Below are 57,671 nucleotides of genomic sequence, written 5' to 3' on the forward strand. Positions count from 1 at the left end.
ATCGAGCGCCCGCGCCGGGAAAGGGCGATTCGCTGGGCGCTACGCCGCATCGTGCCCCATCGAACCCTGTTTGCGCCATTGCTGCGAATGGGTCAGCTGTTCCAGCCGCTGCTGCCAGACGCGCTCAAAACCAAGGTGCCGCCACGCCAAGTGGCCAGGTCCTGGCCAACGACGAAACATGATCGCGTGGTGGTCGCCCTTGCTGGCTGCGTGCAGTCGGCAGCGACGCCGAATACCAACGCGGCGGCGGCGCGCGTGCTCGATAAGCTGGGTGTTTCGCTGGTGGAAGCGTCGGAGGCCGGCTGCTGTGGGGCGTTGAACTACCACCTCTCCGCCCATGAGGACGGTTTGGATAACATGCGCCGCAACATCGATGCCTGGTGGCCGCTGGTGGAGAACGGGGCCGAGGCCATCGTTATGACCGCCTCCGGCTGCGGCGCTATGGTGCAGGATTACGGCCACCTGTTGCGCCACGATCCGGCTTATGCCGAAAAGGCCGAAACCATCAGTTCCATGACACGGGATCTGGGTGCGCTCTTGCTGCAGGAGGATCTCGGCCGGCTCAAACTGGCGAAAGACCCCGGCAAAGTGGCCTTTCATTGTCCCTGCACGCTCCAGCATGCGATGAAGCAGAACGGTGTGGTGGAGCAGGTGCTGCGCAAGGCGGGTATTACGCTGGCGGAAACCCGGGACAAACACTTGTGCTGCGGCTCGGCGGGCACCTACTCCATCCTGCAGCCGGAAATGAGCCAACGGCTGCTGAAGAACAAGCTACAGGCGCTGACAGTCGACCAGCCGGATCGGATCGTAACGGCAAATATCGGCTGCCAACTGCACCTGGGCAGCAAGGCAGACCGTCCGGTGCAGCATTGGATCGAGTTACTTGATCCCGCCTAGTGCACTAGGACGTCTCCGGCTGATCCTGTTTCTTCGATACTGCGCGGGCGACTGGCTCCGGCGTATCGATCGGGTCGAGAGTGAGTATGTGCTGACGCGCCGCCTGTTTCTGGCTGTCGAGGCGCTGGATCAGCGGGCTTAGCGTGCCTTCAGGGTCCGCCCCGGCCTGGTATTTCAGCATGAAATCCTGCTGGACGTGGCGGTCCTGAAATTCCCCCAGCAGCTTCTGGCGCTTCTTCAGGTCTTTGCGAAAATCGGACGGCAGGGCGGGGTCGAGATCCGCCAGGTAGCGGGTGCGTTTGAGGTTCTTGCGCAGGCGGTGAAAATCGTCGTCGGAGGACAGATCGGACAAGGCCACCAGCCGCGCGTTGTGGTCGGCAATCCGGGCATCCAGTGCCTCGCGAATGCGGTGCTTGTCCAGTTGCTGCAAGACCGTGTTCAGCTCACCGGCGTGAATAAATTCCCGCAAGTCATCCATATCGTCCATGTATTGGCGGGACATGACATGCTCGGCAAACGCCTTTTGGGCCGTCTCCCGCTCTTTGCCGAAGGCTTCAAGGGCGCCGCTACTGCGCAAGGCATCGCGGAATTCAGAGTCTTCGTTCCATTCGGCCAGCGTGTCGAGGAAGACATCCAGATCGCGCAACTGGCTGGTGGCCTGGGCATTGCGTTTGAAGCGCTTAACAGGCTTCTTCAAGTTGTTGTCGCCGGTAATCTGGTAGACGGTTTCCAGCACCGCACGGGCCCGGCGAATGGCGACGCGGTATTGATGCAGGAACTCGATGTCGTAGCCGAGCTTGGCGCCGGGCTCCAGTTTTTGCAGGCGTTCCATGATATGCGGCAGCGAGAGCGATAAGGCCTGAAGCGGATGCTTGGCTTCTTTCTTGCCGGGATCGGGGGGCTGCTTCTTCTGGAATAACGTGTAATCGATCCAGCGCGGCAGTAACAAGCCCCCTAACGCGGCCGTGCCATCCTCCACCTCGTCCCATTGCTGAATGGGCAGCATCAAATGTATGCAGCTGCCGGTGGGGAGCTCGTCGATAGGCTTGCGCAACAGGCTGTTCGCCAGTTCGAGCAGGGCGGGGTTGTGGCCGACGAGGGTGATGCTATCTTCCTGGCGCTTGGTAAGCCACTTGCGTAGGACATCGCTGTCGAAGGTGTACAGCTTCGACTTGAAGTGAGTTCGCGCGGGCAGACCATCGTCGCCGAGCGTGGCGATCATGCCTTCGAGGGTCTTACGGGCACGCATGGCGTTGCTGGAATAGATCTGGCCGTTGAAGGCGCCTTGCTGCGCCAGTGGTGCCGCCATAATCTCCATCTGCCGCTTGCCGCGGTTATTCAGCGGGCGCTCCCAGTCTTCCAGTGCCGGATCGGACCAGCTCGATTTGCCGTGCCGGATCAAGAAAAGATGTTTCATAGGTGTGCGACCGTACTCCTATTCGCTGCCATCGTATCACCCCCAATATGACGCCTATGTTGCTGCGTGGCAAAGGAACGCATCCCGGGCATCGCCGATAGACTCAATCAGAGGTTCCGTGGGCAAAACGTCAACGGTTTTACAGTTGTCAGCGTCTCCCGGTGCTACTCTTGCCCAAAGCCAAGTCGCTCCCAACAATAATAATGCACGCCACCGGTAAGGCCTGACCGTCCCGAGACAGCCGCTGGGCCTGGCTGCATCAGGCCTGAAGGCAACGAACCATGACCAGCAGTATTTTTTCACAGATCATTCTTCCCCTTTGTCTGTTCATCATTATGTTCGGCATGGGGCTTTCCCTACAGATTGCCGATTTCACAAGGGTCGGGCGTTATCCCAAAGCCGTGTTGATCGGCACCTTTGGCCAGATGGTGTTGTTGCCGCTAGCGGGATTTGCCGTCGCGGCATGGCTCATGCCCTCGGCTGCGTTGGCGATAGGTCTGGTCCTGCTGGCGGCCTGTCCCGGCGGCACGACGTCCAATCTGGTGACGTATCTGGCGCGTGGCGATCTGGCCCTGTCCATCACGCTGACCGCCATCAGCAGTTTGCTGACCATATTCACCATTCCGCTGATTGTCAGCCTGGCCTTCCTGGCGTTTGCCGATGCCAGCACCGAGGTTCAGGTACCCGTGGGGACGATGATGGCGGCGCTGTTTGCCATCACGCTCTTGCCGGTCATGCTTGGCATGGTGCTCCGCGCCAAGGCTGGACGATTGGCCGCTTGGCTGGAGCCTAAGATCAACCTGTTCGGCGCGTTGTTTCTCGTGTTCCTGATCATCGTCATCACCGCCAAGCAGGGCGACCGCATCGTCACTCAGGTTGCCAGTAGCGGCGTGGCGACGCTGGTGCTGAATGTGTTCATGATGTCGATGGGTTTCCTGGCGGCGCGGGGCTTCCGCCTGAATGCCGACCAATCCACGTCCATTACCATCGAGATCGGCGTTCAGAATTCGACCCTGGCGATCATGGTGGCGACGTCTTTTCTGGCTAATCCCGAAATTGCGGTGCCGGCGGCGGTCTACTCGATCACGATGTACCTGACCGGCGCCGTGGTGATTGGGCTGCGTCATCGCCAACGCCGCCAGGCCTCCAAGCTGGCGGCGCCCCTGGCTGAAAGCGAAGTCTGAGGACGTCCGGCCTTCACCGAACCTGAAGTTGCCGGACGTCACTCCTTCCAGAACGGCTTATTCATTTCCCGCTGCAAGTTACCCGGTTCCAGCCCGATATCGTGCTCCATACGAGCCAGCCAGCGAGGGCTGGCCTGGCCAAAGTCATTCCTCAGGGCGCGGCGATTGCGGTAGCGGGCCCGCCAGATGCGCAGGATATTCAGGGTGCCCCCGACAGCAAAACGGGGTTTGCGGTTGTTGCGAAGTTTGTGACTTTTGAACGTCATGCTACTCATGGCTTCTTGCCTCCCGGCCGTCTGTTGCCGGCCATCGCTGGATCATGAGACCCATACTAGGGAGGCTCTGGAAGCTTCGGAATCCAGTTATTTTTCACGCTACGTTCAGGGATTATGAACGTTCACGCGGCGCGCCAGGGTGTCGAATACCGGGGTGGCGTAGTATTCTGCCGAAACAGGTGCGGGGCGGTTTTCGCCGCGTATACGACAGGGGATGCGTCATGAATATCCAGTTCGAAAAGCTGCGTTCCTTCGTGCTGATCGCCGAGGAGAAAAACCTGACCCGCGCCGCCGAGCGGCGCTTCTCCACGCCTGCCGCCGTCAGTGCACAGCTCAAGCAGCTTGAGGACGTACTCGACCTGCAGCTTTTCGAACGCACCAGCAAGGGCATGCTGCTGACCGACGCCGGTTGCAGGCTGCTGCCCCTGGCCAACCGTATCCTCGGCAACCTCGCCGAATTCGAGACCACCGCCAGGGCCATTGCCGGCCGCGCCCGCACACAACTCCTGTTTGGCCTCAACGCCCTGCCGGAGCTGCTGCGCTTCGAATCGGTGCTGGAGGCATCCGCACGGGAACTGCCCGATGTGTCCCTGGTCATCCGTTCCAGCAGCTCCGCGGAGAACCAGAAGGCGGTGCTGGCCGGTGAACTCGACGCGGGCTTCGTCTTCGGCGGACACGACGATCCCGCCCTGCGTCGCATCGAGCTGGGTCACATCAGCATCCTGACCATCGGCCCCGCGAGCCGCGACCTGGGGGCGCTGTCCGGGCACACCCGCGAGCTGGCCCTGTTGCCCTGGATTTCGCCCTCTGCCGAGTGTCCCTATATCGAACTAATGCGCCAGCGGCTGGGGGTGCATTACGCCGGCGCCAATATTGTTGCGACGTCCGATGACGAGTATTCCACCATCGCCATGGTCAAGGCCGGCCTGGGGCTGGGACTGGTGGAATCCAACCTCGCCTCCATGGCGGCCTGCCGGGGCGAGGTGCGGCTTTACGAGAACACGGCGGTACGTATGCCGCTCTATATCGTGACGCGCAAGGACCGATTGAACCAGTTGCCGGAGCTGGAAGTGTTCCTGCAACTGGTGCAGGACCAGTGGAGTTGCGGCCAGGAGGCGGAGACGTTTTCCGCCGATGCGGGCGCCACACCGGTGGCCAGCGCATCCTGAACCGCGGCGAGCTGCTCTGAACGACGAGCATGTTCCGGAAAGAGGCGTGTCTGAATGCAACGGGTTTTGATTACCGGCGCCAATCGTGGCATCGGTCTGGAATTGGCGAAGCTGTATGCCGGCCGCGGCTGGGGTGTGATCGGCGTGTGCCGGCAGTCCGTGCTAAACCGTTACATTTCGCATACAGAATAGTTCCTTTTACCACATATAATTTGAGGCAGGAGTAGAGGAAAACAGAGCGCTTGCAGCAAGGGATATTAGCTCCGCATGGATGTTATTTTTGTCTTTGTCCATGAATTTAGGCTCCGATGACATATTCAGAGAATAGCTGTCCCATTTCCCAGTTCGCGGTTGCCCCTGACCTCGGCTACAACGCAGCCCTGCCGTATAGGCGCTTCCCCAAGCTTGTTCGCAATCAACTTTTTCGCATCGCTAATAGGCGTCAGACCGGATGTGTTGCCAACGTTCCAGGCGGCTCGCGCGTTATGGGTATGGCGTTGCGTCGCATTTGGGAGGCCTGGGAAGTTCTCTTCCGTGGTATAGCCGCGTTTAGCGTCAGGATTAAGTGTGCGGGGAAGTTTTATGGCTGATAAGGATCTTGAACAGGATCTCTACGATGGGTTGCAGGCGCTTACCGACAGCGCCTTTCCCAAGCGTTGCGCCAACTGCGGGCGGGAGTACGAGTCGCCAGAGTCATTTATCCAGCAATCCCAGCCGTTGGGCCGGGGATCCGGCTTGAAAACCGGTTATGACGATGACGATCTCCCCATTGTCGAGTTGTTCCGCAATTGCCTCTGCGGCTCGACCCTTATGGACACCTTTGCGAATCGCCGGGATGAGTCGACTCGAGGGCTGGAACGCCGGCGTGTCTTCGGCAATATGTTGGATTTTCTCGAGAAAAAGGGGATGGGGCGAGAAGATGCACGCCGGGAGCTAATTCGTCTAATGCGCGGTGAGGAAAGCCCGCAGCTCGAAGCAATGGGCCTCCGTCTCAGGTCTCGAAGTTAAGTGCACTAGCGGTCCGGGTCGTCGAATTCGCCGCTAAGGTCTATCAGGCCATCCTCGTTTCGTTCAACCCGGGTAATACCGGGCATCTCCGTTTCGAGCCGATTCAGTTCATCTTGCTGACGCTTCAGTCTATCGCGCTGTCTTCGTACGACGTCTGCCAATCTGGCGTTTTCTTTTATGAGTTCATTAAATTTCAAGGCGTTACGGATGGTGATCAACAGTTCTTCGTCCTCCCAGGGCTTGAGAATGAAGCGGTAGACCTCCGACTCGTTAACCGCCTTGAGCACGCCGTTCATGTCGGCTTGGCCGCTTAGAACGATGCGCAAGCTGTCGGGATGGGAAACTTTGAACTGGCTGAGGAACTCGACGCCATTCATTTGCGGCATGCGGTAATCGGATATAACCAGGTCCACCTCTTCATCTGCAAGCGAGACCAGCGCCTGTTTGGGATCGTCGTAGGATAGGATTCGCCACTTTTCTTTCCTGAATAGACGGCCTAGCGATTTCAGGATCAAGGAGTCGTCGTCGACCAGGACAATCGTTGGCATAGTATCAGTGTTCCTCATGGTCTGTTTGGGTGACATAAACCGACAGTTTTTTGCCTTCCACGCGTTCCATTCTTGTTAGCTTTTCAATGACGGCCTCTGTGAGCTGATTCCCTTCCGCCATGAGCAGTATCCCATTCTGACTGACCAGATCCCGTGTCAGCGTCATGCCGGGAACGAGGTCGACGATAGCCTGTTTTACTTCGTAGGAACTGACGCGATCGATCGTCAGGGAGTGAGTTAGCGGGCGCAGCAATTCAATCATCTCCGGATCGTATTCCCGGCCCGCTCGCTCGTTAATGTAGTTGAAGGCTTCGTCGGGCGACAGCGGGTCGTAACTCAGCATGCCGCTCTGAAGACCGACAAAGTCGCGGGCCACGCGTATGAGGCGTGCGCCTGGCTCGATAGCGGCCCCTTTCAGGCCGTCGGGGTAGCCGCTACCGTCGTAGGATTCGGCGTGTTGGCGTATCAGTGTCCCGGCGTAGGCAAGGGCGGATATTGAGGTGAGAAACACCTCGCCCAGTTCCGGGTATTTGCGGTATGTGTCCCAGTCGCGGTAGGTCAGATTGACTTCCGAGCGCAGTAGCAAGTCGTCGGGTAGGTTGAGCTTGCCGAGTTCATGCAGCAGGGCAGCATAGTAGATGTAGCTGACTTGAGAGTTCTCCAGGTCCAACTTCAGGGCCATGTTTTTCGCGAGATCCGCCACTTGGCGAGATTGCCCCTTGATCAGTTGGGGGCGGCTGCTGATAACGCTGGAAAAGACCCTGACGAAACTGTCGTAACTTTGCTTTAGTTGCTGGAAGGCCTTCCTTAGTTTGGCGGACTGTTTTCGGACCTCGCCGGTGCGTGCCTCCACCCGCGATTCCAGTTCTTCATTGAGTTGCTGGAGGCTTCGATTTTGTTCGCGGGTCTTATCAATAAGCCGCTTCTTTTCCCGTTCCAGGCGGCGGATGCGAAGACCTTCATCAATGGCGTCGAGTAGAGCGGCATCATCCCAAGGCTTGCTGATGTAGCGATTGATGCCGCCGAGATTCAGGGCATCGACCGTGGATTGCATGTCGGCGTATCCCGTCATCAGAAAACGTACGCTAAACGGCCAGCGCCGTTTGACCTCCGAGAGAAAGGCTGCGCCATCCATTTCCGGCATCCGCATATCGGAAACGATCAGATCGATGGGATTTTCCTCCAGAATCGTCAGCCCTTCGCGGGCGCTCTGGGCGAAGAAGCAGCTATAGTCGTGCTTGCGCATCATGCGCCGCAACGAACTCAGGATGGAGGCTTCGTCGTCGACGAACAGGATTCGAAAGACGGGGGGTGGCGTTGGCGCGGTATTCTCAACCATACTCAATCCTTAGCGGCCTACCTTTATCAGTGAGACATTCGCAATCGTTGTGACGCTCATTTCTAATCGAGCGCCTCACTTTGCTGTTCGGCTGAGTGATGAAGGAAAGCTTGCCGAATGTTGCTACGAATCTGCTCGTCGTCCCAGGGCTTGGTCAGGAACTTGTAAATGGCGCCCTCGTTGATCGCGTCGGTGATCGATTTGAGATCGGTGTAGCCGGAAAGAACGATGCGGATCGTGTCGGGGTAGATATCTTTGACCTGGCTGAGAAACTCGGTTCCCGATATTTCGGGCATCCGCTGGTCCGAAATGATGACCTGAACGTCGTTCTCGGCCAGTAAGCTAAAAGCTTCCCGGGCGTCGGTTGTGGACAGGATCCGATAGCCGTCGCGACGTAACAAGCGCGTCAATGACCGAAGGATGTTCTGCTCATCGTCCAGTAACAGCAGGGTCCGCTGCGGCGCTGTATCCTGAATCGAGCCCGTACTGATCGGGCCCGAGCCGATCAGTGACTGTAACTCTTGGAACGGCATGGGACGCGCCAGGTGGAAGCCTTGCAGCAGGTCGCACTCGTTGCGGCGAAGGAAGGCCGCATGGGCCTCGGTTTCCACCCCTTCGGCGACAACCACTAGACCCAAGTGATGGGCCATGGAGATGACGCCCAGCGTAATGGCCGCGTCTTGACTGTTGCTGATCACGTCCTTGATAAACGCTTGATCGATCTTGAGCTTGGAGGCTGGCAACAGCTTGATGTAGCTGAGGCTGGAAAAGCCGGTGCCGAAGTCGTCGATGGCCACTTTTACGCCCATCGAAACCAGTTCGTTGAGTGTGGCGATGACGCGCTGCTCGTCGCCAATGAGGACGGATTCAACCACCTCTATTTCAAGACGGTTTGCGGGTAAGCCTGTTTTTTCCAGTGTGTCCCGGACTATGGCGACAAAATTGCTCTGTTGAAGCTGGAGGGGCGAGACGTTAACCGAGATCGTATGGTCGGTATGGCCGGCGTCAACCAATTTCTTGTTGTCGCTGCAGGCCTGCTCCAGCACCTGCTTCCCGATGCGTATGATCTGCCCGGTCTCTTCGGCCAGGGGGATGAACGAACTGGGGGTGGTAAGGCCTCTTTCCGGGTGTTGCCAGCGGACGAATGCTTCCGAACTGGTGAACTTTCCGGTGCGGCTGTCGACCTGGGGCTGGTAGAACAGCATCAACTGGCCATGTTCGATGGCCCATTCCAGTTCATTACGCAGCGTGACACGTTCGTTCGCATCCCGGTTCAGTTCGGAGGTGTACCAATGGTAGGTGTTCTTGCCCATCCGCTTGGCTTGAATCATTGCCATATCGGCTTGTTGCACGAGTTCCATCGGCTCTTCCAGGAGCTGCTGGCAGGCCGTGATCCCGATACTTGCCGTTAGGTGCTGGCTCGTTCCGTCGATCGTATACGGCTGGGCCAAAGCACTCAGCACCTTTTCCACGACCTGGACCGCGTCTCCGGGCGAGGCCAGGTTCGGTAATAGAACCACAAACTCATCGCCGCCGATGCGCGCAATCGTATCGCCGGCGCGTATGACGCTTTGGAGACGCGTTGCCGCCTCGATCAGTATTTTGTCGCCAAATAGATGGCCGCGCGAATCGGTGATGAGTTTAAACCCATCCAGGTTGACAACGACGACCGCCAGTGACTGAGCATGGCGTTCAGCGAACAGCAAACCCTGTTTGAGACGATCGGCCAGGAGCGAACGATTCGGCAGGCCGGTCAGCACATCGTGACTGGCGTTGTAGGCGATGGCGGATTCTGCGTCCATGCGCGCGGAGATGTCGCTGATTATGCCGATAAAATGACGGATGTTGCCGTTGTCGTCGGGCACCGGCGCAATGTAGAGGTCGTTCCAGAACGGCGTGCCGTCTTTGCGATAGTTGCGCAAGACGACGCTGACTTCACTGCAATTGTCGAGTCCTTTGCGAATCTCCGCCTTTTTATCCGATTCCGAATCGGGACCTTGGAGCAGCCTGCAATCCCGGCCTACCACTTCGTCGCGGGTATAGCCGGTAATCTGCTCGAAGGAGGGGTTTGCGTAGATGACCGGGTTGTCTTTGCCGGCGGCCTCGACGATGATGACACCGTTGGAGGAGGACTCGATGGTTCGGGTTAGCAGGCGCATCTGTTCCTGGTCTTTTACGCGATCCGTCACATCGCGCAGTGTCATCAGGTTGGCCGATTTTCCTTTCCACCGAGTGGGGGCTGTCTGTATTTCCGCCCACTTTGCCTTGCCCTCGCCATCTTCCACCTCGCAGATAACCGGCGAATTATCGTCGGCGTCGGCTTGCGGCGCGGGCACCCGAATGTGGCCGATGTCAGTGGTTCTGAAAAACGCGTTGGCCGCCAGATTCGAGAACAGCACCGTCTGATGGGCGTCGACCACGACGACAGCATCCCGGAGATCTGTTAAGAGATTCAAGTAGGCTTTTTCGCTATCCAGAGCCTTACGCGACGCTTCGATTCGGTCGGAGACATCTATCAGCATCAACAGCGATGCTGATCCATGGCCAAGGACAACCGAGTGTTCGGTCACTTCCACATAGATCTGCTCGCCGTTACGTTTGCGGTGTATCTCCAGCCGGGCGCCGTCTTTTGCCTGAAACCCTGAGAGCACCGGGTCCGTTTGCAGTGGCGTTTGATCGGCTGAGCTGAGGCTGGCGAATGCCTGGTTTTGCAGGCCCTCTAAGGTACACCCATAGAGTTCGGCGGTGGCGCTATTGAGGGCGATGAGAGTACCCGATGCCGAATCGACCAGACAGAGGGGTTCGGGGTTTGAATCGAACAGGATACGATACCGCGCCTCGCTCTCTGCCAGCATTGCATTGTGCTGCGCCCGTTCAATAGCGTAGCGAATACTCCGCGCCATACTTAGACTGTCGACGATCCCTTTGACCAGATAGTCCGCCGCACCCAGCTCCAGGGCATGCATGTCGTGGTCGTCGTCACCCTGACCGGTAAGCAGGATGGCCGGCGTCAGGTTGCCCTGACGTTGAGCTTCCTGGATCAATTCAATGCCTGAGTCAGGACCTAGTCGAAGGTCGACGAGCGCGATGTCGTAGTCGCCGGACACCAGTGCTGCCAAGCCGTCGGCAAAACGCCGTTTCCAGTCCAGGGACCACTCCAGGTCGAGGCCGAGACCCTCTGAAAGGAGATCCCGGGTAATGATTACATCGTCTTCGTCGTCCTCCACCAGGAGAATGCGCAGTGTCGCTGTTAGATCATGCATCATCGCTGACTCCCGGCCACTCGGTAGCGCTGGGTAAGTAGTTGAACAGAGAGCGGACCAGACAGACGAGACCGCTATAGCTCGAGGGCTTGACGAAACAGTGGCTCACGCTGGGATGCTGCTGCAGAAAAGGCGGGAGGTTACTCGCGGTACTGAGAATGACCACGGGTATTTGTTGCAGGTGCGGGTGTTGTCCCAGCTCCTCCAAGACTTCTTCACCGTTCTTCCGCGGCATATTCAGGTCCAGCAGGATGAGGCTGGGGTATGATGCACGCTGCGGGGCGGCGCAGTATTGGGTTAGGTATGTCATCACCTCTTCACCATCATGAGCGAACACGAGATTGCAGGGAATGCCGCTATCGCCAAACGCTTCTTCAAGCAGAAGGCGGTCATCGGGATCGTCTTCTGCGACCAGTATGGTCGTCCTTGTTATGTCACTCATACTGTTGACTTACCTATCCGAGTACTTGGGAAAGGTGATCTTGAACAACGCCCCTTCCCCCGGAGCGGACTGTACCGATATGCGGGCACCGTGGCGCTCCACGACCTTCTTGACAATCGCCAGGCCGATGCCGGTCCCAGCGTATTCGTCTCGGCTGTGCAGTCGCTGAAACGGTTCGAAAATTCGCTCGGCGTAGTCCGTACTGAAGCCGATACCGTTGTCCTGGATACAGAGTGTCCATTCCTGACCGAGTGTCCCTTCCTGAACAGTATCGCCTTCAGCGTAGATGACGACACGGGGCGGGGTGTCTTTTTTATGAAATTTGACACCATTACTAATAAGGTTCTGCAACACCTGCCGGAGCTGGCTTTCGTCACCGACGATGGGCGGGAGTTCGTCGATCTCGACCGTCGCGTCCTCGGCCTGCAGCGCTGCTTCCAGATCCCCCAGGACCGAATCGATGAGCGCGTTCGTATTGCACAGGTCGAACCGCTTGGCCCGGGTCGTGATCCTTGAATAGGAGAGTAGATCGTTTATTAACGACTGCATGCGCGCCGCCGCCGATTGCATGCGCCGCAGATAGTCTTTTTCGGTATCCGGCAGTTGATCGCTACGCGAGACGAGCCGGTCGGCAAAGGCCTGGATCTTGCGCAAGGGTTCCTGGAGATCGTGGGAGGCCACGAAGGCGAAACTCTCCAGCTCCTGATTGCTTCTCTCAAGTTCGGCCAGCGTCTCCTGGAGCTTCGCTTCGGCTTCTTTACGCTCGCGAATGCTCCTGAAATAGACGGCCAGTCCCTCGTCGGAGGGATAGGCGCTGACCTCTATCCAGTTATCGAGTGGCTCGTAATAGGATTCGAAGGTCACCGATGTGCCGGTTTCTACCGCATGCCGGTACTGGTTTTCGAAGTCGGTTCCCCGAATCTCTGGAAAAGCTTCCCAAATTGACTGCCCCATTAACGCCTTTTCGGGCTTCTGCAGAAGCTCCTCCGAGCGTGTATTCACCCCGGTAAAGCGCCAGTCGTGATCGAGTGTAAAGAAAGCATCCGTAATGCTTTCGAAAACGGTCGCCAGACGCGTGCCCAGGCGCTGCACTTCCTCGTGCGAGCGTTTAAGCTGCGTGATGTCGCGGGCGGCGCAATAGATCAGCTCGTCATCGCTGACGATGGCATTGAGCTGCAGCCAGCGCTCGTTGGCGTGATGGTCGCGAACGCGAACTTCGAGGTTGTTGATGCTGCGGCCCCGGGTCAGCAAGTCGACCGCGCGCGCAACGCGCTCGCGATCTCCCTCGGCAACCAGCCTCATGTAGGGCGTACCGACAAGCTCCGACTGCGGGTAACCCAATACTTGGGAGAATGCAGGGTTGGTCTCGAAGAACAAGCCGTTGAGATCGACGATGCAGAACATTTCCGGCGTCAGCGAGAAGAATTCCTGTTTTTCCTTTGCCAGCACCTCAGCGGTGATCGTTGCGGAGATATCTCGCCCGACACAGAAAAAAGCACTGTCTTCCGCCGACCATTCGGCTGACCAGTCCATCGCCACCTCGTGGCCCTCGCTATGCAGGCAGCGATTGCGAAAGTCTTGAATTTGTCCCTCTTCGATGGCGGAGCCGATGTTCTCCAAGGTAGAGGAGAGATCCCTAGGGGTAACGATTCTGGACAGGGGCTGTCCTATCAGGGTATCCGGCGGGTATCCCAGAACGGATTGCGTCGCCGGGTTGATCTGTAGGAAACATCCGTCCGCAGATATGGAGCAGAGGATGTCCGGCGAGAAGTGCATGATCCGTTCATTCGTATGCCGCAAACCCTGTTCCCGAACGAGCAGGTCCGATAGCTGCTGATTGAGCTTGCCGTAGGCCTCGCTTTGTTCCCGGGAGTGATGCCCGCGGGCAATGATCAGTAGGAAAAGAAAGGTCATCAGGCCGCCGGTGAAGAAGATGCTGGCAGGCAAATAGAATTCGCCGACGGGGAAGCCGGGCATCTTCGTATAGGTGAGTACCGTCCAGGTTTCGTCGCGGCTAGGCGACGCAGTTTCGAGCGAAACCGTTCTGGATGGGCTGACGGGAATGCTGGCTTGGGTATCGTAGATGATCCGCTCACCGATGCTGATCATCAGTTCGAATGGCGTCTCCCGGTTGTCCAGGATTTCGATGACCAGTTGCCGAAGGTTGACGACGGCGGCAATGGCATAGTCGGAGTCGTTGGAAAAGCTAATGGGCGATACCAGAACGGAATAGGGCGCGCCTTCCGGAGAGAACTGTATGGGGCTCAGTTGGGCGCCTGAATATCGATGAACATGACTGAGCCAGCCACGACCCGCATCGGAGCTCAGAAAACGCTCCAGCCAGAGAAAACTCTCAGGTTTGTCGCGCACGACGTAGTCCGTCGCGCGCGACCCGTCCACTATGACCATCAAGTGAAGTTCCGGGAAATCACGCAGATAGTTCTTGGCTTCCACATACCATAAGGCCCGTTCGGGAATCTGGCCGACGATCTGCCAGCGTGTGGCCATACGATTGAGCAGGGATAATTCGGCCTGGTGCTTGTTCAGCAGCGCGCCTCGCACATGCTGTACCAGTTGTTCGCTGCGCTGGATCATATCCTGAACCTGATAGGTTCGAACGCCGTACCAGCAGAGCGTTGCAATCAATGCGCAGACAGCGCCGGCAAGCCAGGCATGTCGTGGAATAGCCAGGTCGGGGCGCTCGGCCATCGGTTTCATTCCACTCAGGGCAATCCCGGCGAGAATGGCAATGGGGCTAAACAGGAGATTTGCTTCGGGGCGAACGCCGTAGGCATAGGGCGTGAGGGTTGGCGCCCAGACCGAGGCCAATGAGACGCCCCCGATCGTCATGAGAACCACGCTGGCCGCTCTTGAAAGGCTCCGGGGTGGGTTTTGGAACAGGGTGAAGAGGAATCCGCTGCCCAGGGCTAAGAGTGTTAATGCGGTGGAGATTTGCTGTTGCTTGAAATCGGCGATATTCAGGTGCAGGGCCGCCGGAGGTTGCGCCGGACCCGGCCACAGGACAATAACACCCGCCAGCGACAGGGTAACGGTCGCAGTCATCGCCAATGCCTTGCGCTGACCGGTAAGGTAGAAAAGAAAGAGCAGTCCCACCGTGACCACCAAAACGATGGACGAGGGGAGAAGTGCCCAGACATGCTGTCTTGAATCGGTATTGACGAGCTGATCGCAGAGCGCCACCAAGGCCAGGGAAAGCAGCAACGACGTCAGGGTGATAATCAGGCAGGTGCGTGGCCGCATCGCCTCGATGCGTCTAGGCATAGCTGTCCTGCGGTCCCAGTATTCTCAGGACCTCTTCCAGCGACGTCAGTCCAGCTTCCGCCTTTTCCGCCGCGTCGTCGATCAAGAGTTTCATGCCTTTTTGCCGTGCTATGCCTTCGATCGTGTGAGCACTGGCCCTCTCGGTGATGGCTTGACGCAGCTCTTCATTGATCGTCAGCACTTCATGAATGGCAATGCGTCCTTTGTAACCCTTGTGGCACTGGTTGCAGCCCTTGGCCGCGAAATACTCGGCGCCGGGATTGGCGAACTGGGGGCCAAGCTGAGCCACCAGCTCCGGGTCCGGCGTGTCGTGTTGCTTGCATTTGGAGCACAGTCGCCGGACCAGCCTCTGCGCAATGATGGCTTCAAGGGCGGACGCCAGGACGTAGGGTTTCAGGTCCAGGTCCAGCAAACGGGCTATCGTGGCCGCGGCGGAGCTGGTATGCAGGGTGGAATAGACGAGGTGGCCGGTCATTGCCGCATGGAAGGCGACATCGGCGGTTTCCTCGTCGCGGATCTCGCCCAATAGGATGACGTCCGGATCCTGCCGGAGAATGGCTCGAAGAATGCTGGCGAAATCCAGTCCGATGCGATCGCGGACGGGCACTTGGCCGGCCATGTCCACCTGGTATTCGACGGGGTCTTCGATGGTGACGTAATTGCGCTCCGACGAGGCGTTGTGCTGCAGCAACGCGTAGAGCGTGGTCGTCTTACCGCTCCCGGTCGGGCCTGTCGCCAGTATGATGCCCTGGGGTTTGGTGACCACCCGTTTAAGGTTCTGGGAATTGTGCGTCGACAGTCCGAGATCGTCCAGCGACTGTACGGACGACTGTCGCTCCAGGACCCGCATAACGACCTTTTCGCCGTTAATCGTGGGGAGTGTGGAGATGCGGAGATCCACAATCCGTAGCGGGGTCTTGACCGTAATCCGGCCATCCTGCGGCCGCCGACGTTCGGTGATGTCCATTTCCGCCATCACCTTGATGCGGGACACGACGGACATCAGCAGATCGGTTGGGATCTGTATCTTGTCCTGGAGGACACCGTCGATCCGATAGCGGACGACCAGGCTCTTTGTCCGTGGATGAATGTGAATGTCGCTGGCGCCAAGGCGAAGGGCTTCGAGGATGATGGCGTTGACCAGCCGAATGGCCGGCGGCTCTTCGGAACTCCCGAGCAATTGCTCCAAACTTTCCGAGCTTTCGTCTTCGTCGAGAACGATCTCGATCCCTTCGTAGGGGTCCTCCGTGCCGATGCGTGTCGCCAGGTCGTCGAGTTGTTCTTCCTGTTTCCCGAAGACATCCTGCAGTTTTTGCTGCATCTGGCCCAGGCTGCATACGAGCGGGTGTATGGTAAAGCCGGACATGAAGGCCAGTTCGTCGATCAGGGTGATCTCCATCGGATCAACCATGGCCAGGTGCAGCCGTTTGCCAACGACGTTGAGGGGGAGCAGCAGCTGACGTGTACAGATCTTCTGCGGTATCAGACTCAGCAAATTGTGATCGACCTGGGCTTCGCGGAGGTCGACTTCATCGAACATCATCTCCGTTTTGAGCAGCTCATAGATCTTATCGGCTTCAATCCAGTCGTGTTCTATGATGAGCTGGAGCACCGGCGACTTTCGCGTCTGCATTTCCCGGTGCAACTGCTGGATCTGCTGCGGGTTCAGCCAGCCCTTTTTGTGTAACAGAATCGCAAGCTGACTGCGGTTGGTGACGCCCATCTTGGCGATGGTATCCAGGTCTTTGCTTTGTTTCTTGTTCTGCTTCTCGAGAGAACGATTTTGCTGGATGAGTTCGTACTGCTCTAGCGCGAGCGCCATGGTGAGCCGCAGGTCGTCGTCATTCCAGGGCTTGAGGAGGAATCGATAGACCGCGCCTTCCCGGATCGAACCCATGACGGCGTCCGTGTTGGCATGTCCGGTCAGCATAAGGCGGATGGTCGTCGGCCAACGTTCGCGGACCTGTTGCAGCAGTTCGCTACCATTCATTCCGGGCATCATGAAGTCCGTCATAATCAGCTCGACGGGTTCTTTCTCCATGATGGACAACGCTTCTTCGCCGGACGAGGCGAATAGCATGGCGTAGTTTTCCCGGGCGAAAACGCGCCTTAAAGCAGACAGGATGTTGGGTTCGTCGTCGACGATCAGGATGCGGTAGGGGCTGCGAGAGGGCTTTCCCGTGTTGTCGGCGGGAGGCGCTTCGTCTTCCAGGAACAGTGAACCGTATCGTGTTGCCATGTATCGCCTCAGTTGCCGGGAAGCTCGATGGTGACCCGCGTTCCCTGATTGGTCTCGCTATCGAGGGTGATCTTGCCTTGATGGGCGAGGACGGCTTCCCGGGCGACCGTCAATCCGAGACCCGTACCGGATCCGACTTGACGGGTGGTGAAAAAGGGATCGAAAACGTGTCCGAGGTCCTGTTCACCGATGCCGCAGCCAGAGTCGGCAATATCGATAATAATACGGCCTTGCGATGAGCACCGGGTCTCGACGGACATCTTGCCGCCTTGCTCCAGCGCCCGCGCCGCATTGTCGAGTACGTTGAATAGGGCTTGCGATAGTTTGGCTGCGTGTCCCTTGATAGCGGGAAGATCCGCCAGGCTTGAAGTCACCTCGATAGCCTGGCCATGACTGGTTTGTACGAGGTGGAGCGCTGTCGACAGCAGCTTATTGATGTCGCATTCGACATAGTCGCCCTGGTCGATGCTGGAAAACGATTTCAGGTCGGCGACAATGGTGGCAATGCGCTCGCTCCCTGACATGGATTCTTCGAGCAGCGCCCGGAAATCGGCAATCGTTTCGTCGTGGTCGCCGCTGGAAGGTAGGGCGCCTTCCAGTTCGTCGACGTATTCCCCGGCGACCTTTAGGTTGCTCTTAATGAAGCCGATGGGATTATTGATTTCATGGGCGACCCCCGCCGCAAGCTGGCCGACCGCACGCAAGCGCGCGCTCTCGTAAAGCTCCTGCTGGGTCTGACGGATAACCTCGACTTGGCTGTCGACACGTTCCTGCAACGACTCGGCCAACTCCCGATAGCGGGCTTCGGATTCGCGGAGCGCCGCATTCTGCTGTTCGAGAGCCTGAAAGCTGGCTTCTGTCGTGCTCCGGTGGAGATTGGCCGCCAGCCGGTATTTGTAGACGAAATGCAGGATGAATTCGACCAGTCCGGCGGCTGAGTGTCGCGCGGCATCCGGCGCCGATCCGGTGATCCAGCCAACGGTATCGAGATTGAGTTCGATAGGCGTCCTGGGGCCGTCTGTGTTTTCAGACGGGGCGGCCAGAGCGATATCGTGACCGCCGAGCTTGGTCAGGAGCGCCGACAGGCGACCGATGTCCCGCTCATCGAGCAGCTCGTCGAGTCGGGGATCGTGCTCGAAATCATCCACGCGACTGGCCCTCCGATGCATTGCTCAGTCTGGCGACGAATTCGCTCTCGTCAACGCCGAAACGGGTAGAAAGCCCGTGCTCGGCATCGATGACTTGGAACAGGCGCCGCAGTAACAGCCTGAAGGTTTCGATTACGCCCTCGCCGTTTAGGGCGCTGGCCATCATTGCTGGACTCCAGGGTGTATTTTTCCATCGCTCGTTCAGTGTTGCTTCATCGAGGACGTCTGGCAGATCCCTCTTGTTGAACTGAAGTGCAATGGGGAGGGATTCGATATCGATACCCACTTTTTGCAGGTTTTGGTCCAGATTGTCGAAAGAGACCGCGTTATTATGCTGCTGGGCACGTTGCGAATCGGCGACAAAAACAACACCGTCGGCCCGTGACAGGACGGCCTTGCGGGTACTGTCGTGCTGGACCTGCCCCGGCACGGTGTAAAGCTTCAGGCGTAGGTCCAGGCCTGATTGGCTACGCATACCGATGGGCAGCATGTCGAAGAATAGCGTGCGGTCGTCCTTTGTCTCCAGGACCATAAGTTCCCCCATGCGCTCGGGGGCCAGCTGACTGTGGAGCTGCATCAGATTGGTCGTCTTGCCGCTCAATGCCGGCCCGTAAAAAACGATTTTGAGGACCAGTTTTTGTTCGTCTTCGTCGAAATCAGCCATAAGTCAGACATTCTGGAATCGTGTTACTCGATAAACGAGGTAGCGCGGCATCGTCTATGCCGTGGGTGCGACCCCCGCCTGCTGGATGGGCAGCCACACCCTGAAGCGCGTTCCACGTCCGATGACGGAATCGACTTCAATTCGGCCGGAGTGCTTGTCCACGATGCTCTTCGATAGTGCGAGGCCGAGGCCCGTCCCTTTGCCGACCGGTTTTGTGGTGTAGAACGGCTCGAACAGATGTGTGAGGTTGGATGGGTCGATGCCGGCGCCGTTGTCTTCGACTTCGAACCAGACTTCATCGCCGGACTGGCCTGTACGGATGTCGATCCTACCGAACTGTTCTATGGCATGGGCCGCGTTGACCAGCAGATTCATAGCCACCTGATTGACCTGAGAGACGATGCACTCGATCGAAGGGATATCCCCAAAGTCCGTGTGGACCTCTGCCTTGTACTTCAGTTCGTTGTTGACGACATTCAGCGTGGTTTCGATGCCGCGGTGGAGGTCGGCAGGCTTGAAGGCTTCTTCTTCGGCGTGCGAGAAGTCCTTTAGGGACGCGATAATCTTCTTTATGCGGTCGAGGCCTTCCAGCGACTCTTTCAGCAAATCGTCGAGGTCGCCGCGTACATAGTCGTAATCGATGTTATCGCGAATAGACTTCAGCTCGTCGACGCTGCCGGCCGACGCCACGGCATCGGTGATACGAAACAGGTCCTGAAGGTAATTGCCCAAGGTCTGGATGTTGGATTGAACATACCCGACAGGGTTATTGATTTCATGAGCAACGCCAGCCGCGATTTGACCGATGGCGGCCAGTTTTTCCGATTGCAGGAGCTGTCTGTTTGCCTGCGCAAGCGCTTCCTCAAGGCTTGTCGGCCTGTTGTTTTCCGATATCTCCATGCGCGACTGCCCCATAGCGTCAGGTATTGAAATCGAACTTTCCTTGTATGCTGAAGTTCACCATTTTTAGGTCCTTGGTGCCTGCGAGTATAGGCTTACACACTGGAAAGGTGAGTAAAATTTGGTAAGCGGGTCACACTTTAAATGGCATTTGCCTGCCTGTTGTCGGTATCACTGTAACCGGTTGTTACGAGGGGCCCGGATTCCGTTCCTCAAGACATCGGATGTCACTTTTTGTTGGGTATCGAATGGTTGGGTAACGCATGGTTGGTTACCGACTTGCTGGGCAACGGCCTATGTTGTTCACTCTCTGTTGCCGGTCAGGGGCGGCACCACGCCATAACCGAAGCGTGCTCGGCCAGACGCTGCCCATTGAAACGCAAGGGTACTAAGGGTACTAAGGGTACTGGTATCGTCTGGAGTAACTCTGTCAATGTCATTGAAAACGCTGGTCCAAACGCGGTTCCTGGAGTCGTGGGTTGGGCAGGTTTCTGAGCAAGGATATTCCCATGAGCCGGTTAAACCGAAGCACCCACCTACCGGACGAGTTTCACGATGCCATCGAGCGCATCGATGACACGCCCGATAACGTCAGTACCGAGCCTGGCCTGGAGCAGGTGGTTGGCCTGTCACGCCGACGTTTCCTGCAAGGCAGTCTGGCCACCGCCGTGAGCGCTTTCTTCCTGGGCGGTTTGCCGGCACCGACGGCTGCTGCTGCTCGGGCCCAGACGCTGTTCCCCGGTTTGGCCAGCGGCACCATCGGCTTTAAGCCATTGCCGCCGATGCTGGACCCGGATTTCGATAGCGTGCAGGTGCCGGAGGGTTACCGGGTGGAGCGCTTTTTTTCTTGGGGCGACCCGGTGGTTAAGGGCGCAACGGCCTGGAAACCGGACGCCTCTGACGATTGGAAAGCCCAGTCTCTGCAGGCCGGCCAGAATCATGACGGTATGGCTTTTTTCCCCTTCCCGGATGCGCCCAGCGAACACGGGTTGCTGGTGATGAATCACGAGTTCGCCAGCCCGACGCTGCATCCCAATGGCTTCACGTCGACGCCTACAGAGGGTGGCGCTATCGTCCGCCCCGATGGCGAAGTAAAAAAAGAGCAGGCGGCTCACGGCGTGAGCGTGATCGAGGTGCGTCGCGCCAAGGACGGTCAGTGGCAGCAGGTGAAGGACTCCCGCTACGGCCGGCGCATTACCGCGACGACGCCTATGGCGATCAGCGGGCCGTTGCAAGGCGCGGATAGCATGAAGACCGCGGGCGATCCCCAGGGCGAGACGATCCTGGGTACGATCAATAACTGTTCCATGGGCGCAACGCCTTGGGGGACCTACCTCACCTGCGAGGAAAACTGGAAGAATTACTTCGTCAATCGCGACCAGGCTGACTACGCCCACCGTAGGGAGCACAGGCGCTACGGCGTCGGCCACGGTAAGAACAGCGAAGTTTATGCCTGGGAAACCGCCGAAGCGCGCTTCGATGCCACACCCAAAGACGACCAGCCCCACCAGGGTCACGTCAACGAGCCCAACCGCTTTGGCTGGGTGGTTGAGATTGATCCTTTCGACCCGGACAGCCAACCGCGCAAGTGTACGGCGATGGGCCGGCTGGTGCGTGAATGCGCCACTGTGGCGGTCGCCGACGATGGCACGATGGCGGTCTATTCCGGCGACGACACCCAGGGCGAGTACGTCTACAAGTATGTGCCGGCAGGGCGTTATCGCGAGGGCGACAGGGTGGGCAACCACACGCTGCTCGATGAGGGGACGCTGTATGTGGCGGTCTTCCATGAAGACGGCAGGGGCGAGTGGCGCGCCCTGACGTATGGCAACTATGGTTTGACTGCGCGCAATGGGTTTTTCAGCCAGCAGGATGTACTCGTCAACACCCGCGCCGCTGCCGATGTGCTGGGTGCGACGCCGATGGACCGTCCCGAATGGGTCGCGGTGCATCCGCATTCGAAGGATGTCTACGTTACCCTGACCAAAAACAGGCACCGCGGTAATGAGCCGGATCAGCCCGTAAACGCCGCCAATCCACGCCCCGATAATCTGCATGGGCAAATTGTGCGCTGGCGGGAGAAGGGTGGCCGGCTGGATGCGACCGAGTTTACCTGGGAAGTGTTCCTGCTGGCCGGCGAGAAACCGGGCGAGGGCACACCGGATAACCTCACTGGAACCATTAACGGCGATATTTTTTCATCCCCGGACGGACTCTGGTTCGATCCCCAGGGCCGGCTCTGGATCCAGACCGACTATGGCGACAGCGAGAAGCATAACGCCAACATGGGCACCAACCAGATGCTGTGCGCCGATCCGGCCACCCGGGAAGTCAAACGCTTTTTGGTGGGGCCGCGTGGCTGCGAGGTATCCGGGGTGACAACGACGCCGGACGGGCGTGCCATGTGGGTCAACATCCAGCACCCGGGGTTGAGCTTCCCCGCGTCGGATGGAAAAACACGGCCTCGCTCGTCGACCGTTCTCATTACCAAGGAGGATGGCGGAGTGATCGGTAGTTGAGTCTTGGAGTTTTCCTGGGCGAGGCCGGCACCGCCCAATGTAGCCGAAGTCTTTAGCTTCGGGGCAGTCCTTTGGCCTGCTCTGAAGCACCGGCTACATGAGAAACGTTGAGTTGCCTGGTTCAACGAATTGCAGGCACAAAAAAGCCCGGTCAGGTTACCCCGACCGGGCTTTTCCGTTGTGGCGCGGCTTAGGACGCCTTGGCGTCTTCCCGGGCCTTGTCGAGAATGCCATTAAGGGTATCGCTCGGCTGCATGATCTTGCAGACCTTATCCGCGGGCGGATGGTAGTAGCCGCCGATATCGGCGGGGTGACCCTGAATCACGCTCATTTCTTCCAGGATCTTGTCCTTATTGGCTTCCAGCTCCTTGGACAGCTTGGCGAAGAAATCACGCAGCTTGGGATCGTCGTCCTGCTTGGACAGCTCTTCCGCCCAGTAGCGCGCCAGATGGAAGTGACTGCCGCGGTTGTCCAGTTCGCCGGTCACCCGGGACGGAGACTGGTTGTTCTCCAGCAGGCGCTCGGTGGCTTTGTCCAGGCTGCGGCCCAGGATGCGGGCACGGGCGTTGTCCTCTTTCTCGCCCAGCTCTTCCAGGGAAACCGCAATGGCCAAGAACTCGCCCAGGGAGTCCCAGCGCAAGTGATTCTCTTCCAGCAGCTGTTGCACGTGCTTGGGCGCGGAACCACCGGCGCCGGTCTCGTACAGGCCGCCGCCGTTGAGTAGCGGAACGATGGACAGCATCTTGGCGCTGGTGCCCAGCTCCAGAATCGGGAACAGATCGGTGAGGTAGTCACGCAGTACGTTACCGGTGACGGAAATGGTATCCAGGCCACGGATCAGGCGCTCCATGGTCCAGCGGATAGCGCGCACCGGCGACATAATGCGGATGTCCAGGCCCTCTGTGTCGTGCTCTTCCAGGTAGGTTGTGACCTTCTGGATCAGCTGCACGTCGTGCGGGCGCTCGTCGTCGAGCCAGAACACCGCTGGCATACCGGTGGCTCGGGCACGGTTGACGGCGAGTTTGACCCAGTCGCGGATCGGCAGGTCCTTGGTTTGGCAGGCGCGCCAGATATCGCCCTTCTCGACCTTGTGCTCGGTCAGCACCTTGCCGTCGGCATCGATCATGCGGACAGTACCGTCTTCGGGGATTTCGAAGGTCTTATCGTGGGAGCCGTATTCTTCGGCCTTCTGCGCCATCAGGCCCACATTCGGTACGGTGCCCATCGTGGTGGGATCAAAGGCGCCGTGAGTCTTGCAGAAGTTGATCGCTTCCTGGTAAATGGTGGCGTAGGTGGACTCCGGCATGATTGCCTTGGTGTCCTTCAGTTTGCCGTCGCGGGCCCACATTTTGCCGGAGTTGCGGATCATCGCCGGCATGGAGGCATCGACGATCACGTCGCTGGGCACGTGTAGGTTGGTGATGCCTTTGACCGAGTCGACCATGGCAATTTCCGGACGGTGCTCGTAGCAGGCGTGCAGGGCTTCCTGAATTTCTTCCTGCTTGGATTCGGGTAGCTGCTTGATCTTTTCGATCACCGAAGACAGGCCGTTATTCGGATTGACACCGATTTCGTTGAACAGGTCGCCGTACTTGTCGAACAGGTCGCTGTAGAACATCTTCACCGCGTGACCGAATACGATCGGGTGAGAGATCTTCATCATGGTCGCCTTGACGTGCAGGGAGAACATGACACCGGTGTTCTGGCAATCTTCGATGGCATCGGTGAAAAACTTGCGCAGGGCTTTGCAGCTCATGAACATGCCGTCGAGCACTTCACCGTCCTGCAGCGGCAGGTCGGATTTCAGGACGGTCTGTTTGCCCTCGCCGTTTTCGAAAACGATGTTGGCCGTGGTGGCCTTGTCCAGGGTCAGGGACTTCTCGCTGGAGTAGAAGTCGCCGCCACGCATGTGTGCCACGTGAGTGCGCGAGGCCGGGCTCCAATCGCCCATGCTATGCGGATATTTACGGGCGAAGGCCTTGACCGCACCCGGGGCACGGCGATCGGAGTTACCTTCACGCAGAACCGGGTTAACGGCACTGCCCAGCACCTTGGCGTAACGGGCCTTGGCATCTTTTTCTTCGTCGGTTTCCGGATTTTCCTTGTACTCGGGAATCTTGTAACCCTGCTTGCTCAGCTCTTTGATGGCTGCGCGCAGCTGCGGAATCGATGCACTGATGTTCGGCAGCTTGACGATGTTTGCGTGCGGGTTGCTGGTGTATTCGCCGAGTTCGGCGAGCTGATCCGGTACCTTCTGGTCGTCCTCCAGGTGGTCCGGAAAGGCCGCAAGAATACGGGCTGCGAGAGAGATGTCGCTGGTTTCGAATTCGATGCCCGCAGGGGCGGCAAAGGTCTCCAGGATCGGCAGGAGTGAGCGGGTTGCCAGCGCGGGGGCTTCGTCGGTCAGCGTATAGATGATTTTAGATTTGGATGCAGTCATTTGTCGTCTTCAGGTCGTCGTTGTGGATCAGGACGGATGATTCAGATGCCGCCTTGTGAGCCGCATCCGGTGATAGCACTCGAGATAGAGGTCGTGCTTATATTTAAGAGGCGCCCTTGTAACCCTTCTAACTAAGGGACGCCCTTGTCTCAAGGGAGACTAGGAAACCGCCGAAAAAGTCCTGGCTGGAGAGTGGCACGCCGGCAGGGCGTTTTCAGAGATTCCCTAAGAAATACCACCCCCATTGGTACCATAAAAACCGTCGTTTTGTTCACATTAGGCGTGTGCTAGTAGCCAAACGTATATGTAGTTCATGGCGCCATACATGGCAAGTCGCATTGCACACCCGGGCGTCGTTGCCGTTGGGATTGCGTTCTATGCACGCCGATTGGGCGTGTGCCTTGCCGGTAATGCGCGTCAACCGGACGCCTATTGGCGGCAGGGTTGCGGGGGAAGGGCACGTGAAAACCAGCGTTGGCAAACGCAGCCCGAAACTGTGTGACGAAAACACGGTGTGTGACAAATATCCATTGTAGCGAAAAAACGCGGTCGCTTGGAGAAGCGCCTGACAAATTGCGCTAGTGCCTTTGCCTGGATCAAGCCGTGCCGATGGACTAATAAGATGCACTAACAAGTGGGTGGCGGCAGGTCGATGGGTGGGTTTATACCCATCGGGCTTTCCCCTGTGTATGGAAATCTACCCATTTCCTGGGCTTGGTAAGCTCCCGAAGACGTATAAAGCCAGTCGTATCACGGTTTCTACGGACCTGGCCCGGGTCTTGCTGATTGGATTCGGGTCTAGGAAGCCTTTATGGCTTAAAAGCAGACAACAAAGACAAGAGCAAGGGAGCATACAATGATGAAAGCACAATCCCTCATGGCGGCGGCGTTCGCCTCGACCCTGGTCGTTTCCGGATCGGTTTCCGCTCAGGACCGTTCCGACTGGCCGGATAGTTTCACCGTCGGTACCGCGAGCCAGGGCGGCACCTATTTCGCCTACGGGTCTGGCTGGGCGAACTTCGTTTCCGAGAATCTAGGCGTGTCCGGCGGTGCGGAAATTACCGGCGGCCCGATGCAGAATATGGCCTTGGTTCACACCGGTGACCTGAAATTCGGCCTGACCACCCTCGGCCCGGCGCGCGAGTCCATCGAGGGCAACAGCCCGCTGGCGCCCGGTATGAAGATGGATAACGTTTGCGCTACCTTCCCGATGTATCAGACGCCGTTCTCGGTCACGACACTGGCTGACTCCGGTATCGAGTCCATTTCCGATATTCCCGAGGGCGCCAAAATCGGCTTTGGCCCGGCGGGTTCAACCTCCGACACCTACTTCCCGAAAATGATGGATACCCTGGGTGTTGAGTATGAGCGCCGTAATGGCAGCTGGGCGGACCTGGGCACGCAGCTTCAGGACGGCTTGATCGACGTGGTCGCCTTCGCCGCCGGCATCCCGATTCCGGCGGTAAGCCAGCTTGAGGTCCAGACCGACGTCAACATCATCGGCCTGACCGACGCTGAAGCTGAAAAGATCGTCAGCAACTTCCCGGTTTCCGAGTTCATCATTCCGGCCAGCACTTATCAGTCGCTGGAGGAGGACTCACGGGTGGTCTCCATGTGGAACTTCGCCATCGCCAACTGCGATGTACCGGAGGACTTTGTCTACGAGATGACCAAGCTGACGATGGAGAACAACGACAAGATGGTGGGCATCCACAAGGCCGCCAAGTCGTCCGTTCCCGAGAACTACAGCAAGAACAACGTTCTGCCTTGGCACCCGGGCGCGGCTCGCTGGTTCAACGAGAACGGCTTCAAGATCGAAGATAGCCAGATCAAGTAAGCCACGGGATCTTGCCTACATCAGGGGGCCGGCTTCCGGCTCCCGTTCTGACCAATGGCCGGCGCCCTGCCGGCCATAATCCTTTCGGGATCAGGGTGCATCATGACGACTGAAAACCATAAAAACGATCAGGCTCCGACCGTGGCCGAGGACGAGGATCATATCCTGGCCCATGACGTCGACGAGGAACCGGTTGAAGCCAATCGCCGTCAATATACCGGTTGGCTGTTCTATGCCGTTTCGGCGATGGCCATCCTCTATTCGGCCTTTCACCTCTATACGTTGAATATCGCACCTCTGGAAACCTGGTCGTTTCGTATCGTCCACGTTTGCGGTGCGCTGATTCTGGGCTTTACGCTTTTTGCCGGTGCCCGGTTTGTTGCCGAAACCGAAGGCGCCGCGCGTCACCGCTGGACAACCTGGCTCGCCGCGGTGGCTCTGCTGCCGGCGCTTTATGCGCTCTACCAGACCTTCAATATTCACCAGTTGATTGCCGCAGGCACCGTGCGTATCCCGCCGGAAATCGAAACCTGGCACTTTGGCTGGCCGTTGCTGGCGGCCACGGCGATGGGGATCGTTCTGAGCTGGTTCCATCAGCGTAGGCGTTCGATGTTCAGTCTGCCGGACCTGGTGCTGATTGTTTGCGCCGTGGCCAGTGCGACCTATTTTCTCGAGGTCTACAACACACAGATGCGGATGAGCACCGGTACCTCGTTTGCGCCCATCGGCATTTCCTTCTCGGCTATCGCGGGCACCGCGCTAATCATGGAAATGACCCGCCGTGTCGCAGGCATGGCGCTGGTGGTCATCGCGCTGATATTTCTCGGCTACGTCTTTGCAGGTCCTTACCTGCCGGGCTTTCTGGGGTATCCGGGGCTATCGATACAGCGGTTTTTCAGTCAGGTCTATACCGATGCCGGTGTACTTGGGCCCACAACGGCGGTTTCCTCGACCTACATTATTCTGTTCATCATCTTCGCCGCCTTTCTGCAGGCCTCTAAGGTGGGCGACTACTTCGTCAACTTCGCCTTTGCCGCTGCTGGCCGCTCCCGTGGCGGACCCGCCAAGGTGTCGATTTTCGCGTCCGGTCTGATGGGTATGATCAACGGCACCAGTGCCGGCAATGTGGTCTCCACCGGTTCATTGACCATTCCGCTGATGAAAAAGGTGGGCTACAAGAAGCGGACTGCCGGTGCGGTAGAGGCCGCGGCGTCTACGGGTGGTCAGATTATGCCGCCGATCATGGGCGCTGGCGCTTTTATCATGGCGGAAATCACCGGTATTCCGTATACCGAAATTGCCATTGCGGCGATCATTCCGGCGATTCTTTACTTCGCGTCCGTCTATTTCATGGTGGACTTCGAGGCCGCCCGCCTGGGGATGCGCGGCATGCGCAAGGACGAGCTGCCTCGGCTATCCAAGCTGATCAAGCAGGTTTACCTGTTTATTCCCATCGTGATCCTGATCTATGCGCTGTTCATGGGCTACTCGGTCATTCGGGCCGGTACGCTGGCGACGGTCTCCGCCGCTGTGGTGAGCTGGATTTCGCCCAACAAGATGGGTATCCGGGCGATCCTCCGGGCGCTGGATCTGGCGGGGCTGATGTCGATTCAGATCATCGTGGTTTGCGCTTGCGCCGGGGTAATCGTGGGTGTGATTTCGCTGACCGGTGTTGGCGCGCGCTTTTCCTCCTTGCTGCTGGGCGTGGCCGAAGCCAGCCAGTTGTTGGCGCTGATCTTTGCCATGTTCATCTCCATCCTGTTGGGCATGGGGATGCCGACAACCGCCGCCTATGCGGTGGCCGCCTCTGTGGTGGCCCCGGGTCTGGTGCAGTTGGGTATCGAACCGCTGACCGCGCACTTCTTCGTGTTCTACTTCGCGGTGGTCTCGGCCATTACGCCGCCAGTGGCTTTGGCCTCCTACGCCGCGGCGGGGATCTCCGGCGCCAATGCGATGGAAACGTCCGTCTCCTCCTTCCGGATCGGCCTGGCGGCGTTCATTGTGCCCTTCATGTTCTTCTACAACGGGGCTCTGTTGATGGATGCCGGAGTCTTCGAGATCGCGCGAGCGCTGATCACCGCCACCATTGGCGTCTACCTGTTGTCCGGTGGTGTGATCGGCTGGATCTTCCGTGTCGTCGCCCCCTGGTTCACGCGCATCATCCTCATCGCCGCCGCATTGTTGATGATCGAAGGTGGGCTCTACACTGACCTGGCGGGCATTGCGGTCGCGATTGTGATCTACCTGATGCAGAAGCAACGTGGTCCGCATCACGGCGAGCCGGTTCGGGCCTCGTAAGTTCGAATTCCGGATCGCTGCCGAGCGAGCGGAACAATCTGCCGGATACATTTGGCAGGTTGTTCCGTTTTCCCGCCAAGGTTAGGTTAGTGTCCTGTTTTCCGTTACAGCGACCGATTTCAGGAACACGCATCCATGACGTACCGATCCTGGGCTGCCCTTCTATTCCTGGCGACAATGGCGTGCTGCTGGATGCTGGGAAGCTGGGCCGGTTACCGGACCCTGGAGAAAGAGAGCCTGGAAGAAGCCTTCCGCTACAGCCAGCTCGTTGCCAACGAACTCAATCGCTATCGTCCCATCCCGGAACTGATGGCTGAGCACCCGCTGCTGGAATCCGTGCTGCGTCACCCCAACGACGCTTTACGCGTGCTCCAGGCCAACGAAGAAATGAAGAAGATGGCGCAGATTGTCGGCAGCTCCGACGTCTATCTGATGGACAGCACAGGCTTTACCATTGCCGCCAACAATTATCAGCAGGACGATAGCTTCATCGGCCGGGTTTTCGACTTCCGTCCCTATTTCAAAGAAGCGATGCGTACCGGCGATACCGCGATCTATTTTGCCTTGGGCACCACATCCGATGTGCGCGGGCTGTATTTCTCGCACCCGGTCAAGACGGATCGCGGGCGTATTCTCGGCGTCATCGCGGTGAAGGTTCAGGTCAACGAACTCGAATCCCAGTGGCTGCGCCCGGAGGCGTTGAACCACGCCGAAATGGTGGTGCTCGATGACGAGGGCATCAGCTTCCTCTCCAGCCGGGACGCGTGGCTCTACCGGGATTTCGAGCCAAGCTCGGTGAGCACCCAGCCCAACCGGCGTTATCCCGGCCGCGATCTGGCACCGGTCGACTTCCAATCGATGGGCCGGCCCCTGGGCGTGTCGAACCGCTCGATGCGGATTCAGGTCGAGAACGACGGTATCGATCAGCAATACCTGAGCGTTCGCATGCCGCTGCCGCAGTTGGACTGGACGCTGCAGGTGATGATCGAAACCCGGCAGGTTGTTTGGATCCGCCTGCAATTTCTGGTTGCCGGGTTCGTGCTGTTTCTGGGGTGCTTCCTGACGTGGCTGTATTTGCGTGAACGCTACAAGCGCGAAGCGGAACTCGCCCAGCGGGGCGTGGTACTGGAGCGGCGCGTCGCTGAACGTACAGCCGATCTGGAAAGCTCCAACCGGAAGCTGCTGGAAGAGGTTCGGCAGCGGGAAGATGCTCAGACTGAACTGAAGGAAACCCAGCAGGAGTTGATCCAGGCGGCCAAGCTGGCGGTTTTGGGACAAATGTCGGCCGGCCTGAATCACGAAATCAACCAGCCGCTGACGGCGATTCAAGCCTACGCGCGTAACAGCCGCCGCTTTCTCGAGCGTGGCGACGCGTCCATGGTCGATGCGAATCTGATGGAGATTACCAGCCTGTGTGACAAGATGGCGGAGCTGACCCGGCAGTTCAAGATTTTCGCGCGCAAGTCCGAAGGCCCGCCGTCGTCGGTGGATCTACGCCTGCCGGTAGACGCGGCGCTGAAAATCATCAGTGCCCAGGAGCACAGCGAAGGCGTATCCATTGACTGGCAGCGCCCGGAGCATGCGGTGATGTGTCACGGCGACATGATCCGTATCGAACAAGTGCTGGTGAACCTGATAGCCAATGCGATCCAGGCGGTGGAAGGCCGGGACGAGCCCCGGATCCATATCGATATCCGGGAAAGGGATGGCCGCTGGCAATGCCGTATTCGGGACAACGGCCCGGGACTGCCGGCTAACTCCGAACAGGTTTTCGAACCCTTTTTTACCACCAAATCCATGAAGCAGGGGCTGGGCCTAGGTCTGTCTATCTCCCGCCAGATTGTGGATGCGCTGGGCGGCCGGCTGACGGGTCATAACCGTTCCGATGAAGCCGGTGCCGAGTTCGTGGTGACCCTCAGCAAACGGGAGGCAGTGGAATGAGCGACGCGGCGGTCATCTTTATCGACGACGACGAGCCGATCCGTCGAGCCATGACCCAAACACTGGCGTTGGAAGATTTGCCGATAGCCAGCTTCGCCGATGCCGCAAGTGGTCTGACGGCCATCGACTCGGACTACGAGGGTGTGGTCCTGTGCGACTACAACATGCCGGGCATGGACGGTCTTGAATTACTGGACCGCGTACGGGACATCGACGATGCCATTCCGGTGATCATTCTTACCGGGCAGGGCGATATCAGCACGGCGGTCTCCGCCATGCAGCGAGGTGCCTACGACTTCATCGAAAAGCCGTTCGACCATGACGAGCTGATCGAGCTGCTACGCCACGCGCTGGAAAAGCGTCACCTGGCGCTCGAAAACCGGCGGCTGAAAGCCCAGTTGCGCCAGCTGGCCCGGCCCGGCCCCCGCCTTCTCGGCGATTCCCCGGCCATGCAGAGAGTGGTCGCCACTATGGATCCGATTCTGGATATCTCCGCCAATATCCTGCTCTTCGGCGAAACCGGGTCCGGTAAAGATGCTCTGGCCCGCTACATCCATGAAAACAGCCCTCGCAGCGCGCATAATTTTGTGGCAATCAATTGCGGCGCGGTGCCCGAGAACCTGATCGAAAGCGAGCTTTTCGGTCACGAACTGGGGGCTTTTACCGGCGCTGATAAACGCCGCATCGGCAAGATCGAACACGCCGACCAGGGCACGTTGTTCCTCGATGAAGTGGAGAGCATGCCCCTGGCCTTGCAAGTCAAGCTGCTGCGCGTTCTGGAGGAGCGCAAAGTGGAGCGGTTGGGGAGCAACACGCCGCTGGATGTGGATGTGCGTGTGATCGCCGCCACCAAGTCAGACCTTAAGGTCCTCAGCGACGAAGGTGAATTCCGTGCCGATCTTTACTACCGGCTCAACGTGGTCAAGATCGACATCCCGCCACTGCGTGAACGCAAGGAGGATGTGGCGATGCTGTTCCACCATTTCGTGCTGATTGCCGCTGCCCGCTATGACCGGGAGAGCGTGCCGCTGGACGCCAATCAGGCCGCCCGTCTGATGCAGCACAACTGGCCGGGCAACGTGCGGGAGCTGCGCAATCTGGCCGAGCGGTACGTCTTGCTGGGCCCCGCGGCGCTGGAAGACACCGGGGATTCCGTTTCGGAAAATGTACCCGGGCGCCGAACCCTCGGCGAGATGATGGACGCCTTCGAACGCTCTTCCATCGTCAGCGCTCTGAATGCCTGCCAGGGCAGCCTCAAAGACACCATGGTTCAGCTTGGCATCGCCCGGAAGACGCTCTATGACAAGATGAAAAAGCATGGTCTCGATAAGGCCGAGTTTCGAGAGTAGACCGCCCTAGTCTCAAGCTCTCGTTAGGAAATATAAAAATACTGTTTTTATATACAGTATCCCGATGGTATCCTTCTCGGCGATTGATTTGCTGAACGCCGCGTCACGCGGCGGCACACGTCAGTTGGCGGTACGCGCCAAATGACAAAAGATAGGAGAAACAGGGTATGGCTGTAACGGCTTTATATTTTTCCGATAGGGACGGGCAGGACATGGCACTGAAAAATCCCGACAAGATGCTGTTCACCACCAAGGCGGAAGCAGATGCCCGGGACAAAATGCTGGAGCTGTCCGAAGAAATTATGGTATTTCTCCAGGCTCGGGTTGAGAATCTACCGGATGAAATGGCTGAGCAATGTGCATTGGCCATTGCCCAAGAGCGCGATTTATTCCAGAAGGCCCTCAAAAAGCCGGAGCTACTGAACGAAAAAGCCGAGTAATATCGTTCAAGGCTTAAACAGTAAGGCCCGGCGGCAACACGCGCGCAAGAAAGCACTGGAAACGCCCGGCGACGTGCGAGCGTGCATAAAGATTTATTCGGAGATGCCCAAAGGATTGATTGACATGAAAGCGTGCTTGCGTGGACTTGGACTCGTCGTTATTTGCCTGTGGGCATTGAGTGCCTGCACGACGGTGCCTCAGGAGGGCGACAACCCGGTTAAGCGGGAAGTGAGCTTTACCAATACCTTCTGGCAGCTTCAGCATGTGGGCGGCGAGCCGGTGCGAGCGGCGACCTCCAAGGAAGCGCCTTTCATTATTTTCCTCGACGATGGCCGGGTCAGCGGGTTCACCGGCTGCAATCGCTTTAAGGGCGCGTACGGGATGGTCGATGGCAACTTCCGTTTTACCGAGATGTCGGCGACGCGCGATCCCTGTCCTGAAGGCCGCCATGAAACGCCTTATCTGATCGCCATGAAGAAAACCATGGGCGCCGAAATGGACGGTAACAACCTGATACTGCTGAATGAAAGCGGGCAGACCCTGGCGGTCTTCGAAGCGTTTACCGGCAAACCACTCAAGCGTTAGCCGCCCTTGCCTACGCCGGATAGATCGCTGTTGGTTCGACCGTAACCAGCCGTTCGCTGTCTCCCAGGCTCAACTGACCGTCCTGTATATTGCATTGCAACGTCATGGAGCGAGCTGCCAAAGCAGCGAGCGCTTCGCACGCCTGCGAATCGACTTCAATGATACGCAGGTTGTTGAAGCGCGCGACCTTACCGCGAACTTTATCCCACCAGGCCGATACGGCGCGTCCGCCATAGGCGAAAAGCACCACCTGGTCGGCCTGATTGCAGGCCTTGCGGATGCGGCTATCGTCCGGTGTGCCCAGTTCGATCCACAGTTCGATCTCGCCACTCAGGCTTTTCTGCCAAAGATCCGGCTCGTCATCGGTACTCAATCCTTTGGTGAATTCCAGGGCCTCGTCGGCGTAAACCATAAAGGCCAGCAGGCGCAGCATCATCCGCTCGTCGGTTTCCGAGGGATGCCGCGCCAGGGTCAGCGTGTGATCGGCATAGTAATTCCGATCCATATCCGCGATGTTGAGGTGCGCTTTGAAAACGGTCGATTTCAGGGCCATAGAATGCTCGCGTATGAGGGGCCGGAACGAAGCAGGCTATTCTCGGGGAAGGTGGAAGGGAGGTAAAGCGGAAAACTGGGGTGTGCCGGGAGAGTGGAGCGATGGCTAGCAGCCTAGACGCGTCTCTCGCGGCTGCATACTTACTTTGAAAGGACCGTTGAACCAAACCGGAATAAAGGAGGTAGAGGCGTTGCACGTGGGTGGTCGGAAGGCGATACTTTTACCTGGGGGCTAATGGCTAGCACTAGTGTCACGCACTAACACAGGGAAACGTATCGGAATGACCACGCGTCAGGGCACGGCGAAACAGCGTGAAGTGGAGCGGATCATGGCGATCCTGTCCCGAGCGATTGCCCAGCACCGCCTTCCTCCGGGAACCCGGTTGGTGGAAGCCCAGATCGTAGAAACCCTCAAAGCCAATCGCAATCACGTCCAGTCCGCTCTCCAGCGCTTGGCTCTTCAAAAAATCGTCACGATCGAAGCCAACCGCGGCGCTCATGTGTCCCAGCCTTCGGCCCGGGAAGCGCGCGAGCTCTTTGCTGCCCGTCGTGCCATCGAGCGCGGCGTGGTCGAAAGTATCACGCCGGAAAAGATGGGAAAGCACCGCAAGCGCATAGAACTGCACATGGCTGCGGAGCGAGGGGCGCTTCAGGCCAGGGACCGGCGCGCCGTCGTTCGCGAGCTGGGCGAATTTCATCGGGTGTTGGGTGAGATCTGCGGCAACGCCGTATTGGCCGATATCCTGGAAAACCTGATGGTGCGCAGCGCGCTGATTGAGGCCCTATACCAAGGCAATGATAGGTCATCCCGTCAGCACGAAGAGCATGGCGAAATTCTCGACGCCTTGGCCAAGGGCGACAACGAGCTGGCTATCGCACGCATGCGTTATCACCTCGATCATCTGGAAAGCGAACTGATGCTCGACGATGAGGGCGAGCCAGTGGTGAATCTGAAGGAGGCGCTGTCTTCGCTGGGTTAATCGCGCTTTTCAACAACAGGCGTTAAGGAGCTTCACATGCCGAACCAAACCCTCTGGATTACCGGTGCATCTTCAGGTATCGGCGAAGCGCTGGCGGCGCGTTTTGCGGCCAGTGGCGCCAACATCGTATTGTCCGCCCGTCGCGAAGACGAGCTAAAACGGGTGGCCGAGCGCTGTATCGATGTAGGGCTCGATACCCATCAGGTGCTGGTGCTGCCGCTGGACGTTACCGACTGGAATGCGCTGCCCGGCGCAACCCAAACCGTGCTGGACACGTTTGGTTCAATCGACTTGCTGATCAATAACGCTGGCGTATCTCAGCGCTCGCTGTGCAAGGACACGGATATGGCGGTCTACCGCCAGTTAATGGACGTGGACGTGATGGGTCAGATCGCGCTTACCAAAGCGGTGCTGGGGCATATGCTGGAGCGCGGTGCCGGGCATATCGCCGTCACCGCCAGTGTTGCGGGCAAAGTCGGTGTTTCCCAGCGCACCGGCTATTGCGCTGCCAAGCATGCGGTGATGGGGTTCTTCGACGCGCTGCGGGCGGAGGTGGAAGACCAGGGTATTCACGTTTCAACCATTGTTCCGGGTTTTATCAAAACGGACGTCTCCCGCAATGCGCTCTCGGGCGACGGGACCGCTTTCGGCGAGGTGGACGACGATATTGCCGGCGGTATGGATGTGGATGAGTGTGCCGAAGTGGTCTTCAATGCCCTCAAGGCGAAGAAGCGGGAAATCCCGGTCGGCAAAGGTAAGGAAATGGCAGCGCTCTGGGTGAAACGCGTCGCACCGGAGATGCTGTTCAAGATCACCAAGTCGCGCAAGTAAGCTCCACCCTCGAAGTCCGGCGCTTGAGCACTACATTTTAGTAAGTGGCGACGCCACCGGTGCGGTCCCATAGCCACGCGGCCATTGCAGGTAACTAACAGTATGAGCCATTACCCCACCGTATACCTGGCAGGCCCGGAAGTATTTTTTCCGGAAGCACTGCGCATTAAAATCGACGGCAGTAAGAAGGCCATCCTGGCCGAGTTCGACCTGGAAGGCTTATCGCCATCGGACAATGCGCTGGACCTGGCGAACGCCCAAGATCCCGCGCAACTGATCTACGACGCCAATCAGGCCCTGATGGACCGGGCCACAGCATTGATTGCCAACCTTACGCCGTTTCGCGGTCCCAGCGCCGATGCCGGCACCATCTACGAACTTGGCTACATGCTGGCCAAGGGCAAGCCCTCGGTCGGTTTTTCCGTTTGTGCTGTGCCCTACAATAAACGCGTGGATGCCGAGGCTGAAATCGATAGTCAGGGTGCCGCTATCGAACCTTTCGGCCTGTGCGACAACCTGATGCTAGACTGCGGCCTGGCCCGTCATGGCGGCACCCTGGTGCAGGGCCAGCGGGCCTATCCGGCGACCGGGTTTATGCCGGAAGACTTCTTTGACGAAGACGTGTTCCGGCGCGCGGTGCGCCACCTGCGCGCCTTAATAGACCCCTCTTACTGACCTTCGGCCGCTTTCAACGTTTCTCGCATCCGCAGTGCGACCAGCATGGTCTTCAGGTGCGGCACCGCCACGCCGTGTTGATCGGCAATCGCCACCACGTTCCCCAGCACCGCATCCAGTTCAATCGGCCGGCCGTTGATATGGTCCAGCGCCATGCTGTTCTTATAGGGCGGCATCTTGCGAGTGCCGGCAATGTTCTTGTCGATCAGGTCGTGGGGCATGGGGTAGCCGTCGGCCTCGGCGACCGCGAGCACTTCTTCGGTCATGGTGCGGATCAGGTCCTCGCCGCCCTCGGTATCGAGGATGGTGGCCGTATCCGCGCCACCTGCCAGCACCGATAGGGGGTTGAATGGCGTATTCCACAGACACTTACGCCAACGTTCGCCGACCACCTGCTCGGTCAGGTCAATCTTGATGCCGCCCTCGATAAACAGATCCGCCAGGGACCGGGCGTTGTCGTCGATTCCGTCGGGGTAGCGGCCCATGACCAAGCGGCCATACGCCTTGTGATGCACTTGACCCGGGCCGACACGGCTGACGGCAATAAACGCCAGGCAACTGACGATGGGGTTCCGGGGGAAGGCGTTGGCGATATCGCGCTCGATAGCCAGCCCGTTCTCGATCAGCACGATACGGGTGTTGTCGCCCATCCAGGGGCGAATCAATTCCGCGCGGTCGACGCCGGGCAGCACCTTGACGCACAGAATCAGGTAGTCCGGCGCCGATTCCGGCGTGTCGCTATCGCGATAAACGTGATTCGGACGGTACGACAGATCGCCCAGCTCGCTCTCGATCCGGATGCCGTCCTTGACCACCGCATCGTATTCCGAGCGCAAGACCACGCTAACCGGACAGCCGGCCCGTTGGAGAATGGCGCCGTAAAAGCTGCCGATGGCGCCGGCGCCGACAATCAGGATACTGGGTTTGTCTGACATGTTGTTGAACTCCTTGAATGCATGCACTGCCGGTAAAGGCGAACGACCTGGCCTAGGGCCCTAGGGCCTGTCCGACGGAAGGAGGTCGGATCTATTGTGCTGGGAATGGCTTGGCTTTGAGTTGCTTGCGGTATCGTCTCTCGTTGTGCGGAATGGGTCAATTATAGATCGCCGGCCTCGTAAGTGATGGCAGAGGGAGCCGGGGTTCGTCAGCGGTCGTCCTTACATAAGTTTCATTGGCCTGTAGCGAGATGTTCATGACTTGTATTGCATGATCTCGGCTCTCGAATCGTGATTCGGCCGCCACGATTATTAGCGCTTTCCCCGCCCTGTCTGCAGCAGTTAGGCGCTGTTGTTCCAGAGTCTCCTCTTAAAAACGTCCTGAAATCGGCAGTGTGGCGTTGCTCGCAACGGGGTCCGGCCCCCGAGACGCTAGAGGGGCCGTTGGATGATTAAGAAGAACTCGCTGCAACAGTTCCGTCATCGTTTTGTGATGTGCTTTTCCTATCAGGCGGCGTCGTGTTGGCCGTTGTGCGCCACAGACGTGCCTTTGCGGAAATGAGCACCGAATAGGTGCAGCGATCGATGGTTACCGGCACGGGTGCCTTCTTGGCGCTTGCGGATGAGGCGGCGAATATCAGGAGTCCGGCGGGAACCGAGAGATAGTGGATGGAATGTAAGGCGCAAAGGCCTTTTTCTTGCTTAGTAACTCGGTGAAACTGTGCGCTTGCGATGGCCCTCAAGCTATCGACATTCGCGGAGTAACGAAAAACAGGAATGGACTCGGATGAAAATGCGTTGGCACGTGCTGTTTGTCTTGTTCGTATTCGCCCTTTCAGGTCAGGTGGGGGCTGCGGAAGAAGCCTACAACCTGGGGCCGGGGGACAGAATTCAGGTCGCGGTCTATGGTCAGGAGGATCTGGAGACAGAGGCGGAGCTCGGTGCCAATGGCACGATTCACATGCCGCTACTGGGCCCCGTCCATATCGCTGGCCTCTCGGCGCCTGAGGCTGCGGATCGCATCGCAAGGGGGCTCGAGGTCGGGGGCTATCTCCAGGACGCCCACGTAAATTTGCTGGTGACAGAGTACAATAGCAAGTCGATCTCGGTGCTGGGGCAAGTGAATAAACCCGGCCAGATTGTGCTTAAAGGCCCGACAACGTTGACCGAGGCTTTGGCAATGGCTGGCGGCATCAGCGAACGCGGCAGCGAGCGCATTGTCCTGGTTCGGGTGGGATCCGATGGCAAGCAGTCCCGGCGCGAGCTGCAGCTGCGTGAGCTGTTGGACAGCGAAGCGGAAAATCGAGCAGCGGTGAAGCTTCAAAAAGGCGACACGCTGTACGTGCCGTTGATCGATCAATTCTACGTCCACGGCCAAGTGCAGAAGCCGGGGACTTACAGCCTCGACCGGCCGCTTAATGTGATGCAGGCGCTGTCGGTCAGTGGTGGTCTGAATGCCCGCGCCAACAACGATGGTCTTATTCTTTACCGGCAGCAAGACGATGGATCGCTTCGCGAACAGGACGCCGATCTCTATGACCCGATTCAGGATGGGGATGTCCTGTTCGTAAAGGAAAGCCTCTTCTAAGCGATCTCTTCACAAGGACGAGTGTAATGAGCGAGCGAGTTTATATTAATCGACATGGCGCAAGACCTCCGTTAGGCCGAGTTTCACTTTTATGCCGATTAGCGCCGTTATGGAAAGCCCCGCCAAAGGAAAGGTCGCTGTGTACCGCGGATGACGGCTTCGCGCAAGAGGTTGGATTCGCATGACGTTCGATACGTTCTTCCGAGTTCTCCTGGCGCGCTGGAAACTCATCATCGTATGTTTTTTGCTCTGCGTTGGTGCCGCTCTGGCTGTCTCTCTCGTCCTGCCAAAATCCTATACGGCCAGTACAGAACTGATTGTCGACGATAAAACCCAGGATCCGCTGAGTGGCACCTATCTGCCTTCGGACAAAGGGTATCTGGCGACGCAAGTCGACGTTATTACCAGTCGCAACGTGGCTTTGCGGGTCTGGGCAATGCTTAACGGCGAGCAGCAATCGCTGGCGAAGCAGCAGTTCAGTGCCGAGGATATCGAGAGTAAAGAACCGCAGATCCTGCTCGCCCGTTATATTCTTCAGAACATCAACGCTTCGCCGGGTCGCGACAGCGATGTGGTTCGCATCAGCATGAAAAGCGAGAATCCGCAGCTTGCAGCGATACTGGCGGATGCGGTGGCTGGGTCGTATGTCCAGACCAGCCTGGAGCTGCGGACCGAGCCGGCGCGCCGGTTCACCGAATGGTACGACGGCCAGCTAGAAGTGTTGCGCGCGAACCTGCGGGAAGCGCGTGAGACATTGTCGTCCTATCAGAAGAAACAAGGCATCGTCGCCGTCGACGAGCGTCTGGACGTCGAGAGTAGCCGCCTGCGGGAATTGTCGTCGATGCTCGTAGAGGCTCAGGGCCAGCGGCTGCAGGCTGAAGCCCGCAAAAGTAGCAGTAAGGACGAAAACTGGCGGCAGTCCAGCGCCGATGTGCTCGATAATCCCGTGCTGCAGGGGCTGCGATCGGAACTCGCCACAGCAGAGGCGAATCTGCAAGAGCTGTCGACGCGGTTAGGCGAGAACCATCCCCGATATCTCCAAGCCCGGGCGGAAGTCCTCACGCTACGCTCGCGAATTGCCGAAGAAACAACGGTGGTCGGGAGCAGTATCCAGTCTGCGGCGCAGTTGTCGACGAACCGTGAAAAAGAGCTGGCCCGGGCCGTAGACGAGCAAAAAAATCAGGTGCTCGAGCTGACCTCCCAGCGCGACGAGCTGAAATATCTTCAGCAGGAAGTCGCCATGGCGCAAGAAGCTTATAACTCGGCCGCAAATCGTGCATCGGCGAGCCGCCTCGAAAGCCGCCTTGCGGAAACGGACATTGCGGTGCTCAATCCCGCAATCACTCCGTCGTTGCCTTCCGGTCCCAACCTGAAGCTGAACCTGGTCATTGCCGCAGCACTGGGTGTGTTGCTGGGTATAGGCCTGGCGCTGATGCTGGAGTTGTTTAATCGCCGTGTTCGCAGCCGTGTCGATCTGGAAGAAACGCTTGGATTACCCGTGTTGGCCTACTTGCCCCATGACCGCAGACGCTGGATTTAGACAGGAGGGAAAAGGATGACTGAATATGCACCTCCGATTGTCGGCAGCGATGCACCCCAAACCACCACGCGGGCCTTGGCCAAAAGCGGACAGATTGGCCGGCTGCTGTATGAAAGCGGCAAGCTTTCAGACGACGATATCGATCGCGTGGTCAAACTCCAGGAACAGCGGGGTCTGAGGTTCGGCGAAGCCGCCGTCAAGCTGCGGCTGGTTTCGCCGGAAGACGTTAAGATGGCTGTGGCTCAGCAGTTTTCTTACCCGGTTGTACCGCTCTCCAATACCGACCTGGACCGGTCGCTGATTGCGGCGTTGCGGCCCCAGAGTCCGCGAGTGGAAGCCCTCAGGGGCCTGCGCAGCGAGTTGATGCTGCGTTATTTCGATGAGCCGAGCCAGCGTGTCTTGCCGTTAGTGGGCGTTGACGATGCGGTAGAGGACGGCAAATTGGCGGCCAACCTGGCGATCGTGTTTTCGCAGTTGGGGGCCCGCACGCTGCTGATGGATTGTAACCTCCGGACCCCCTCTCTGCACCGCCTGTTCGGGTTGCCCAATCAGCATGGTTTATCGGATATTTTGGCCTCCCGCGCCAACTTCCGTCCGCAACTCTGCACGCCGTTGGAGTCTCTGTGGCTGTTGAACGCCGGAACGCCGGCCCCCAATCCGCAGGAGCTGCTGTCCAACAAACGGTATCGCAGTCTGGTTGCGAAGCTGGCGGACCAATTTGACGTGATTATCGCCAGCACCCCGTCACTCGGTTCAAATCTGGATGCCCATTTGATCGCCAGTCGGGCGGGCGCTGCTTTATTGGTCGCCAAAGAGCATGCCACGCCCATGCGCGAACTCGAACGGGTAAGCCGCCGTCTGCAGGATGTGGGCGTCAGCATATTAGGCGTGACGCTTTCTCAGTAAGTGGGTAATCACCGGCCAGGCTGGACTTGCCAGGGGTGGCTGCCATCGGAGGGATTCGATTGATTCAGAACGCTACGCACGATGCCAGGCAATTGCGCCTGGTCCTGCTGGTGGTCGGCGCCGCGGTCACCTACCAGGCGGTTCTGTGCGCGCTGCATACTGTCGGATTCCCCATGTCCAGGGCCATCATCGGTGCGGCCGAGTTCTTGATCCTCGCCGCGTCTTTCCCGCTGCTGTTTCCCCGCGTGCTGCCGGGCGTCATGATCCTGGCCGCCTTCAGCGGCGGCATGCTTTGCCTGCTGGCCTTACTGCGCGGTGGACTGGACATCAAGGCCTTCCGCGACCTGCTGATTCCTTTCTGTTTCTATTGGGCCGGTCGCAACGTGGGTGAGCCCGCTATAGCGGACAAGGCCCTCAAGCTGATTCTGATAGTCGTGCTGTTCTTTGCGTTTTTCGAATTGCTAGCGCTCGATGTTTACACGCAGGTTTTCAATATTTTTTCCTATTACGTCAGCACCGGTGGGCTTGAGGAGATTACCGAGTACGAGCGGGACAGCCGACTTCAGATGAACGGTATCCGGCCGGAGGGCATCGGGCGGACCTTGCTACCCTGGCTGCTCGACAGTCATCGCGTGTCCTCGGTGTTTCTCGAACCGGTCTCCCTGGGGAACTTCGCGACCATCGTAGCGGCCTGGGGGCTGGCGAAAGAGCGTAGCCAGGTCCGTGAGGGTCTATTCTTCATCGGAGCGGCCGTGGTGCTGATTGTGCTGGCCGACTCCCGCTTCGCACTGCTTTCCGTCGGCTTTTTGATGGTCGCTCGCGTGCTCTTCAATGGCTGGGCCTCATACCTGCCATTTCTACTGCCGCTGGCGTTGCTCGGATTGCTGGTGGGTATTGGCCTCTTCGGTCACAACATACACGGCGACGACTATGTCGGCCGCCTCGCCTCCAGTGGCCGCAGCCTGATCGAATTCGACGTCCCGCTGCTGCTCGGTTACGGACACAACGGCGGCTTCCCGGATCAGGGCTATGCCTATTCATTGTCGAAATTTGGCCTGGTCCTGGTCATGGTCTTATGGCTGGCGTTCTGGCTGATTCCCGCGCCGGATGATCAGGCCCGGCGCTTTCGCTGCTATGCCGGCATCTATATCGCGCTCATTCTGTGTGTCAGCGGCAGCTCGCTATTCGCCATGAAAACCGCCGGCCTGCTTTGGTTCCTGTTTGGCGTGGTGATGAAGCAACCCGCCGGGGCCGAGAAACTGAAACAGAAATCGCGGACCATGCACGCGGCCCACCGGAACGCCCGGCTCCCTGCTGTACCCGTGCCATGAACAGCGCGCCCATGAACAACGCCCCATGAACAAAGAGGTCAATGAATAATGCTCAATGTTACCCACGTCGTTCGCCAGTACCTGCCGTCGATTGGCGGCATGGAGGATGTCGTTCGTAACATCGCGGCCAACCAGATGGCCCAGACGGGCGTTCAGCCCAGGGTGATTACCCTGGACCGCCTGTTTCGCCAGGGCGAGCAGCCTCTGGCCCGCGAGGAGGAGATCGACGGCATCCGCGTGACCCGCCTGCCTTACTTCGGTTCCAGCCGGTACCCCGTGTGTCCTCGCGTACTTCAGGAAATCCGTAAAGCCGACGCTGTACACGTGCACGGTGTGGACTTCTTCTACGACTTTCTGGCGGCGACCAAAGTTATCCACCGGCGTCCACTCTTGCTTTCGACACACGGCGGCTTCTTTCACACGGCCTTCGCCAGCAAGCTGAAAGAGCTGTGGTTCCAAACGATTACCCGGGCTTCGTCCGGTGCCTACGAGCGCATTATCGCGACCAGCGAAAACGATGGGCAGATGTTCCAGCGTGTCGTGTCGCCCTCGCGGCTCCGGGTTATAGAGAATGGCGTCGATACCCATAAATACGCCGATTGCGGCAGCCGGCGCCTGACAAAGACACTGATCTACTTCGGTCGCTGGTCGTCCAATAAAGGCTTGGTGGAAGCGCTGGATTTCGTACGCGAACTCCATCGCGGCGACGAGGCCTGGCGTCTTATCGTCGCCGGGCGCGAATACGACTATTCACTGCCGGATCTGCAGCGAGAAGTGGAGCAGCGTCAGCTTGGCGATGTGGTTGCACTCGAGCCGAATCCGACCAACGAGCGTCTACGGGCACTCATCGGCGAGGCAAGCTATTTTCTGTGCCTGTCCCGCCACGAAGGGTTTGGCCTGGCGGCGATCGAGTCCCTGAGCGCCGGCTTGACGCCTGTACTCAGCGACATCCCGCCTTTTCGTCGTCTGCTTGAAGAAAGTGGCGTGGGACTGATCGTCGATCGTTCGACGCCGGATACCGGTGCATCGTTGCTCGCGGCGCTGCACGATCAGGGCCAGGCGGCGGCCGACCAGCGGCGCGAAGCGGGTATTGCTTTTGCCGACCGCTACAGTTGGCAGCGGGTTTCACAGGATTATTTCGCAATCTATCAGCAACTGGGTGGCTGACTATGGACGGATGCAAGCGTATGGATAGATTTGGCAAGCTTCCGGGGTGGGTGTTCTCGCTCGTCCTCGCTTTCGCCAGTGCACAGGCTGCGGCGGTCTGCCTCGACGCGACAAGCCTGCGCGGCGTTAACCTGGCGGGCGCGGAATTCAACAGCAAGAAGCGGCCTGGTGTCATGTATCAAGACTACACCTATCCGAGCGCCAGCGAGATCGACTACTACGCGCAGAAGGGCGTCACGGCCATTCGTCTGCCGGTGCGCTGGGAACGGGTACAACGGGAGCTGTTCGCCGAGCTGAACGACGAGGAAATGTCGGCAATCGGTAAAACGTTGGCGTCGGCGCGCGATCGGGACATCTGCCTGATCCTGGATATCCACAATTACGGCCTGTACAACGGCGAGCCTATCGGTTCGGATGCGGTTCCGGCCGATGCCTTTGGCGATCTCTGGCGGCGCATTGCCGAGGAATTGGACGATCCCGAGTATTTGGCGCTGGGCCTGATGAACGAGCCCTTCAAGTTGGATATAGCGGCCTGGGGCGAGATTGCTCAGAGCACGGTCAACGCGCTGCGCGAGTCGGGCGCCGAGCAACTGATCTTCGTGTCGGGAGGGCGCTGGAGCGGGGCGCACGAATGGCAAAAGAGCTTCTCCGGGAGCAGCAACGCGGAGACCTTTGCCGATTTCAAGGACCCTCTCAATCGAACGGTGCTCGAAGTGCATCAATATGCGGACGAGTATTACTCGGGCACCAAGCAGGACTGCCACGAACCGTCTCACTTCAATCGCATCTTCGAATCAATGGAGCAATGGGCGCAGGCCAACGACCAGCAGTTGTTCCTCGGTGAGTTTGGTGTCCCTGCTTCGGAGCAATGCCTTGCCTCCCTTGACCGCATGCTTTCCCTAATGGGTAATACGTCGGTCTGGCGTGGCTGGACGTACTGGGCCGGGGGAGCCTGGTGGGGCGACTACTTTATGTCCATCGCCCCCCAGGACGGTGTCGATGCAGCGCAGATGGAGGTCGTCGAACCTTACTTGAAGGTTACCGAGTGCCAGGACGGAGGTCGTGGCGAGTGCCCGATGCCGCCAAAGGGTGTTCAAGTAGACGGCGAAGGCGGCTCATGAATCGATTAGACGATGAGGTGACGACGACAATGGCAAGGACAACGCCGGGGGAGACGCCGGACCCTGAGGCCTCGACGGTATCCGCGAGCACTACGGTGCCGGCGAGCAATAAAGTACCCCATTATCTGGTGCTATCTGCCCACGATTATCGGTCGCCGCGCAAGGCAAACATCCACTTTATCACGGAGGAACTGGCTCGCCGTGGACGCGCACGATTCTTCTCGCTGCGCTACAGCCGGCTATCGCGCTACACCGGCGATCCGCGCCTATCCCTGGACGCGCGGGCAAACCGGGTCGAGCAGCATGAGGGCGTCGACTGTTATCTATGGAAGACGCTCTTCCATCCGATCAATACCCGCAGGCCCATGCTGCGGCCAGCGGAAGGCCTCCTGTTCCGCTGGTATGTGGGCGCCGCTGGCAAGACCTTGCGAGAATGGATGGGCGAAGCGGACGTGATCATTTTCGAAAGCGGCATCGCCCCCATATTTTTCGATCTCGCCAAGCGTATCAATCCGGCGGCAGAGACGGTGTATATTGCGTCCGACGACCTGGATACGATCAATGTGGCGGATTACGTCAAAAAAACCTTCCAACGTATTGCGCCGGAGATGACCACGATCCGGCTGCCGTCGAAGGCGCTGGCTAATGCTATCCCCGGCGGCACTAACGTGCGCTTTATCCCGCACGGTATCGATCATTCGCTCGCCGATAACGCAGGCGCTTCGCCTTATGGCGAGGGTAGGCATGCCGTTTCGGTCGGATCGATGCTGTTCGATTCCGATTTCTTCGTTTTTGCCTCAAAGCGCTTCCCGGACATTCAGTTCCATATTATTGGCTGCGGTCAACCGGCCCGCGAGGACTATGGTCCTAACGTGACCGTCTACGATGAGATGCCGCACCAAGACACCATTCGCTATATCAACCATGCCACATTCGGGATTGCGCCTTATCGCTCGGAACAGGTGCCCGACTATTTGGCCGATACCTCCATGAAGTTGATCCAGTACGATTTTCTCGGCCTTCCTGCGGTGTGCCCCTGGGCGGTGGTGGGCGATTACGACAGCCGTATCGGTTATGCGCCGGGCGATGACGCATCGATTGCAAACGCCATCGAGCAGGCGGTGGATACTCCGCACCGTTCATCGCGAAAGCATCTGGACTGGGACGCAGTGACCGACCGTATCCTGGCTCCGCACAAGTACGAAGATACCCGCCTGATGGGAGGGACTGCCTCATGACAGCCACGGCGAAACAGTCGCGCCTCCCCATCGGTGGACTCGAAGTACAGGCCCTGACTTTCCATGACTTGTCCCAGCGCCTTGTCACTGCAATGGATCGGGGCCAGCAGACAGCCCTGTTCTTCGTTAATAGCAATCTGGTCAACAAATGCGATCCCCTGCGGAAGCCATTGAATAGCCCGGATGTGGTGCTGGTCAACGACGGCATCGCCATGGATATCGCGAGTTGGCTGGTGCACCGGCGGCGCTTTCCCGAGAATCTCAACGGAACGGATTTTACGCCGGCGCTGCTGGAGGAAAATGCGCGCACGAGCGACCGGCCTTGGGGCGTTTTCCTGTTCGGTGGCCAACCCGGTATCGCCGAAAGAGCCGCCGATAAGCTACGGCAATCGAACGTTCAGGTGGTTGGCACCTCCGATGGCTACAACCGTGACAACGACGCGCTTATTCAATCGATCAACGCCTCCGGTGCCGATGTCGTTCTGGTGGCCATGGGGAACCCGCTGCAAGAGCGGTGGATTATCGAGCATCGCCACGCGCTCAACGCGCGCTTGTTGGTCGGCGTCGGTGCATTGCTGGATTTCCTGGCGGGGGACAAGCCCCGAGCGCCGATGCTGCTTCGCCGGATGCATCTGGAATGGGCCTACCGTTTGAGCCTTGAGCCGAGACGCCTGCTGCGTCGATACACCGTAGACATGGCGGTCTTCCTGATGCGTGCTTTACGTTGGTCGCAGGGAAAACGTTTGGCATCGGACGGCGGAAAATAGGCTTAAAAAATGGATGACGGGTAGGTGCAGGGATGCGTAGTAAGGGAATGGGCCCGGGTAAAGGGCCGGAGGTATTTCGATGATCCCTGCTTATTTGATCAATCTGGCGAAGGACGACGAACGACTCCGCTCGTCCACGGAGCAATTTGCGCACCTGGGACTCACGCCGGAGCGCATCGAGGCCATCGACGGGCGACAGCTCACCGGAGCTGAATTCAAAGCGTTTTGTCACCTTCGGCCCCGTGGTGGCAAAAAGGGATGGCTTCCAGGCCAGGCGGGGTGTTTGTTGAGCCATAGGGCGGCGTGGCGCCGGATTGCCGGGAGCAATGCGGAATGGGCGGCGGTTTTCGAGGATGACCTGCGTATTGCCGACGACCTCCGGGACATGCTCGTTTCAGATACCTGGATACCGAATGCGGTGGATCTTGTTCGCTTGGAGCCCTCGACAAACCGTGTATGGCTTAAAGACGACACCCGTTTTAGCCGGGGGTCGCGTGATATCCTGCGGGTGGGCTCCACGAGCTGGTGTGCCGGCGCCTACCTCATACACCGGGAAACAGCAAAGAGGCTGGTCGCGCTGGACCCGGTGCACCATCAGCCTGCGGACATGCTGCTGTTTTCCTTTGAAGATTCGGTCCTGGCGCCGACGCTCGCGATCTTTCAGTGTGAGCCGGCTCCCTGTATTCAGGACAAATTCTTGAACCGGTCGCGGCCCGCATGGCAGAGCAACATTGAAACCGGCGACGCCAAATCGACGTTGCTCCGCTACATGGCCCAGATGAAACCTTCGGCCTTGCGCAAGCGCCTGGAACGCACCCGGCTGAAATACCGGCGCACCACCTATCGGCGTTTCTCCTGAACGAATGACTCCTTGGTCTCCATAGGCGATGACAGGTTAGACCGATGTCGCCCGATGGCCGCTTGGTCGGCATCCTTTGAACTGGATACGGTATGGATTTGAAGAAAAGGTTGAGCTATAGCACCGCTTGGATGAGCCTTGGCGCGACAGGAACCAGCGTCGTCAGCTTCATCATTTTTATTATTATTTCACGGCTGCTGACGCCGGCGGAAATCGGTCTGGTAGCCTTTTCCCTCATTTTTATCGACTTCGGCAAATTGGTGGCCCAAGGGGCCATCGGCAAAGCTATCGTGCAGCACAGTAGCTGGAACGACGACTTCGCCTCGACCTGTTTCTATCTCAATCTGGTTTTCGCGGTATTGCTGTCCCTGTTGTTTCTCGCCGTGGGTGTGCCGCTGGTTTCAACCTATTACGAACCAGCCGCGGGTCCAATCCTGCAGGCTTTGACAGCCATTTTCCTGCTGGAAGGGATCAAGACGGTCTATGAGGGAAAGCTTCAGCGAGAATTCGCCTTCCGGGTGATCGCTATCCGCACCATGGTTAGCAGTCTCGTTTCCGGTGCGGTGGGGGTTTTCCTGGCCGTGCGGGGTTACGGCGTGTGGGCGTTGGTGTGGCAGCAACTGATCAACAATCTTCTGCTGATGCTGATTACGGTGATCTGGGCTCGCTGGCGCCCACGATTCCGGTTCTCAAGGACGGCGTGCAGAAAGATCTTTCAGTTCGCGTCGCCTATCCTCGGCGCGCAAGTGCTTGGCGCGGCCAGCGCCAAGATATTCGAACTCTTTGTCGGCATCTTCCTGGGGCCGGCAGCGCTGGGCTTTTTCAAGGTCGGCGGCCGGGCGATCTATATCCTTCAGGACATTGTGCTCAAGCCATTTGAACACACGCTGCTGTCGGCGCTCTCCCGCTTGCCAGGGCCGGAAGAGCAAGCACGAGGCACTCTGCGGGTGATTCGCATATCAGCCTACATCACCTTTCCGATTTTCTTCGGTGCGGCTGCGATAGCACCGGATTTCATTGTTTTCGCCTTCGGTTCGAAGTGGGAAGCCAGCGGCAACATCATGGCCATTATCGCCCTGGGTATACCGCCGTTCGTGGTCGGCACCCAGCTCAAAGGTATTCTGATGGCGGGCGGACACTCCCGGGTATTTTTCATGGTCGCTCTGGGCATGCTGTTGGCCAACGGCGTATTGGGTCTGGTCTCGGTACCGATGGGATTACTGATGGCCGCTTGCGGTTTCTCGCTGCGCAATTACATCTCTATGGTGTTTTATCTGCGGGCCTTCCGCCGGCTCTACAACGTACCGGCACTGTCGGTGGTGAAGACCGTTTCGCCCGCGTTCGTGGCCTCGGTCATCATGTGCCTTTGTGTGTTTACGATGGGCGGCTTGTTCCATGAGGATGCTCCGGGCGCCATCAAGCTCCTTGCGCTGTGCACGGCAGGCGCAGGCCTCTATCTGGTGCTCATGATCACGGTCTGCCGCCGGGAGACGGGGCATTTCTTCGAGGAAGGGATGGATATACTGCCGCATAAGATGCAGCCTCTGGCCCAGGCCATCCAGCGTTTCATCCGAGTCTAGTGTCTTTTAACACTAGAAGGTGACCGGATAACTAGAAGATGACTGGGTAACACTGGAAAGTGTCCGGGCCAATAGGCGACGCCGAGGTTAGAATTCGCCGGCTAAACCCAGCGAGAACTCCCGAGCCGTGTAGTTACGCTCGTCGATGGGCGACTCGCGCTGTTGCCAGCCGCTGACGAAACGTACGCTAATGGCATTGTTAAGCTGATAGCGCAGCAGCAACGGCACCCAGCCGTAGGATTTTTCATCGCGCGCCACGCGTTCAAGCGTGTCGTCGTACTCCTGGAAGGCGGCGCGCACGGCGGTTTCGACGGTGATCTTAGACGTCCACTCCCAGGCCACACGGGCCGAGACGATGTGGGCCTCGCTGGGGTTTTCGGAATCTTCCCCCACCGGTGGCTGGTCGAAAGCGTAAATAAGGATGAGATCCGTCTTGTCGGTGGCCGCCCAGTCGGTCTGGATGCTGGTTTCCAGGCCGTTGCCGGAGTTAACTTCACCGTCGCGGTCAAAATAACCGAGGGTCCCCGTCAACTTCGTCTTGCCCGTCATTTGCCATTCGGTTTCGAACGCCATGCGCTGGTAGTCGTAATCCAAATCGTCTTGGGGGTCGACGCCTGGCACGTCGCCCTCGCCGGGATGAAGGTAGTGGCGGTCGCCCTCGGTGAACTTGAGCGTCACGGTCGATTTCCGGCCGGAGGTGTATTGCAGCCCCGCACTGTAATCGCGCTCCTCGTAATCGAGGGACTCCCGGTCATCGTTTGAGTGGGTTTGCTCCGCATCGCGAGCGCCCCCGACCAATGCCCAGCCGGAGAAAATCGCGTATTTCACGGCCGCGTTTTTCTCGTCCAGGTTGATCACGTCTTTGCCAACGAAATCAATCCGTTCTGCCAACCGGTCGCGGTAGGACCAGGACAGGGCGAAAGACAGCCGGTTGCCTATCGGACCACGCCAGCCCAGTCCACCACGGTAGAGCGTAGCGTCGAGAAAATCTCGCCGGTTGTGGCGGTAGCGCGCGGCGCCGAGGCTGGCGCTCAATGTTTGCCGGCTGAGTGTCGTGTTGATGCCGGTTCCCAGGCTGGCGCGCGTGATCTGTTCGGATGACGAACCGGGCTCCCGGTTGTAGTTGCTGTCCCAGGTCTGGCTGATATCGGCGTTAACCGACAGGGTGTCATTTTCTTCCTCTGCAGCAGCGACCGCCTGCGTGGCGCAACAGAGAAGTACGGCAATATGCGAAAACCTATGAGAACTCATGTTGTCCCTATTATTGAAACGCTTTTGGGATTCGTTATATCGGATGTCCGCGTCCCCGGCGGGAGGCCGGCATGATGATAGACCGGGGGGGGCAGCAGGCGTCATCGCCTGCCAAGTCCGGTGAAAGCGAGCCCCGCCACGCCTATCGTACTAATGCTTGGTGTCGGCCGCGGTGCGTTTTTGCATGAGCCTGATAAGGCGCCGGTAGGCGGTGCTGGCCCAGAGCAAGGCGCGAGGAATGTACTCGGAAACGAAAAGCAAAACGCGCGCAGGCAGATAGCCGGATTCCTGGTAGGCATGACGGTAAAACGTCCGTGCATTGTCGAGATGACCGTCGGCGGCAAACCGGCTGCCGAACAGGAAGAGGGATTTCGACAATTCCCGGCTGGGCGGCTTGGTCAACGCACCTTGCTGGCCGTAGCGGTCGAGCGGATCGGGCCGGCCGGCCAAACGTTCGCGGTGGCAAAAGACCGCGAAATCCGAGAGGTAGCGCTGCAATAGCAACCGATGCGGGTCGGCGGAGACGGAGCCCGGCATCTTGGCGTACTTACGATACAGAACGTCCTCTAGCACCACGAAACGCGTCAAATGACTGAGCCGGCACCAGAGGTCCCGGTCCTGTGCGCAGACGAAGAAGGGGCGATACTTGCCGACTTTATAGAACAGATCGCGGCGGAACATGACTTCGCCGTGATGGAAAGGATTGTGTTTAAGCAGGTGCTCTTGGGCTTCGCCATCGAAACTGTCCTCGCTGACGAAGGGAGGACGGCTGCTCTGTAGCGTTACGATCTCCGACCGGCAGCCGACGACGCCGACATCGGGCCGCGTGTCCAGAAGCTGGCTTTGCAGACGTAAGCGGTCGGGCAACGCTGTATCGCCACTCCCGTGAATCGCAATATAGTCGCCGTTGGCTTGATCGATGGCGTTGTTGATCGCGTTGACGAAACCCTGATTCGGAGCCGTAATGACCCGCGTCCGGTGGTCTTCGTACTGCTTGAGCTGCTCTAGCGTGTCGTCTGTCGATCCGTCGTCGACCAGCAGGATCTCGTAGTCGTCATAGGTCTGGTTCTGCAGGCTCTCGGCGGTCTCTTGCACCCACTTGGAGCGGTTGTAGAACACCGATACCACTGAAACATGCGCCATATCTGGAGTCTCTTATCTGCTGCTGGCTGCGTCGAATCTGTTCGCTGGAGCCGTGACCGGAGCCGGCTGGCGGAACAGCTGCTCTGCTTTCAGATGAGCCGGGGTGAGTTCCCCTTCGGGGGTGAGATACCGGACTTCTGCCGGCATGTCATAGCCGGTCCTTGCTCTCACGGTGTCTCTCACTTTGTGGATCAGGTAAAGGAGATCGCTGGCGGTGGCTCGCCCGTTGTTCACGATGAAGTTGGCGTGTAGTGGCGAGATTTGAGCACCGCCGTGAACGACACCTTTCAGTCCGCACTGTTCGATCACGGCGCCTGGCGGCCCGTATTCGTCGTACATGGCGGGGTTGCTGACGAAAACCGAGCCGCAGTTGGGCAGCTTGCGTGGAAATTTTTCCCGGCGCTGGCGAAGTATGCTCAGCATTGAGCGGCGGATGGCGTCGGCCTCACCGGAATGATCGAACTGGAAGCGGGCCTCGAGAATGATGTCATTGGACGCTTGAAAGCGCGACGCCCGGTAAGCGAACGAACACGACGTTTGATCGTATCGCTGGATGTCGCCGCTGGGGGTGATCGTTGTCACCTCGGCAATGTTGTCGCCGATACCCTTGCGTTGACTGCCGCCGTTCATATAAATCAGTCCACCCAAGGTGCCTGGAATGCCGCACACATGCTCGGCGCCCGTCAGTCCGGCGCGGGCAACCTGGCGAGCAAACTCGGGAACCCAGACGCCGGCCTGACTCCAGACGGTGTTGCCTTCTATCCGCAACTGCGAGAATTCGGCACCGAAGTGAATACCGAGCACGCGCAGACCTTCGTCGGCAAACATGAGATTCGAGCTGGAGCCAATCACCACGTAGGGAATCTCGGCATCGCCGACAAAGCGCATCAGCGTGCGAATCTCGTCCAGGGTGCGCGGTGCCACGATGCAATCTGCAATGCCCCCGACACGCCAGCGGCTGAGTGCCGATAGATCCACATCCGTGTAAACGGCGCCCGGCATCAATGCTTGTAGGGCCGCAATGGCTGAACGCAAATCCGGCCGGGCGTTACCGATCTGTTCCATGGAGCGTCACTCTGTTTCGATCAGGGATGCGTGGATGCCCAGGGTCTTAAACTTGTCCAGCAGGCCGTTATAGCCGCGCATCGCCATGTGCACATCTTTGATGCGGCTCTGGCCATCGGCGCAGAACGCCGCCATCACCAGCGCCATGCTGCCGCGAAGATCCGTAGAGGTAACGTCGGCTGCTTTGAGTTTGGCGACGCCGTAGGTGGTAATTTTTCCCGGTTCGCAGGCGATAGCGTCTTTGTTGAAACGGCCCAGTTCGCGGGCGTAGGCGATCCGCTCCGGATAGCGGTAATCGAAGGTGCGTGAAATCCCATTGGCTTTCATGCCGAGCAAGACGTAGAACGACTGCATGTCGGAAATCACCCCCGGGTGCGTCCCGCACGCCAGCTCGAAGGGCTGGATGCCCTGGCGAACGCATTCGCCGGAGACGAAGACCGAGTTGGAGTTGCGATAGAGATCGAGCCCCGCTTCCTCAAGGTGCAGCAGCGGTACTTTCATGTGCTCGAAGGGGACGCCTTCGACGAAGACGTTGCCGCCGGTCATCGCTGCGAAAACAATCCAGGTCAGCGCTTCGATTCGGTCTGGCATGACGGCAAAGGATGCGCCACGCATCAGCCCGCCCACGCCGTTTACGCGAATCAGACTGTTGCCGTAGTTCTCGATCTGGGCGCCCATCTGCCCGAGCATGTCGATCAGGTCTTCGACTTCCGGCGTGATGTAGGCGTTGCGGATTTCGGTGGTGCCGGTGGCGACCGACGCGCACATCAGCGCGTTCTCGGTACCGCCCACCGTCGAGATGGGGAAGTCGATCGAGCCGCCGCGGAAAGCGCCGCTGACCTCAATGTACTCCGCTTCTTCCTTGACGTGACAACCAAGATCTTTCCAAACCATCATGTGCAAATCGTAGCCGCGAGAGCCAATTTTGCACCCGCCGGGGTACGGGATTCGCGCGGTACCGTTGCGCACGATCTGGCTTGCCGTCAGCAGATAGGTGGTTCTGATGGGCAGATCGTAGTTGTCGATAGCGTCATAGGACAGGCTTGGCGTGCGTATCTCGACAAATTCGCGTTCGTCGTCGGTCTCGATCTTTGCGCCTAGCTCCCGCATAAACCGGATTTTTTCCACCACGTCGACCAGCTGGGTGGGGAAGTTGCGTATCCGCACGGGCTCGTCTGCCAGCATCGACGCTGCGAGAAGACGCGTGGCGGAGTTCTTGGCGCCACTGACCTTGACCTTACCCGAGGGAACCTGGCCGCCTTCAACAATCATGTCGTATTTCATGGACTTCCTTCTCCTTGGTTTGGAATCCTCGCCACTCGGGTGCAAGGTCTGACTCATGCCACCTCAATAGGCCGCCACCTCAATAGGCTGTCTTGGAAAACAGCGAGAAGGGCGTCTTGATCAGAATCTTGACATCGGACCAGATGGACCAGGTATTGATGTACTCCAGGTCGAGTTCCACCCGGCGCAGCATCTTCTCCAACGTATCCGTCTCGCCGCGCAGGCCATTGACCTGGGCCAGACCGGTCATGCCCGGCTTGATCCGGTGGCGCAGCATGTAAGACTGGATTTTGTTGGTGTAAAGATCGTTGTGCTCAATCGCATGCGGGCGCGGCCCGACCAGGGACATCGTGCCCTGCAACACGTTGAATAGCTGCGGCAGCTCGTCGAGGCTGGTGCGGCGAATAAATCGACCCACCCGGGTAATGCGGTCATCGTGTTTTGTGGCCTGTTTGACGCGCTTGTCGAAGTGCATAAACATCGATCGGAACTTCCACACCTCGATCACCCTGCCGTCCCAGCCATGGCGTTTCTGTTTGAAGAGAATGGGGCCGGGCGAAGACTGCCAGACCAGGTAGGACACCGTGAGCATCAGCGGACTGAGCAGCGTCAGTGCCAGTAGAGCGATCGTCTTGTCGAGCAGGTTTTTGGTCATCGCCTGGGACTGGGAAACCAGTGGGCTTTCCGATAGCGAGATCAACGGCAGGCCGTTGAGCTCCTTGACCGAGTGATTGAGCAAGCGCATGGCGAAGATGTCAGGCACCCACACCACATCCACCGGAACATCGGCCAGCTTGCGGCAGGCTTCCTCGATGGTCGCCGAGCAAGTAATAGGCAGCGCGATATAGACGCGGGTAATGTTGCTGTCTTCAAGAATGTGCAATAGCTCGTCGAAATCGCCAAGATAGGGCACCGGGTCGCGCACCCAGCGATCCAGGCCATTCTTGTTTTCATCGATGACGCCGACAACGCGGTCCGGCATCCAGGCGTTGCTGGTGATGCTCTCGACCAGGTGTTCGGCGAGCCAGTAGGAGCCGAGCACCACGGCTCGGATGGGCTGGCGACGGGTGTGTCTGTAGCGCTGCGAGAGTTTGTAGGAAATCTGGTACGCCATAACCTGAGCCACATAACCCAGAGCCGCCCAGCTGATGATCACCATGCGCGAGAAATCTTCGCTGGTTTTGGTGACAAACGTGGTGAAGACGGCCAGGGTGGTGACCAGCAGCCAGGACCGTGCCAGGCGCATGCAGGTATCGATCCGGCCGGAGAAGCGCCTGAAAACGCCCCGCCATTCGTATACCACCAGAATCAGCAGTCCGGCGATGAGTGCCAGCGTGCGGTAATGCCCGTGGATGACACCGTCATCCCGCCACCATGCCAGAGAAAACATCACAGCGGCTGAGATAATGATGCTCAGTCCGATCTGAATATAGTGAAGCAGATTGTCATGATTCTGCAGCAGGCGCCTTGGGCGCTTAATGACAGGCGAGAACGCCGAAGCCGCCCGAATGCTATTTTGCGTAGTCGGGTTCCAGTCCATTGGCATGCTCCTTTGCCATGAGATGCTGCACTGAGTGATGCAAGCAACTTGCCAACTAGTAGCGTTTATAAAACCGTTAATAAAACAACGTGTTAGAAATATGCTTGGTTTACCGAGGGTGTCCTAAATAAAGCATCTCGCCCAGTTTCGGTGCGTACTATTGCAGAGGCATGATAGTTTCGCGAATTTCAGTAATCTTTCACCCTATATGGTTTAAGTTTAATGTTTGGTTTAATGGTTAAGAGAGGTTTTTATTGTTTTAAATCGCTGTAAATTCATCTGTTTGTAATAAAGAATAGGAAGCTTTAACGACACTACATTTAATGTGACTCAATGGTTATGTAGTTGCTTTACTCACCCTATATATGCGTGTTGTCTTTCTTATATACACATACAATGAGGACGTATTTTCGTATCGCGACTGCCGGTATGAACGTCCATCGAATGGCACACGACTGTTTCCGGGCTACTCCGGCAGAGGGGTATTTGCGAACCACCACTCAGGTAAGAGGCGGCGTACCTGGGGCCGGCTGTAGCGATCGTCGATCAGCCAGATGACGCCGCGGTCCTCGGGCGTGCGGATCACCCGGCCGGCGGCTTGAGTCACTTTCTGCAGTCCGGGAAACAGGTAGGTATATTCGTAGCCCGCGCCAAAACGGTCCGCCAGCCGCTGTTTGAGGATCTCGTGCCACGCGTCGAATGGCGGCAGGCCCAGGGTGGCGACAAAGGCGCCAATCAGCCGCTCGCCTGGCAAGTCGATACCTTCGCCGAACGCCCCGCCGAGAACGGCGAAGCCCACGCCCTGCCCCTTTGCCGTAAAGCGATCGGTAAACCCGTCCCGTTCCGCCGTGCTCATGTCTGGCCGCTGCTGCCACACGGGAATATCCGGCGCCTGTTCCTGCAGGACGCTAAGCGCGGCATTTAGATAGGTGAAGCTACTGAAATAGGCCAGGTAGTTGCCCGGCCGGCGGTGAAATTGGTCGGCAATAATTTGTGCGATCGGCACGAGCGACGCCTGGCGATGCTGGCGGCGGGTGCTGACGTGGTGTGCGAACTCCACCTGAAGCTGGCTGGCGCTGAAAGGACTCTCGATTGAACGCCAAAAGGTATTCTCCGGCAAGCCCAATAAATCACGGTGGTAGACGCCGGGGCTCAAGGTCGCTGAGAACAGCAGGCTGCTATCGACGGCATCGAAGCGGGGCCGGAGAAAGTCGGCGGGAATCAGGTTCTGGATGGTTAGCGTCGTCTTGCCGCGCCCGCCGGTGCGAAGTTCGCAGAGGGAATGTTCGCCGAAGACGTCCGCCAGTCGTGTGAACGCCAGGCATTCGAACATCAGCTCCTGCAGCGCCAGATCCGGTGGGTGCTCCGTCAGGTAATCGGTAATAGCGGAAACCAGCCTGTTAAGGCTGGGAATCAGTGTTTTGGGAATGGCTTCCAGAAACAGGGCGTTTTCCGGTTTGCCTAGCGCTTTTCCAGGGTTGCCGGGCGTGTCTTCAGGAAAGGCTTCCCGCACGAGTGTTTGCCACTGGCCGGCGACGCGATTCAGCGCCCCCTTGAGTTCTGCCGGCGCTTGGCGCCGAACGTAGAGCAAACGCGACTGGTTCAGGGTCACCGAATACATGCCCCGGGCCCGGTCGATGAGGTTGTGGGCCTCGTCCACCAGCAGGCTGACTTTCCACTCATTCTGCCGGGTCAGAGCGTGCAGCAACGCGTGCTGGTCGAACATCCGGTTAACGTCGCCGACGATCAAATCGCACCAACGGGCCATTTCCTGCGCCAGAAAGTAGGGGCAGAGCGAGTGCTCGCCGGCGATGCGGCTCAGGGCATCGCGGGTGAGAATGCCGTCAAAGCTGGCGGCGGCTTGCCGCGCGGCGGGCAAACGATCGAAGAAGCCCTGGGCCAAGGGGCAGGATTCGCCATGGCAGGCTTTGTCCGGATGCTCGCAGGCATGCTCCTTGGCGCTCAGTTCGAGGATGCGCAAGGGTAGCGTGCTGGGTTGCGCATCCCGGAGTCGTTGTAGACTATCGAGTGCCAGGCGGCGGCCGGGGTTGCGGGTGGTCAGGTAGAACAGGCGATCCTGCCCGGCTTTGGGTATCGCCATGAGCGCCGGGAATAGGGTGCCCAGCGTTTTGC

General features: G+C 58.5%; 44 protein-coding genes and 1 pseudogene (2 of these 45 only partly in view). 25 read left to right on the forward strand and 20 right to left on the reverse strand.

Annotated features, from left to right (window positions below; genetic code table 11):
• Nucleotides 1–897 carry the 3' portion of a glycolate oxidase subunit GlcF gene (gene glcF / locus FXO11_RS02060; RefSeq protein ID WP_148861345.1) on the forward strand. Its footprint begins 315 nt before the window's first position, so 897 of the gene's 1,212 nt are visible here — the last part of the coding sequence; its start codon lies off the left edge, out of view; the stop codon is at nucleotides 895–897.
• A 4-nt stretch (nucleotides 898–901) separates the two neighbouring features.
• Here the strand turns inward: glcF and FXO11_RS02065 are convergent, their stop codons facing one another.
• Nucleotides 902–2,314, reverse strand: a complete 1,413-nt coding sequence (locus FXO11_RS02065) for a CHAD domain-containing protein (protein WP_148861346.1) — start codon at nucleotides 2,312–2,314, stop codon at nucleotides 902–904.
• Between the two features lie 281 nt (nucleotides 2,315–2,595).
• On the opposite strand from FXO11_RS02065, the gene FXO11_RS02070 reads away from it, so the two are divergent.
• Nucleotides 2,596–3,498, forward strand: a complete 903-nt coding sequence (locus FXO11_RS02070; protein WP_148861347.1) for a bile acid:sodium symporter family protein — start codon at nucleotides 2,596–2,598, stop codon at nucleotides 3,496–3,498.
• A gap of 38 nt (nucleotides 3,499–3,536) precedes the next feature.
• Here FXO11_RS02070 and FXO11_RS02075 read toward each other — a convergent pair whose 3' ends face one another.
• Nucleotides 3,537–3,773 carry a DUF1127 domain-containing protein gene (locus FXO11_RS02075; protein WP_148861348.1) on the reverse strand — a complete coding sequence of 79 codons (237 nt, stop codon included), beginning with the start codon at nucleotides 3,771–3,773 and terminating at the stop codon, nucleotides 3,537–3,539.
• Between the two features lie 221 nt (nucleotides 3,774–3,994).
• Between FXO11_RS02075 and FXO11_RS02080 the strand changes: the two genes are divergently transcribed.
• The 3 genes and pseudogenes from FXO11_RS02080 (at nucleotide 3,995) to FXO11_RS02090 (ending at nucleotide 5,950) form a co-directional block, all read left to right on the forward strand.
• On the forward strand, nucleotides 3,995–4,942 hold the full coding sequence (locus tag FXO11_RS02080) for a LysR family transcriptional regulator (protein ID WP_168203113.1): 948 nt from the start codon (nucleotides 3,995–3,997) through the stop codon (nucleotides 4,940–4,942).
• Between the two features lie 54 nt (nucleotides 4,943–4,996).
• Nucleotides 4,997–5,101, forward strand: a pseudogene (locus FXO11_RS02085) (short-chain dehydrogenase); the annotation flags it as partial.
• 423 nt (nucleotides 5,102–5,524) lie between these two features.
• Nucleotides 5,525–5,950, forward strand: coding sequence for an oxidoreductase (locus FXO11_RS02090; protein ID WP_148861350.1), 426 nt, complete (start codon nucleotides 5,525–5,527; stop codon nucleotides 5,948–5,950).
• 5 nt (nucleotides 5,951–5,955) lie between these two features.
• Here FXO11_RS02090 and FXO11_RS02095 read toward each other — a convergent pair whose 3' ends face one another.
• The 9 genes from FXO11_RS02095 to FXO11_RS02135 all read right to left on the reverse strand — a co-directional run bounded on the left by FXO11_RS02095 (nucleotide 5,956) and on the right by FXO11_RS02135 (nucleotide 19,775).
• The gene (locus FXO11_RS02095; protein ID WP_148861351.1) at nucleotides 5,956–6,498 is read right to left on the reverse strand and encodes a response regulator; all 543 of its coding nucleotides are present in this window, start codon (nucleotides 6,496–6,498) and stop codon (nucleotides 5,956–5,958) included.
• Between the two features lie 4 nt (nucleotides 6,499–6,502).
• Nucleotides 6,503–7,837, reverse strand: coding sequence for an HD domain-containing phosphohydrolase (locus tag FXO11_RS02100; protein WP_148861352.1), 1,335 nt, complete (start codon nucleotides 7,835–7,837; stop codon nucleotides 6,503–6,505).
• Between the two features lie 62 nt (nucleotides 7,838–7,899).
• The gene (locus FXO11_RS02105) at nucleotides 7,900–11,103 is read right to left on the reverse strand and encodes an EAL domain-containing protein (protein ID WP_202980271.1); all 3,204 of its coding nucleotides are present in this window, start codon (nucleotides 11,101–11,103) and stop codon (nucleotides 7,900–7,902) included.
• Nucleotides 11,093–11,542 carry a response regulator gene (locus FXO11_RS02110; protein ID WP_148861353.1) on the reverse strand — a complete coding sequence of 150 codons (450 nt, stop codon included), beginning with the start codon at nucleotides 11,540–11,542 and terminating at the stop codon, nucleotides 11,093–11,095. Before FXO11_RS02110 ends, FXO11_RS02105 begins: the two co-directional genes overlap by 11 nt.
• Before the next feature lie 9 nt (nucleotides 11,543–11,551).
• Nucleotides 11,552–14,824 (reverse strand): PAS domain-containing protein, encoded by a 3,273-nt coding sequence (locus tag FXO11_RS02115; protein WP_148861354.1) that lies wholly within the window; start codon nucleotides 14,822–14,824, stop codon nucleotides 11,552–11,554.
• Complete coding sequence (locus tag FXO11_RS02120; RefSeq protein ID WP_148861355.1) at nucleotides 14,817–17,063, reverse strand: ATPase, T2SS/T4P/T4SS family; 2,247 nt, start codon at nucleotides 17,061–17,063, stop codon at nucleotides 14,817–14,819. Before FXO11_RS02120 ends, FXO11_RS02115 begins: the two co-directional genes overlap by 8 nt.
• 8 nt (nucleotides 17,064–17,071) lie before the next feature.
• Nucleotides 17,072–18,211, reverse strand: a complete 1,140-nt coding sequence (locus FXO11_RS02125; RefSeq protein ID WP_148861356.1) for a sensor histidine kinase — start codon at nucleotides 18,209–18,211, stop codon at nucleotides 17,072–17,074.
• Complete coding sequence (locus FXO11_RS02130) at nucleotides 18,204–18,875, reverse strand: GTP-binding protein (RefSeq protein ID WP_148861357.1); 672 nt, start codon at nucleotides 18,873–18,875, stop codon at nucleotides 18,204–18,206. The genes FXO11_RS02125 and FXO11_RS02130 overlap by 8 nt, the downstream gene beginning before the upstream one ends.
• 54 nt (nucleotides 18,876–18,929) lie before the next feature.
• Entirely contained in the window at nucleotides 18,930–19,775 is an 846-nt protein-coding gene (locus FXO11_RS02135) for a sensor histidine kinase (protein WP_202980272.1), read from the reverse strand.
• A 509-nt stretch (nucleotides 19,776–20,284) separates the two neighbouring features.
• On the opposite strand from FXO11_RS02135, the gene FXO11_RS02140 reads away from it, so the two are divergent.
• A complete protein-coding gene (locus tag FXO11_RS02140) occupies nucleotides 20,285–22,294 on the forward strand; it encodes a PhoX family protein (protein ID WP_148861359.1) in 2,010 nt (669 codons plus the stop codon).
• Between the two features lie 190 nt (nucleotides 22,295–22,484).
• Here the strand turns inward: FXO11_RS02140 and FXO11_RS02145 are convergent, their stop codons facing one another.
• Entirely contained in the window at nucleotides 22,485–24,734 is a 2,250-nt protein-coding gene (locus FXO11_RS02145) for an NADP-dependent isocitrate dehydrogenase (protein WP_148861360.1), read from the reverse strand.
• An 859-nt stretch (nucleotides 24,735–25,593) separates the two neighbouring features.
• On the opposite strand from FXO11_RS02145, the gene FXO11_RS02150 reads away from it, so the two are divergent.
• From FXO11_RS02150 to FXO11_RS02175, 6 genes are all read left to right on the forward strand, one after another.
• Nucleotides 25,594–26,571 carry a TAXI family TRAP transporter solute-binding subunit gene (locus tag FXO11_RS02150; RefSeq protein WP_148864760.1) on the forward strand — a complete coding sequence of 326 codons (978 nt, stop codon included), beginning with the start codon at nucleotides 25,594–25,596 and terminating at the stop codon, nucleotides 26,569–26,571.
• A gap of 102 nt (nucleotides 26,572–26,673) precedes the next feature.
• Nucleotides 26,674–28,869 (forward strand): TRAP transporter permease, encoded by a 2,196-nt coding sequence (locus FXO11_RS02155; RefSeq protein WP_148861361.1) that lies wholly within the window; start codon nucleotides 26,674–26,676, stop codon nucleotides 28,867–28,869.
• A gap of 135 nt (nucleotides 28,870–29,004) precedes the next feature.
• The gene (locus FXO11_RS02160; protein ID WP_148861362.1) at nucleotides 29,005–30,810 is read left to right on the forward strand and encodes a sensor histidine kinase; all 1,806 of its coding nucleotides are present in this window, start codon (nucleotides 29,005–29,007) and stop codon (nucleotides 30,808–30,810) included.
• A complete protein-coding gene (locus tag FXO11_RS02165) occupies nucleotides 30,807–32,159 on the forward strand; it encodes a sigma-54-dependent transcriptional regulator (RefSeq protein ID WP_148861363.1) in 1,353 nt (450 codons plus the stop codon). The genes FXO11_RS02160 and FXO11_RS02165 overlap by 4 nt, the downstream gene beginning before the upstream one ends.
• 167 nt (nucleotides 32,160–32,326) lie before the next feature.
• The gene (locus FXO11_RS02170) at nucleotides 32,327–32,599 is read left to right on the forward strand and encodes a YebG family protein (protein ID WP_148861364.1); all 273 of its coding nucleotides are present in this window, start codon (nucleotides 32,327–32,329) and stop codon (nucleotides 32,597–32,599) included.
• A 124-nt stretch (nucleotides 32,600–32,723) separates the two neighbouring features.
• A complete protein-coding gene (locus FXO11_RS02175) occupies nucleotides 32,724–33,185 on the forward strand; it encodes an META domain-containing protein (protein ID WP_168203114.1) in 462 nt (153 codons plus the stop codon).
• 10 nt (nucleotides 33,186–33,195) lie between these two features.
• Here the strand turns inward: FXO11_RS02175 and FXO11_RS02180 are convergent, their stop codons facing one another.
• Nucleotides 33,196–33,738 (reverse strand): YaeQ family protein, encoded by a 543-nt coding sequence (locus tag FXO11_RS02180; RefSeq protein WP_148861366.1) that lies wholly within the window; start codon nucleotides 33,736–33,738, stop codon nucleotides 33,196–33,198.
• Between the two features lie 280 nt (nucleotides 33,739–34,018).
• On the opposite strand from FXO11_RS02180, the gene FXO11_RS02185 reads away from it, so the two are divergent.
• From FXO11_RS02185 to FXO11_RS02195, 3 genes are all read left to right on the forward strand, one after another.
• Entirely contained in the window at nucleotides 34,019–34,717 is a 699-nt protein-coding gene (locus FXO11_RS02185; protein WP_148861367.1) for a GntR family transcriptional regulator, read from the forward strand.
• Between the two features lie 36 nt (nucleotides 34,718–34,753).
• Nucleotides 34,754–35,548, forward strand: a complete 795-nt coding sequence (locus FXO11_RS02190; protein ID WP_148861368.1) for an SDR family oxidoreductase — start codon at nucleotides 34,754–34,756, stop codon at nucleotides 35,546–35,548.
• Between the two features lie 102 nt (nucleotides 35,549–35,650).
• A complete protein-coding gene (locus FXO11_RS02195; protein ID WP_148861369.1) occupies nucleotides 35,651–36,223 on the forward strand; it encodes a nucleoside 2-deoxyribosyltransferase in 573 nt (190 codons plus the stop codon).
• Here FXO11_RS02195 and FXO11_RS02200 read toward each other — a convergent pair.
• Nucleotides 36,217–37,158, reverse strand: a complete 942-nt coding sequence (locus FXO11_RS02200; RefSeq protein WP_148861370.1) for a ketopantoate reductase family protein — start codon at nucleotides 37,156–37,158, stop codon at nucleotides 36,217–36,219. The two genes, FXO11_RS02195 and FXO11_RS02200, sit on opposite strands and share 7 nt — an antisense overlap.
• A 787-nt stretch (nucleotides 37,159–37,945) precedes the next feature.
• On the opposite strand from FXO11_RS02200, the gene FXO11_RS02205 reads away from it, so the two are divergent.
• The 10 genes from FXO11_RS02205 (at nucleotide 37,946) to FXO11_RS02250 (ending at nucleotide 49,255) form a co-directional block, all read left to right on the forward strand.
• Nucleotides 37,946–38,746, forward strand: coding sequence for an SLBB domain-containing protein (locus tag FXO11_RS02205; protein ID WP_148861371.1), 801 nt, complete (start codon nucleotides 37,946–37,948; stop codon nucleotides 38,744–38,746).
• 181 nt (nucleotides 38,747–38,927) lie between these two features.
• Nucleotides 38,928–40,286, forward strand: coding sequence for a chain length determinant protein EpsF (gene epsF, locus FXO11_RS02210; RefSeq protein ID WP_148861372.1), 1,359 nt, complete (start codon nucleotides 38,928–38,930; stop codon nucleotides 40,284–40,286).
• A 15-nt stretch (nucleotides 40,287–40,301) separates the two neighbouring features.
• A complete protein-coding gene (locus FXO11_RS02215) occupies nucleotides 40,302–41,192 on the forward strand; it encodes a polysaccharide biosynthesis tyrosine autokinase (RefSeq protein WP_148861373.1) in 891 nt (296 codons plus the stop codon).
• Nucleotides 41,193–41,251: 59 nt separating this feature from the next.
• The gene (locus tag FXO11_RS02220) at nucleotides 41,252–42,523 is read left to right on the forward strand and encodes a polysaccharide biosynthesis protein GumE (protein WP_202980273.1); all 1,272 of its coding nucleotides are present in this window, start codon (nucleotides 41,252–41,254) and stop codon (nucleotides 42,521–42,523) included.
• Between the two features lie 48 nt (nucleotides 42,524–42,571).
• Nucleotides 42,572–43,690, forward strand: coding sequence for a glycosyltransferase family 4 protein (locus tag FXO11_RS02225; RefSeq protein ID WP_148861374.1), 1,119 nt, complete (start codon nucleotides 42,572–42,574; stop codon nucleotides 43,688–43,690).
• A gap of 20 nt (nucleotides 43,691–43,710) precedes the next feature.
• Entirely contained in the window at nucleotides 43,711–44,811 is a 1,101-nt protein-coding gene (locus FXO11_RS02230) for a glycoside hydrolase family 5 protein (protein ID WP_227546015.1), read from the forward strand.
• Nucleotides 44,808–46,049 carry a GumK N-terminal domain-containing glycosyltransferase gene (locus FXO11_RS02235; RefSeq protein ID WP_202980274.1) on the forward strand — a complete coding sequence of 414 codons (1,242 nt, stop codon included), beginning with the start codon at nucleotides 44,808–44,810 and terminating at the stop codon, nucleotides 46,047–46,049. Before FXO11_RS02230 ends, FXO11_RS02235 begins: the two co-directional genes overlap by 4 nt.
• Nucleotides 46,046–46,816, forward strand: coding sequence for a WecB/TagA/CpsF family glycosyltransferase (locus FXO11_RS02240; protein ID WP_148861376.1), 771 nt, complete (start codon nucleotides 46,046–46,048; stop codon nucleotides 46,814–46,816). The genes FXO11_RS02235 and FXO11_RS02240 overlap by 4 nt, the downstream gene beginning before the upstream one ends.
• Nucleotides 46,817–46,895: 79 nt before the next feature.
• Entirely contained in the window at nucleotides 46,896–47,675 is a 780-nt protein-coding gene (locus FXO11_RS02245) for a glycosyltransferase family 25 protein (RefSeq protein ID WP_148861377.1), read from the forward strand.
• Nucleotides 47,676–47,767: 92 nt separating this feature from the next.
• Nucleotides 47,768–49,255 carry a lipopolysaccharide biosynthesis protein gene (locus tag FXO11_RS02250; RefSeq protein WP_148861378.1) on the forward strand — a complete coding sequence of 496 codons (1,488 nt, stop codon included), beginning with the start codon at nucleotides 47,768–47,770 and terminating at the stop codon, nucleotides 49,253–49,255.
• Nucleotides 49,256–49,342: 87 nt separating this feature from the next.
• Here FXO11_RS02250 and FXO11_RS02255 read toward each other — a convergent pair whose 3' ends face one another.
• The 6 genes from FXO11_RS02255 to FXO11_RS02280 all read right to left on the reverse strand — a co-directional run.
• Nucleotides 49,343–50,506 (reverse strand): hypothetical protein, encoded by a 1,164-nt coding sequence (locus FXO11_RS02255; protein WP_148861379.1) that lies wholly within the window; start codon nucleotides 50,504–50,506, stop codon nucleotides 49,343–49,345.
• A 150-nt stretch (nucleotides 50,507–50,656) separates the two neighbouring features.
• A complete protein-coding gene (locus FXO11_RS02260) occupies nucleotides 50,657–51,649 on the reverse strand; it encodes a glycosyltransferase (RefSeq protein ID WP_148861380.1) in 993 nt (330 codons plus the stop codon).
• 12 nt (nucleotides 51,650–51,661) lie between these two features.
• Entirely contained in the window at nucleotides 51,662–52,714 is a 1,053-nt protein-coding gene (murB, locus tag FXO11_RS02265; RefSeq protein ID WP_148861381.1) for a UDP-N-acetylmuramate dehydrogenase, read from the reverse strand.
• Nucleotides 52,715–52,720: 6 nt separating this feature from the next.
• On the reverse strand, nucleotides 52,721–53,998 hold the full coding sequence (locus FXO11_RS02270; RefSeq protein ID WP_227546016.1) for a UDP-N-acetylglucosamine 1-carboxyvinyltransferase: 1,278 nt from the start codon (nucleotides 53,996–53,998) through the stop codon (nucleotides 52,721–52,723).
• A gap of 79 nt (nucleotides 53,999–54,077) precedes the next feature.
• A complete protein-coding gene (locus tag FXO11_RS02275) occupies nucleotides 54,078–55,538 on the reverse strand; it encodes an undecaprenyl-phosphate glucose phosphotransferase (RefSeq protein ID WP_148861382.1) in 1,461 nt (486 codons plus the stop codon).
• Nucleotides 55,539–56,004: 466 nt separating this feature from the next.
• On the reverse strand, nucleotides 56,005–57,671 hold the 3' portion of the coding sequence (locus FXO11_RS02280) for an ATP-dependent DNA helicase (protein ID WP_148861383.1). The gene runs 631 nt beyond the window's last position; 1,667 of the gene's 2,298 nt are visible here — the last part of the coding sequence; its start codon lies beyond the right edge, outside the window; the stop codon is at nucleotides 56,005–56,007.

The organism is Marinobacter fonticola (assembly GCF_008122265.1).
Classification (GTDB): domain Bacteria; phylum Pseudomonadota; class Gammaproteobacteria; order Pseudomonadales; family Oleiphilaceae; genus Marinobacter_A; species Marinobacter_A fonticola.

Bases quoted from the DNA above. Each gene is read 5' to 3' on its own strand.
- FXO11_RS02065 (WP_148861346.1), bottom strand. From the start codon at position 2,314: ATGAAACATCTTTTCTTGATCCGGCACGGCAAATCGAGCTGGTCCGAT.
- FXO11_RS02070 (WP_148861347.1), top strand. From the start codon at position 2,596: ATGACCAGCAGTATTTTTTCACAGATCATTCTTCCCCTTTGTCTGTTC.
- FXO11_RS02075 (WP_148861348.1), bottom strand. From the start codon at position 3,773: ATGAGTAGCATGACGTTCAAAAGTCACAAACTTCGCAACAACCGCAAA.
- FXO11_RS02080 (WP_168203113.1), top strand. From the start codon at position 3,995: ATGAATATCCAGTTCGAAAAGCTGCGTTCCTTCGTGCTGATCGCCGAG.
- FXO11_RS02090 (WP_148861350.1), top strand. From the start codon at position 5,525: ATGGCTGATAAGGATCTTGAACAGGATCTCTACGATGGGTTGCAGGCG.
- FXO11_RS02095 (WP_148861351.1), bottom strand. From the start codon at position 6,498: ATGCCAACGATTGTCCTGGTCGACGACGACTCCTTGATCCTGAAATCG.
- FXO11_RS02100 (WP_148861352.1), bottom strand. From the start codon at position 7,837: ATGGTTGAGAATACCGCGCCAACGCCACCCCCCGTCTTTCGAATCCTG.
- FXO11_RS02105 (WP_202980271.1), bottom strand. From the start codon at position 11,103: ATGATGCATGATCTAACAGCGACACTGCGCATTCTCCTGGTGGAGGAC.
- FXO11_RS02110 (WP_148861353.1), bottom strand. From the start codon at position 11,542: ATGAGTGACATAACAAGGACGACCATACTGGTCGCAGAAGACGATCCC.
- FXO11_RS02115 (WP_148861354.1), bottom strand. From the start codon at position 14,824: ATGCCTAGACGCATCGAGGCGATGCGGCCACGCACCTGCCTGATTATC.
- FXO11_RS02120 (WP_148861355.1), bottom strand. From the start codon at position 17,063: ATGGCAACACGATACGGTTCACTGTTCCTGGAAGACGAAGCGCCTCCC.
- FXO11_RS02130 (WP_148861357.1), bottom strand. From the start codon at position 18,875: ATGGCTGATTTCGACGAAGACGAACAAAAACTGGTCCTCAAAATCGTT.
- FXO11_RS02135 (WP_202980272.1), bottom strand. From the start codon at position 19,775: ATGGAGATATCGGAAAACAACAGGCCGACAAGCCTTGAGGAAGCGCTT.
- FXO11_RS02140 (WP_148861359.1), top strand. From the start codon at position 20,285: ATGAGCCGGTTAAACCGAAGCACCCACCTACCGGACGAGTTTCACGAT.
- FXO11_RS02145 (WP_148861360.1), bottom strand. From the start codon at position 24,734: ATGACTGCATCCAAATCTAAAATCATCTATACGCTGACCGACGAAGCC.
- FXO11_RS02150 (WP_148864760.1), top strand. From the start codon at position 25,594: ATGAAAGCACAATCCCTCATGGCGGCGGCGTTCGCCTCGACCCTGGTC.
- FXO11_RS02155 (WP_148861361.1), top strand. From the start codon at position 26,674: ATGACGACTGAAAACCATAAAAACGATCAGGCTCCGACCGTGGCCGAG.
- FXO11_RS02160 (WP_148861362.1), top strand. From the start codon at position 29,005: ATGACGTACCGATCCTGGGCTGCCCTTCTATTCCTGGCGACAATGGCG.
- FXO11_RS02165 (WP_148861363.1), top strand. From the start codon at position 30,807: ATGAGCGACGCGGCGGTCATCTTTATCGACGACGACGAGCCGATCCGT.
- FXO11_RS02170 (WP_148861364.1), top strand. From the start codon at position 32,327: ATGGCTGTAACGGCTTTATATTTTTCCGATAGGGACGGGCAGGACATG.
- FXO11_RS02175 (WP_168203114.1), top strand. From the start codon at position 32,724: ATGAAAGCGTGCTTGCGTGGACTTGGACTCGTCGTTATTTGCCTGTGG.
- FXO11_RS02180 (WP_148861366.1), bottom strand. From the start codon at position 33,738: ATGGCCCTGAAATCGACCGTTTTCAAAGCGCACCTCAACATCGCGGAT.
- FXO11_RS02185 (WP_148861367.1), top strand. From the start codon at position 34,019: ATGACCACGCGTCAGGGCACGGCGAAACAGCGTGAAGTGGAGCGGATC.
- FXO11_RS02190 (WP_148861368.1), top strand. From the start codon at position 34,754: ATGCCGAACCAAACCCTCTGGATTACCGGTGCATCTTCAGGTATCGGC.
- FXO11_RS02195 (WP_148861369.1), top strand. From the start codon at position 35,651: ATGAGCCATTACCCCACCGTATACCTGGCAGGCCCGGAAGTATTTTTT.
- FXO11_RS02200 (WP_148861370.1), bottom strand. From the start codon at position 37,158: ATGTCAGACAAACCCAGTATCCTGATTGTCGGCGCCGGCGCCATCGGC.
- FXO11_RS02205 (WP_148861371.1), top strand. From the start codon at position 37,946: ATGAAAATGCGTTGGCACGTGCTGTTTGTCTTGTTCGTATTCGCCCTT.
- epsF (WP_148861372.1), top strand. From the start codon at position 38,928: ATGACGTTCGATACGTTCTTCCGAGTTCTCCTGGCGCGCTGGAAACTC.
- FXO11_RS02215 (WP_148861373.1), top strand. From the start codon at position 40,302: ATGACTGAATATGCACCTCCGATTGTCGGCAGCGATGCACCCCAAACC.
- FXO11_RS02225 (WP_148861374.1), top strand. From the start codon at position 42,572: ATGCTCAATGTTACCCACGTCGTTCGCCAGTACCTGCCGTCGATTGGC.
- FXO11_RS02230 (WP_227546015.1), top strand. From the start codon at position 43,711: ATGGATAGATTTGGCAAGCTTCCGGGGTGGGTGTTCTCGCTCGTCCTC.
- FXO11_RS02235 (WP_202980274.1), top strand. From the start codon at position 44,808: ATGAATCGATTAGACGATGAGGTGACGACGACAATGGCAAGGACAACG.
- FXO11_RS02240 (WP_148861376.1), top strand. From the start codon at position 46,046: ATGACAGCCACGGCGAAACAGTCGCGCCTCCCCATCGGTGGACTCGAA.
- FXO11_RS02245 (WP_148861377.1), top strand. From the start codon at position 46,896: ATGATCCCTGCTTATTTGATCAATCTGGCGAAGGACGACGAACGACTC.
- FXO11_RS02250 (WP_148861378.1), top strand. From the start codon at position 47,768: ATGGATTTGAAGAAAAGGTTGAGCTATAGCACCGCTTGGATGAGCCTT.
- FXO11_RS02255 (WP_148861379.1), bottom strand. From the start codon at position 50,506: ATGAGTTCTCATAGGTTTTCGCATATTGCCGTACTTCTCTGTTGCGCC.
- FXO11_RS02260 (WP_148861380.1), bottom strand. From the start codon at position 51,649: ATGGCGCATGTTTCAGTGGTATCGGTGTTCTACAACCGCTCCAAGTGG.
- murB (WP_148861381.1), bottom strand. From the start codon at position 52,714: ATGGAACAGATCGGTAACGCCCGGCCGGATTTGCGTTCAGCCATTGCG.
- FXO11_RS02270 (WP_227546016.1), bottom strand. From the start codon at position 53,998: ATGAAATACGACATGATTGTTGAAGGCGGCCAGGTTCCCTCGGGTAAG.
- FXO11_RS02275 (WP_148861382.1), bottom strand. From the start codon at position 55,538: ATGGACTGGAACCCGACTACGCAAAATAGCATTCGGGCGGCTTCGGCG.